Here is a 49,791-nt window from a genome sequence, read left to right on the forward strand (position 1 = left end):
CACCGGTGGTCGGGTCGGTGATGTTCGCGCCGACACCGTTCGCCGGTTCCGACGGCGACAACCACCTCGTCTATGAGATCTCGCTGACCAACTACGGGCGCACACCGGTGACGGTCGCCGGAGTCGAGGTGCTCGACGCCACCACCGACCGCGAACCGCTGCTCACACTCGACGACAACGGGGTCCGCGACCGGCTCAAGCCCACCGGCGCCCCGTCGGTGCCGCCCGGTCCGGGCGCACCCGAGGGGTACTCCGACGTGCTGGCGCCGGGACAGAACGGCGTCCTCTTCCTCCACGTGACCTTCTCCGGGAATGCGCCGAAGCAGCTGATCCACGAGATCTCCGTGCGTGCCGACGCGGCGCGACCGGGTATGCGGGATGTCGACGAACGCCTCGCGCCCGTCACGGTGGGCGATTCGACCGTCCCGGTCCTGGGACCACCCCTGCTCGGTGAGCACTACATCGCCGCCGACGCGTGCTGCGACGCCGTCCGGCACACACGCGCGCTTCTCCCACTGAACGGATCACCGGTCCTCGCCCAGCGGTACGCGGTGGACTGGGAGCAGGCCGGTGCTGATGGTCGGATCTTCGTCGGCGACGCGAAGAATCCGGCGAGCTACCGGATCTTCGGCGATGACGTGCTCGCCGTCGCCGACGGCACGGTGGTCGCCAGCCGCAACGACCTGCCGGAGCAGACACCGGGGACGTTCCCGCCGGATCTCGCCATCGGCGACGCCGACGGCAACAACCTCGTCCTCGACATCGGCGACGGCTTCTACGTGAACTATGCGCACATGCAACCCGGGTCGGTCCGCTTCGCCCCTGGCGACCGGGTGCGCCGGGGTGAGGTCATCGGCAAGGTCGGCAACACCGGGAACTCGGTGGCGCCGCACCTGCACGTCCACGTCATGAACGGGCCGGAGTTCCTCGGCTCGCAGGGTGTGCCCAGCGTGACCGAGGAGTTCACGATCACCGGCCGGGTGGTCGACACCGCGGCGTTCGACGCCTCGGAGGCCACCGGGGTGCCGTTGCGGCTCGCCCCCGGCGTGACGGAGAGCACACACGAGAAGCAGATGATCCTCGATCAGAACATCGTCACGTTCACCGCAGGCTGACAACGGTTTCCGGCGTCACCACCTCCCAACCGGCACCCAACACGGGGTCGGTCACGACTGGACAACGATCTCATCATCCGTACGGTCGGACCCATGTCGATTCAGGACTCTGCCTTCGAATGGACGGAAACGAACCGCGAATGGCTGATCGAGAATCCCGCTCGCATCGTCGCCTACGTGGCCGTGGCGTTGATCGTCCGCTTCGTGATCCACCGTGCCATCGACCGCGCCACCCGGCCACGGACCGCCGGCGGGGAGCCGGGCCGCGGCTCCGCTCTCATGCGCGGACTGCGGTCGAAGTCGGCCTCCACCGAGCGCAACGCCCAGATCGCCGCACGCCGTGCACAGCGGGCCGCGACGATCGGGTCGGTGCTCAAGTCGACGGTGTCGATCGTGCTGCTCGTCTGGGTGGTGCTGTCGGTCCTGAGCGTCCTCGGCGTCAACATCGCGCCGTTCATCGCCTCGGCCGGCATCGTCGGCCTCGCCATCGGTTTCGGTGCGCAGAACCTGGTGCGCGACTTCGTGACCGGCGTCTTCATGCTGCTCGAGGACCAGTACGGCGTGGGTGACATCGTCGATCTCGGCGAGGCCGTGGGCGAGGTCGAATCGGTGGGGCTGCGCGTCACCACCCTGCGCGACATCGACGGCACTCTCTGGTACGTCCGCAACGGCGAGATCGCCCGCGTGGGCAACATGAGCCAGGAGTTCGCGGTCGCGCGCGTCGACGTCCCGGTGGCGCCCGGCGCCGACATCGACAAGGCGCAGCAGGTGGCCGACGAGGCGGCCCGCACCGCGGTGGAGGAGGACTCGACCGACATCCTCGGCCAGATCGAGATGCTCGGCGTCCAGGAGGTGTCGTCGGATCAGGTCGTCCTGCGTCTGACGGTGAAGACCAAACCGAACGGCCAGTGGGCGGTGCAGCGGCGACTGCGTCGGGCGATCCTGCGGGCCTTCGTGGAGAACTCGATCGATCTGCCGTACTCGCGGGCGTGGGCGGCGCTCGCGGACTCGGTCGCACCCTGACGCGGAGATCGCCTGCGGCACAACGAGAAGAACCCCGGCGGTGAGCCGGGGTTCTTCTCGTTGTTCTGGTGTCCGAGGGGGGACTTGAACCCCCACGTCCGTTAATAGGACACTAGCACCTCAAGCTAGCGCGTCTGCCATTCCGCCACTCGGACCTGCGTGCCGCGGTGAGCGTCCGGCGATCTCCCGCCGGTGGTCTCTCGACCCCGTCTCGCTGCAGCGGGATAACCCTAACCGAGGTTGCCCGTGTATCCCAAATCCCGTAGGAGTGAGGGGTGTCTTCACAGTCTGCGACCGACGAAGTGGTCGATCTGGTCAGCCAATTGATCCGTTTCGACACCTCCAACACGGGCGAGCCCGAGACCACCAAGGGCGAGGAGGAGTGCGCCAAGTGGGTGGCCCAGCAGCTCGAGGAGGTGGGCTACACCACGCAGTACGTCGAGTCCGGCCGTCCCGGCCGCGGCAATGTGTTCGCGCGCCTCGCCGGTCCGCCCGACTCCGATCGCGGCGCGCTGCTGATCCACGCCCACCTCGACGTCGTGCCCGCCGAACCGGCCGACTGGAGCGTTCACCCGTTCTCCGGTGCCATCAAGGACGGCTACATCTGGGGCCGCGGCGCGGTCGACATGAAGGACATGGCCGGAATGGCCCTGGCGCTCGCGCGTCAGTTCAAACGAGACGGCACCGTGCCGCCCCGGGAGCTGGTGTTCGCGTTCCTCGCCGACGAAGAGGCCGGCGGGGCGTGGGGCGCCCACTGGCTCGTCGAGAACCGGCCCGACCTGTTCGAGGGCATCACCGAGGCCGTCGGCGAGGTCGGCGGCTTCTCGCTCACCGTCGACCGGCCCGACGGCACGCAGAAACGTCTCTATCTGGTCGAGACGGCCGAGAAGGGGCTCGCGTGGATGCGGCTCACCGCCGAGGCGCGGGCCGGGCACGGATCGTTCCTGCATGAGGAGAACGCCGTCACCGAGGTCGCCGAAGCGGTCGCCCGGATCGGTCGGCACACGTTCCCCCTGGTGATGACGGAATCGGTCAGCCAGTTCCTGGCCGAGGTCAGTGCGGAGACGGGCCTGGACCTGAGTCCCGAGGCCCCCGACCTGGAGACGTCGCTGTTCAAGCTGGGCAACCTCGCGCGGATCATCGGCGCGACCCTGCGTGACACCGCCAATCCCACGATGCTCAAGGCCGGCTACAAGGCCAACGTCATCCCGCAGAAGGCCGAGGCGGTCATCGACTGCCGCGTGCTCCCCGGGCGGCAGGCCGCGTTCGAGAAGGAGATCGACGAACTCATCGGCCCCAACGTGCGGCGGGAGTGGATCACCCATCTCGATTCCTACGAGACGACCTTCGACGGCGACCTGGTGGATGCGATGAACGCCGCCGTCCTCGAGCACGATCCGCAAGGAAAGACGGTGCCGTACATGCTCTCCGGCGGCACCGACGCCAAGGCGTTCGCGAAGCTGGGCATCCGGTGCTTCGGGTTCGCGCCGTTGCGGTTGCCGCCCGAACTCGACTTCGCGGCCCTGTTCCACGGCGTCGACGAGCGCGTGCCCGTCGATTCGGTTCTGTTCGGCACCAAGGTCTTCGAGCACTTTCTGCGGCACAGCTGAGCACATCACTACAGTGGGCGGCACGGCCTTCCCGCCGATCCGGGCGAACCGGTTCGGAGGGCGACCGGCACTCTTCCGACGCGCGAAACGTGAGAAAGGTGAACACATGTCGTCATTCGACCCGTACTCCCCGCTGCCGAGCCTTCCCGGTTTCACCCTGACCTCGGAGAGCTTCACCGACGGGGCCGCACTCGCCAACGGGCAGGTGAGCGGGATCATGGGTGCGGGTGGCGAGGACCTCTCCCCGCAGCTGAGCTGGTCCGGATTCCCCGCCGAGACCAAGAGTTTCGCCGTCACCGTTTACGACCCCGACGCTCCGACCGCCGCCGGGTTCTGGCACTGGGCCGTCGCCGACATCCCCGCCTCGGTCACGAGCCTGCCCGAGGGCGCCGGCGACGACGACGGGTCCGGGCTCCCCGACGGCGCGGTCACTCTCACCAACGACGCTTCGCTACGCCGCTACATCGGTGCCGCGCCGCCCCCCGGACACGGCCCGCACCGCTATTTCGTCGTCGTGCACGCCGTGGACACCGAATCGCTCGGGCTGCCGGAGAACGCGACACCGGCCTACCTGGGTTTCAACCTGTTCTCGCATGCGATCGCGCGGGCGACCCTCGTCGGCACCTACGAGCAACCAGCCGAGAACGTCTGAGTTCTCGCTCGGCCGATCGCCCGGTGCCCTGCGTACCGGGCGATCGGTGGCCGTCAGGGCTGGTTGCGGGCCGCGCAACCGACCGCGTCGGAGATCGAGGCGAAGCCACCGTCCCGGGCGCGCCGGGCGAGTCCGGCATGGAGTTCGGCGAGCCACACCGGGCCGCCGTAGATGAAGCCGGTGTAGACCTGCAACAGGTCGGCACCGGCGCAGATCCGCTCCCAGGCCTGGTCGACGGTCTCGATGCCGCCCACGCTGACGAGCGCGATACGTCCGCCGACGCGGTCGTAGAGGCGACGCAGCACCGTCAGCGACCGAGCGGCGACCGGCGGCCCGGACAGCCCACCGGCACCGATCTCGTCGACCTCGTGCGACGCGGTGCGCAGACCCTCGCGGCCGATCGTGGTGTTGGTGGCGACGATCCCGGCCAGGCCGAGCTCCACGGCCAGGTCCGCCACGGCGTCGACGTCGTCGTCGACGAGGTCGGGGGCGATCTTCACCAGCACCGGGACGTCCACGGCGGCGAGTACCGCGGCCAGGATGGGCCGCAGTGAGTCGACGGCCTGCAGATCACGCAGTCCCGGGGTGTTCGGCGAACTCACGTTGACCACGACGAAATCCGCGAGCGGTCCGAGCAGTTCCGCCGAACGCCGGTAGTCGTCGATGGCGTCCTCGACCGGGACGACCTTGGTCTTGCCGATGTTGGCTCCGATGGGGACCGACACCGGCCCCCGTCGTACCTCGGTCAGGTGCTGTGCGGCCACCTCGGCACCGGGATTGTTGAAGCCCATCCGATTGATCAGCGCACGGTCCGCGGGCAGCCGGAACAATCGCGGCGTCGGATTCCCGGGCTGCCCCTGGCCGGTGATCGTGCCGATCTCGGCGAACCCGAAGCCGAGCTGACCCCAGGTGTTCACCGCGCCGGCCGTCTTGTCGAACCCGGCCGCCAGACCGATCGGGGCGGGGAAGTCGACGCCGAACACCCGCGTCCGCAGGATCGGATCATGCCGGGCCAACAGCCTCGCGGTCAGGAACGCCAACGGCGAAAACCGCCCGACGACGCGCAGCACCGAGAACACGATGTGATGGATTCGCTCCGGATCGACGCGGAACATGATCGAGCGCACTAGGGGATAGCACCACCGGTTGAGCACGGGAAGTACTCGGGTGGTGCTGCGGGACATCAGCATGCGCGGGCGCTCCGTGGGTCGTTGTCGTCGAATCCGGTGGACCGGTCGCCGGTCGGGTCGGCGGTGTCGGGCCCGCGTGAACCTCGCGGCGGCCGGCGCCGTTTGAGCAGCACCTTGCGGGTTCCGTCGGAGTAGAGCCGCACCCGGGACAGCTCCCAACCGCCGAACTCCGCCTCGAGGGCCAACCGCATCGAGGCGGTCACCCGGGTGACGTCAGGGGGAAGACGCAGCAGGATGCACTCGACATCCTCCGAGGTGACCTCCCACCCGTCGGGATGGCGCGAACCGAGGCGCGCAGCAGTACGCGCACTACGAGCGTGCGGACGCCGGTCAGGATTCATTCGGCCCGCTCGCTTCGCTCCCGGCGCCGGGGTTCATTCGGCCCGCCCGTCGTCGGGAACCACCTGGAGTCCGCCGTTCCGCGCCGAGAGCACGTAGACGGTGCCCGATCCGTCGACCACGATGCGGTCGGGCTGTACGACCGAAGCGAACCGCCGGACCTCGGTGGGTTCACCGTCTGCCAGGTCAAATGCCACCACCTCGTTGTCGCCGGTCGTCGAGACCCAGAGCAGGTCTCGGGTGTCGTCGTAGTCTACGGCGTACGGTCCGCCGGCCACCGGGTAGCGAAAGCGCATCACCAGCGGTGATCCGAAGAAGCCGAGGATCTCGCCGTCACGGGTGTTGGCGACCAGCACGCGTCCGAACTCGTCGACGGTCGAGTTGGTGGCCCCGTTGCCCGCACGCAGCGCCGGCCCCAGTTCACCGGATTCGGGGTCGACGGGGGTCACCGACGACTGCGCCCGATCCAGGACGACGACCTGGCCGTCGAGGCCTTCCGCAGACTCGGGCGCGGCCGTCACCGAGTCCACCCGTACGAAGCGATCGACGTCGTGCTTCTTCGCGAAATCGTTGTCGTACACGAGGACTCGTCCATCGGCCGTGCCGACGACGAGCAGCCCGGCCGTGGTCCGGGCGATCGCCGTCGGCTGGTCGGACTCGAGGTCGCCCGTGCGGACCCGTCCGTCGGCATCGACGACGACGAGCGCACCCGGGCCCGCGCCGACGAACTCGCCGTCGTCGCCGGCGGCCAGGGCGGTGAGGCCCGGGACCGCGATCGTCTGCGGCGGGGTCGTCGGCGCCCCGGCGTCGTATCGGAGGATCTGGTTGCCGTCGGCCGAGAGGACGGCGACGCTGCCACCCGACGCGGCGAGCGCACGCGCCTCGGCCGGGGCGGGCGCGACGGTGCCCGCGGGAGCCGTCGTCGAATTCGCCGGCGCCTCCGGCGCGGTCGCGGGCACGACGGTCGGTACGTCGGGGGTGCCGTCGTCGGAGCCGCACGCGGTGATCATGCCCACACCGATGACCAGTGCCGCCGTGGCCGCGATCGGACCCCGTAGCCGCGACACGCCCGTGTGGGGCTGGTGACTTGGGCGTGAAGGTCGCGGGAAGAGCATGTCCCCATCTTGCGCGACCGCTTCCGCGCGCCGCTCAGGCGGGTCGGGGCCGTGTCGTCGTGTCGGGTCGGCTGCGGCGGTCCCAAGTAGCATCGGGCGCCGTGACCGACACCATGACGTGGACCCAGTCGATCGTCCTCGGGGCGTTGCAGGGCCTCACCGAGTTCCTGCCGATCTCGTCGTCCGGGCATCTCCGGATCGCCTCCGAACTGATGTTCGGCGAGGACGCCGGGGCCTCCTTCACCGCGGTCACGCAGCTCGGCACCGAGGCCGCGGTCCTCGTCTTCTTCGCCCGCGACATCGTCCGCATCATCACCGCGTGGTTCCGCGGGCTCCGTCATGCCGACGAGCGGAACGTCGACTACCGGATCGGCTGGTACGTGATCTTCGCGACCATCCCGATCGGCCTGATCGGTTTCCTGTTCAAGGACGAGATCCGCACCACCGGACGCAATCTGTGGCTCGTCGCCATCATGCTGATCGTGTTCGCCGGCGTGTTCTGGCTGGCCGAGCGCTACGGGCAGAAGCAGCGGAACCTCGAACAGCTCACCCTGCGGGACGGCCTCGTGATGGGTGGCGCCCAATGTCTGGCGCTGATCCCGGGCGTGTCGCGCTCCGGTGCGACCGCGAGTGCCGGCCTGTTCCTCGGACTCGAACGCGAAGCCGCCTTCCGCTTCTCGTTCCTGCTGGCCATCCCCGCGGTCACCGCATCCGGCCTGTTCAGCCTCCCGGACGCGTTCAACCCGAGCGGGGAGGGCATGGAGGCCAGCGGGCCCCAGCTGCTCGTCGCGACGCTGGTCGCGTTCGTCGTCGGTTATGCCGCGATCGCCTGGCTGCTCAAGTTCGTCAGCGCGCACTCCATGAACTGGTTCGGCGCCTATCGCATCGTGCTGGGCGTCACGCTGATCATCCTGTTGTCGACCGGCGTCGTCTCGGCGACCTGATGCCACGGCCGCGGCGCCGGGCGGTCGCGCCGTGCGGTCCCGCCGGGCCGGTGCCTATGGTTGTGGGATGACCGTGATCCTTCTCCGGCACGGCCGTTCGACGGCGAACACCTCAGGGGTGCTCGCCGGTCGCAGCGCCGGCGTCCACCTCGACGACCGCGGGCGCGCCCAGGCCGATGATCTGGTTCGTCGTCTCGGCGACCATCTCGGGTCCATTCGCGCGGTGGCGCGTTCGCCGCTCGATCGGTGCGCCGAGACCGTCCAGCCATTGCTGGCGGCGCTGGCCGGGGACGGGCAGGCGCCACCCGAGATCGTCGTCGACGATCTCGCCGAGGTCGACTACGGCGGGTGGACCGGGCGTCCGATCTCGGAATTGTTGACCGAACCGCTGTGGAAGGTCGTGCAGCGGCAGCCGTCGGCCGCGATCTTCCCCGACGGGGAGGGACTCGCCGATGTGCAGGCACGGGCCGTACGCGCCATCCGCGAACTGGACCGCGTCCACGGCGGCCCGGACGGTTCGGGGGTGTGGATCGCCTGCTCGCACGGTGACGTGATCAAGTCGATCATCGCCGACGCCATGGGCAGCCACCTCGACGCCTTCCAGCGCATCGTCGTCGAACCGGCGTCGATCAGCGTGATCCGCTACACGCCGTCGCGTCCGTATGTCCATACGGTGAATGCGACCGAGTTGCTGTCCATCCCGAAGCCCCCGCCGCCGGCGCAGGACGGGCAGCGACCGTCCGACGACGCGGTGGTGGGCGGCGACACGGGCGCGGATGTCGCGCCGTCCGCCAACGGTGCCGCGACGATCCCGGCGACATCGGGATAATGAACCAGACGACGAAGGAGGTGTGATGTCTCGAGCGATTCACGTGTTCCGGAGCCCGGACCGCTTCGTGGCGGGCACGATCGGGCAGCCCGGTGACCGCACGTTCTACCTCCAGGCGGTCCACGAGGCCCGCATCATCAGCGTGATGCTGGAGAAGCAGCAGGTCCAGATCCTCGCCGACCGGATCGGTGCCCTGCTCGACGAGATCCACCGACGCTTCGGCACGCCGATCCCGCCGGAGACCGACCGGGTCGGTGACCTGAGTCCGCTGGTGATGCCGGTCGACGCCGAGTTCCGGGTCGGCACCATGGGTCTCGGCTGGGACGCCGAATCCGAGGCGGTGGTGGTCGAGTTGCTCGCCATCACCGAGGGGGAGTTCGACGAGAGCGTGGTCCTCGACGACACCGACGAGGGCCCGGACGCGGTGCGGGTCTTCCTGACGACCGCGGCGGCCCGTGAGTTCGCCGCCCGTTCGTCGAGGGTGATATCAGCGGGACGACAGCCGTGCCCGCTGTGCAGCGAACCGCTCGATCCCGAAGGTCACCTGTGTATCCGGACCAACGGGTACAAACGGGCCGCGGAGTTGAGCAAATCCCTCGACTTCATCGACCCCGATGTCTTCAACAGCCTTGCCGCACAGAATGATCCGGGCCTGGCGGTTGATGACGACCCCTTCGGTCAGGCGGGGGACACCCCGCCGTCCGGTGACCCGGACGACCCCGACGAGCCCGGTGACGCCGGCTCTTCCGCACGTGACTGACGAGCCCGCGGTCGACCACGTCCTCCGCGACGGCGAACTCACCATCCTCGGCCGGATCCCCTCGGCCAGCAACGCGACGCTCGTGTGCGATGCGGTGCTCGACGACCGGACCTCGGTGCGCTGTGTGTACAAACCGGTGCGCGGTGAGGTGCCGCTGTGGGACTTCCCCGACGGCACGCTCGCCGGACGGGAAGTGGCGTCGTATCTGATCTCGGAGGCGCTGGGGTGGGACACGATCCCGACCACGGTGCACCGCGACGGGCCGCTCGGGCCCGGGATGGTGCAGCGCTGGGTCGAGACACCCGACAACACCGATCACCCGATCCCGGAGACCGAACCGCGGGTCGACCTGGTCGACCTGTGCCCGGTGGGCGCGGTACCCACCGGCTACCTCGCGGTCCTGCAGGCCTACGACCCGTACGGCGACCCCGTCGTGCTGGTGCACGCCGACGACCCGCGGTTACAGCGCATGTCGGTGCTCGACGTCATCCTCAACAACGCCGACCGCAAGGGCGGTCACGTCCTGGAAGGTCTGGACGGCACCGTCTACGGGATCGACCACGGCATCTGCCTGCACGAGGAGGACAAGCTGCGCACGGTGCTGTGGGGCTGGGCGGGCGAACCGGTACCCGGGCACCTCGTCGCCGATGTCGCCGAACTCGCCGAACGCCTGGCGACCGACGGCTCGGCGCTGCGCGCACAGCTCGCCGAACACATCACGCCCGACGAGATCGAGTCGCTCGCGATCCGCGCGATCGTGGTCGCCGAGAGCGCGACCATGCCGCACCCGCCCGGTCACCGGCCCATCCCGTGGCCGCCGTTCTGAGCGAGTGCGCTCCGTCCCGGACGAGGCCGTGAAGGGCCTGCGCGCGGTGGGCAATACAGTGGACGCATGCAGTCGTGGCCCGATCTCGAACTCCCCGCCGTACCGGGCAGTGGACCCGCCCTCCGTCTCTACGACACCGCCGACCGTGCGGTCCGTCCCGTCGCCCCCGGGGCCACCGCGACCATGTACGTGTGCGGCATCACCCCCTACGACGCGACCCACCTGGGGCACGCCGCCACCTATGTGACCTTCGACCAGGTCAACCGGATCCTGCGCGATCAGGGCCACGAGGTCCATTACGTGCAGAACGTCACCGACGTCGACGACCCGCTGTTCGAACGGGCGGACCGGGACGGCGTCGACTGGCGTGATCTCGGGGCGCGGGAGACGCAGCTGTTCCGCGACGACATGACCGCCCTGCGCGTCCTGCCCCCGCGCGATTACATCGGCGCGGTCGAGTCGGTCAACGAGGTCGTCGAGGTCGTCGGCAAGCTGCTGGCCTCCGGGGCCGCCTACACCGTCGACGACGCGCAGTTCCCGGACGTCTATTTCCGCACCGATGCCACCGAACAGTTCGGCTACGAGTCGGGGTACGACCGCGAGACCATGGAGCGGTTCTTCGCCGAGCGCGGCGGCGATCCCGATCGTCCCGGCAAACGCGATCCGCTCGACGCGCTCCTGTGGCGCGCCGAACGTCCGGGCGAGCCGTCGTGGGAGTCGCCGTTCGGGCCGGGCCGGCCGGGCTGGCACATCGAGTGTTCGGCGATCGCGCTGAACCGGCTCGGGATCGAGTTCGACATCCAGGGCGGCGGTAACGATCTCATCTATCCGCACCACGAGTACTCGGCGGCCCACGGGGAGGCCCTCACCGGTTCGCGGCGGTTCGCCCGGCACTACGTGCACACCGGGATGGTCGGGCTCGACGGCGAGAAGATGTCGAAGAGTCGTGGCAATCTCGTCTTCGTGTCGGTCCTGCGTCGCGAGGGCGTGGACCCCGCGGCCATCCGACTCGCACTGCTCGCCGACCACTACCGCGGTGACCGGATGTGGACGGACGCGGTCCTGGACACGGCCGTCGAACGCCTCGGTCGCTGGCGTGCGGCGCTCGGCGCGAGTACCGGACCCGACGCCGAACCGGTCATCGCACGGATCCGCCAGCATCTCGCCGACGACCTCGACACCCCTAAAGCGCTTGCCGCAGTGGACGGTTGGTGCGCGGATGTGCGCAACGGAATCGGTTCGTCGACGACGGCGCCCGCCGAACTCGCGGCCGCGGTCGACGCGCTGCTGGGAATCCCGCTCGTCCCCGACGTCCGATAGGCGTTGTCCCACGTCCGGATGTCCGCGCGCCGACGTCTGGGTAGAGTGCTGACGTGGCGCGCGTGCAAGAGATCCGACCCGAGACCGACGCCGGGGTGTACACCGTCGTCACCCGGACGTCGACCTACCTGCTGGATTTCACCGAGATGACGCTGCTCCGGGCCCCCGGGGTCGGCGGCACCGAGAACGAGGACTGGACGGTCAGCAGGCTCCGACGCGACTCCGAGGACATCCCGCTGCTCGGGGTGAAGTCCTGTCGCCTGGGGGAGTCCGCGCAATTCTGGGTGCGCGCCGCCGACGATCCCGACGTCCGCACGTGGCGGATCACCACCCCGGTGGTGTCCATCGAGAAGATCGGCTGACGACCCGGATTCCGGCCGGACGCCTGGTTCAGGGTCCGAACGGGCCCTGGCCGCGACGCTTGAGATACCGCTCGAACTCCGCGGCCAGCGCGTCGCCGTCGATCTTCGCCATGACCTCGTCGGTGTCGACCTCGGCGTCCCCGCGCTCCTCGAGCCCGCGCACGTAGTCGGCGATCTCCTCGTCGTCCTCGGTCATCTCGGTGACCGCGCGTTCCCATTCCTCCGCCTGCTCGGGGAGGGTGCCGAGCGGCACCTCGATGTCGAGGACCTCCTCGACCCGGGTCAGCAGCGCCACCGTGGCCTTCGGGTTCGGCGGCGTCGACACGTAGTGGGGGACGGCCGCCCAGAACGAGACGGCCGGCAGACCCGCCTGGACGAAGAGATCCTGGAGCACGCCGGTGATGCCGGTCGGTCCCTCGTAGCGACTCTCCGCGAGGTTGTACCGGGCCGCGGACTCGCTGCTGTAGGCCGCACCGGTAACCGGCACCGGGCGGGTGTGCGGTGTGTCGGCGAGCAACGCGCCCAGCATCACCGTGGTCTCGACACCGAGCTCCTGCGCGAGGTCGACGATCTCGGCGCAGAACGCCCGCCACCGCATGTTGGGTTCGATGCCGCGGACCAGCACGATGTCGCGGTCGGCGCCCCGCGGGCTGCAGTACGAGATCGACGTCGTCGGCCAGTCGATCCGGCGCGTGACCCCGTCGATCTGATTCACGGTGGGGCGATTGACCTGGAAGTCGTAGTATTCATCGGAGTCGATGTCGGCGAGGGGTCGGGCGTCCCATTCGAGTGCCAGGTGCTCGACAGCGCTGCTGGCGGCGTCCCCGGCGTCGTTCCACCCCTCGAAGGCCGCGAGCAGAATGGGTCTGCGCAGCTGGGGAAGGTTCGACGTCTGCTCAGCGTTCACCGATCCAGCCTACGACCGAACACGCAGAGAGGGCGAACTACGCTGTCAACCATGTCCCCTGACTTCTCCGGAACCGATCCACGCGATTTCGACACGACATTTCTGTCGGCGATGTCGCGTCGGGTACTGATCGGCGACGGGGCGATGGGCACCATGCTGCAGGCCGCGGATCTGACGCTCGACGATTTCCGTGGCCTCGAGGGTTGCAACGAGATCCTCAACGACACCCGGCCCGACGTCCTCGAGGGCATCCACCGTGCGTACTTCGAGGCCGGCGCCGACGCCGTGGAGACCAACACCTTCGGGTGCAACCTCTCGAATCTGGGCGATTACGACATCGCGGACCGGATCCGGGAGCTGTCGTACAAGGGAACGACGATCGCGCGCGGCGTCGCCGACGAGATGGGTCCCTCGGCCGACGGCACCGACCGTTTCGTCCTGGGTTCGATCGGGCCGGGCACCAAGCTGCCCAGCCTCGGCCACACCACGTATGCGGCCATCCGCGACGCCTACCTGGAATGCGTCATCGGCATGCTCGAGGGCGGTGCCGACGCGATCCTGATCGAGACCTCGCAGGATCTGCTGCAGGTCAAATCGGCGGTGGTGGCCGCCCGCCGTGCGATGGAGCGGGTGGGCCGCAGGATCCCGATCATCTCCCACGTCACGGTCGAGACGACCGGCACGATGCTCCTCGGCTCGGAGATCGGTGCCGCGCTGACGGCGCTGGAGCCGCTCGGTATCGATCTGATCGGCCTGAACTGCGCCACCGGTCCCGCCGAGATGAGCGAGCACCTGCGGTACCTCTCCAAGCACGCGCGCATCCCGGTGTCGGTGATGCCCAATGCCGGTCTGCCGGTCCTCGGTGCCAACGGCGCCGAGTACCCGCTGACGCCCGAGGAACTCGCGCAGGCCATGTCGCAGTTCGTGGGCGAGTTCGGCCTGCAGTTCGTCGGCGGCTGTTGCGGCACGACACCCGAACACATCCGGCAGGTCGCGGACGCGGTGTCCGAGGTGACCCCGGCGACCCGGACCCCGGAACACGAGTCGGAGACGTCGTCGCTGTACTCCGCGGTGCCCTTCGACCAGGACGCCAGCTTCCTGGTGATCGGTGAGCGCACGAACACCAACGGCTCCAAGGCCTTCCGCGAGGCGATGATCGCCGAGGACTACCAGAAGTGCCTCGACATCGCGAAGGACCAGACCCGCGACGGCGCGCACATGCTCGACCTCAACGTCGACTACGTCGGTCGCGACGGCGCCGCCGACATGACGGCTCTCGCCAGCCGGTTAGCCACCTCGTCGACGCTGCCGATCATGCTCGACTCCACCGAGCCGGAGGTCATCCGAGCCGGTCTGGAGTCGCTGGGCGGGCGCTGCGCGGTGAACTCGGTCAACTACGAGGACGGCGACGGACCGGATTCGCGGTTCACCAAGATCATGCAGCTCGTCGTCGAGCACGGGGCGGCGGTCGTCGCGCTCACCATCGACGAGGAGGGGCAGGCGCGTACCGCGGACTGGAAGGTCCGGGTGGCCGAGCGGCTGATCGCCGACATCACCGGCAACTGGGGACTCGCCGAAGAAGACATCATCCTCGACACGCTGACCTTCCCGATCTCGACGGGTCAGGAAGAAGTCCGACGCGACGGCATCGAGACCATCGAGGCCATCCGCCGGCTGCACGAGGCCCACCCCGACGTGCACTTCACGCTGGGCATCTCGAACATCTCCTTCGGGCTCAATCCCGCTGCGCGACAGGTGCTCAACTCGGTCTTCCTGCACGAGTGCGTACAGGCCGGCCTCGACACCGCGATCGTGCACGCGTCGAAGATCCTGCCGATGGCCCGGATCCCGGAGGAGCACCGCGAGGTCGCCCTCGACCTCGTCTACGACCGGCGGCGTGAGGGTTACGACCCGCTGCAGAAGCTCATGGAGCTGTTCGAGGGTGTCTCGGCCGCCTCGGCGCGTGAGTCGCGGGCCCAGGAACTGGCGAAGCTGCCGCTGTTCGAGCGCCTGGAGCGCCGGATCGTCGACGGTGAGCGCAACGGTCTGACCGACGACCTCGACGAGGCGATGACCCAGGTCCCGCCGCTGACGATCATCAACGACACGCTGCTGGCCGGGATGAAGACCGTCGGCGAGCTCTTCGGTTCGGGCCAGATGCAGCTGCCGTTCGTGCTGCAGTCCGCCGAGGTGATGAAGACCGCGGTGGCGCATCTCGAGCCGCACATGGAGGCCACCGGCGAGGACGGCAAGGGACGCATCGTCCTCGCCACCGTCAAGGGCGACGTGCACGACATCGGCAAGAACCTCGTCGACATCATCCTGTCCAACAACGGGTACGAGGTCGTCAACATCGGCATCAAACAGCCGATCGCGACCATCCTCGACGTCGCCGCGGACAAGCGCGCGGACGTCATCGGGATGTCCGGGCTGCTGGTCAAGTCGACCGTGGTGATGAAGGAGAACCTCGAGGAGATCAACTCCCGCGGGCTCGCCGACGAGTACCCGGTCCTCCTCGGCGGCGCCGCACTCACCCGCTCCTACGTCGAGAACGATCTCTCCGAGACCTACGAGGGCGACGTGCACTATGCGCGTGACGCTTTCGAGGGTCTGCGCCTGATGGACGACATCATGGCGACCAAGCGCGGCGGGGGACCCGACCCGGACAGCGACGAGGCGAAGGCCGCGGCGGAGAAGGCCGCCGAACGCAAGGCCCGCCATGAGCGATCGAAGCGCATCGCGGCCAAGCGCAAGGCCGCCGAGGAACCCGTCGAGGTGCCGGCCCGCTCGGATGTGGCCGCCGACAACGAGATCCCGACCCCGCCGTTCTGGGGGTCGCGGATCGTCAAGGGCGTCCCGATCGCGGACTACATGCAGCTCCTCGACGAGCGCGCGCTGTTCCTGGGTCAGTGGGGTCTTCGGGGCGCCCGCGGTGGTGACGGGCCGTCGTATGAGGACCTCGTCGAGACCGAGGGCCGTCCGCGACTGCGGTACTGGATCGATCGCCTGTCGACCGAGAACATCCTGCAGCACGCCGCGGTGGTCTACGGGTACTACCCGGCGGTCAGTGACGGCGACACCGTCCACGTGCTCACCGAGCCGGAACCCGATGCGCCGGTGCGGTTCAGCTTCACGTTCCCGCGTCAGCAGCGGTCGCGGTTCCTGTGCATCGCGGACTTCATCCGGTCCCGCGCCGACGCGAAGGCGGCCGGCAAGGTCGACGTGCTGCCGTTCCAGCTCGTCACCATGGGACAGCCGATCGCCGACTTCGCCAACAAGCTGTTCGCCGACAACGCCTACCGCGACTACCTCGAGGTGCACGGCATCGGCGTGCAGCTGACCGAGGCGCTCGCCGAATACTGGCACCAGCGGGTGCGCAGCGAACTCGCGTTCGGCGACCGCACGATGGCCAGCGAGGACCCGGAGAACGCCCAGGGCTTCTTCGACCTCGAATACCGCGGCGCGCGTTTCTCGTTCGGTTACGGCGCCTGCCCCGACCTCGAGGACCGGGCGAAGATGATGGAGTTGCTCGAGCCAGGGCGGATCGGCGTCGAACTGTCCGAGGAGTTGCAGTTGCATCCCGAGCAGTCGACCGACGCGTTCGTGTTGCACCATCCGGAGGCGAAGTACTTCAACACCTGACGTACTTCGCCACCGGATCGAGGGACGGGGGACAGGCGATGACGGTTCTGGAGCGGTCCGAGGGGCCGGTGCGGATCATCGGGATCGACCGGCCGGATCGGCGCAACGCCGTCGACCGGGCGACGGCCGATGCGCTGGCGGATGCCTTCCGGCGGTTCGACGCCGACGACTCGGTGTCGGTCGCGGTGCTCTACGGCGAAGGCGGGACCTTTTGCGCCGGAGCCGATCTCAAGGCCATCTCGGACGGTGACCCGAATCGGGTGGCACCCGACGGTGACGGTCCGATGGGCCCGACGCGGATGACGTTGTCCAAGCCGGTCATCGCGGCGATCTCCGGGCACGCCGTGGCCGGCGGACTGGAGCTGGCGCTGTGGGCGGACCTGCGTGTGGTCGACGACGACGCCGTCTTCGGGGTGTTCTGCCGGCGCTGGGGCGTCCCGCTGATCGACGGCGGCACCGTTCGACTTCCGCGCCTGATCGGCGAGAGCCGGGCCATGGATCTCGTGCTGACCGGCCGGGCGGTACCCGCCGATGAGGCCCTGTCGATCGGGCTCGCCAATCGCGTCGTGCCGTCGGGGACTGCGCTACCGGCCGCGATCGCGCTGGCCGCCGAGATCGCCGCGTTCCCGCAGACGTGCATGCGCGAGGACCGGATGTCGGTCCTCGAACAGGACGGCCTGGACACGGACGCGGCCATCGTCAACGAACTCCGACACGGCATGGTCTCGCTCACCACGGACACCCTGGCCGGCGCAAGCAGATTCGCCGGCGGCGCGGGCCGGCACGGGGAGGGCGTGGGCAGTTAGGCGAACCGACGAATGCGGAACGTCTCGACGCGCCAAGCTACTCACCAGCCCTGCTCCCGGATCCGAAAGAACGCCCTGCCCCTGCTCCCTGAGGAGCGCCCGGAGCTTGCGGAGGGCGACCAACCCCGCTCCCTGAGGAGCGCCCGGAGCTTGCGGAGGGTGCGTCACGAAGGGTCTTCGCAACCCAACTCACCTGGACCCTTCGTGACGGCCTCCGCAAGCTCCGGCCTCCTCAGGGAGCAGTGATTGGGCTCGCGCCGAGCACAACGGGTTCTTTCGGAGTCCACGACGGCCGGCAGGCCGCAGACACTGAGGTATGAGGAGCGATAGCCGCCGGGCCGAGCAAGCGACGAAGGAGCGCGTCGAGGTCGGCGAGCTACGACGGGTTGCGTTGCAGCGCAGTCAGTTGCGTGCGAGGTACTCGGCTAGGAATGCTTCGACGAGGGAGGGTCGGAGCTGTCGTTGGCCGGGTCGGGGTGGTCTCACGTCGATGACGTGGCTGGTTCTCGACCATGAGCGACGCGCGTCGTCGTGGTGCCGGTTGTTCGGGCGCGCGTGATCGCCGGACCGCGTTGGTGGCCCGTGGATCTGCTCGCGCACGGTGTTCAGGTGTTGTGTGAATCGCCGGGGTATGTCGGGTCGGCGGTTGATGTGTTCGGGGTTGGGTGGTGCGCCGGGTTCGGCGTTGAGTCGCCAGATGCAGCGGCCTTCGTCTGGTCCGGACCGGGCGATGCGGGTGGTGTATTGGCCGGGTTGGTCACCGACCATCCGGTTGTGGCGTGGGCAGGCCGGTGCGAGGTCGTCGATGTCGGTGAGACCGCCTTTGGCCCAATCCTTCTGGGCGTGATGAAGCTCGATGTGGGTGGCGGGCTGCTCGCAGCCTGGTGCTGAGCACACTTCCCCGTCGGGGCGGGCGAAGGAGACGAGGCGTTGTTCGCGGGTGGCGAGTCGTTTCCCGCGCCCGAAGTGCAGCGGGACAGCGGAGGCGTCTTTGAAGATCGCCAACCACGGTTGGACCTCACCGGCCATGGCGATGAGGTCCGGGATGGGCAGCAGGGTTCCGGTGGCGGTGGTCGCGAGTCCGGCTTCACGGATGAGGTCGTTGAGGTCGGCTTTGACGATCAGTTGCACGGGTAATCCGCGGTGCGACTTTCCGAGGGTCCCGTCGGCGAAACCGGCGGCGAGTGCGGCGTCGAGGGCGTCGTGGTTGATCTGCGCGGGAGTGCGGCTGTCGCGGTCGGCCGCGGTGGTCAGGGCGTCGGGGTCAGCGGCCCCGGCCGGCCCGCTGGGTGCCTCGGGGTCGTCGGGATTGTTGAGCCCGGGTTTGCCCCATACCGCGAACATCATCGTCAGCCGGGCGGCGAGTTCGGGGGTCAGCGTGCCGGAGATCTTCGCGGTGCCATCAGCGCGTTGGCGGCCGATCCACAGGTTGCGGCGTCGTTTCTGGTCGGTGTCATCAGCCAATGTGCCGTCGGGGTCGAGATGAGCCAGCAGCCGGGCACCGAGTTGAGTGATGTCGGCGGGTGTGTGGTCGGTGGCGATCTCGGCCATCTGCCGTTCGGCCGCGACTTTCACGTCGTGGTCGATTCCGTGGGGGATCTGGTCGAGGACATCGAGGGCGGCCTGCACGTGTGCGGAACCGACCGCTCCTGCGGCGAAAGCCTCGGCCAGGGTGGGGTGTTCGGGTTCCAGTTTGTCGCCGCCGAGGCTGGTGCGGGTGGCGGTGGCGTCCATCTGCTTACGGCGTCGCATCGGGTTGGAGACGCGTAGCCGGTGGGTCATGTACTGCATGAGTGTTCGGCACCCGGCTTTGCGGGGCAGGTCGCGGGCCTCGACCTGATCGATCTGCCGGTCACCGGCAACAGTCAACCGTGCGATCGCTTTCTCGGTATCGGCTGCCACTTCGGCCAACTCGGCATCGGTGCACGGCCCCAGGTCGACCGTCTGCAACTCGTCCACGATGCGGTGGAGGTCGGCAATCAACTCGACGGCACGCGGCTGCGGCGTCGCTGATCCGTCAGACATGGCCACCACCCAAGAACCGTAGCTGCGAATGTACGTTCGAGTGTACACCACAGCCGGCATCTCGCAACTCGAAAGTTTCTGTTGTGCAACGGCATTCGTCGACGACAACTTGTCGGTGCGTTGTGGTAAATGGGGGTGCCGGTTTGCGTTGTCCTCGAATTATGTTGTTACGAGTCCTCTCTCGACTGCGGATGTGCTCGGGGAGGCCAGAGACCGCTCAGACGTCCAGCACTTCGGTCAACTGCGGGACGATCTGCTTCTTGCGCGAGACGACGCCTTTGCCGAAGGCATGGCCGTCCGCCACGGTGACCCCGAGCGCCTGTTCGACCGCCGAGGCGGGTTCCCCGACCACCAGCAGATCCGAGTCGGCCTTGATCACATCGGTGATGAGCAGGAGGTAGAGGTCGTAGCCGGCTGCCTCCTTCTCCGCGGCCATCGCCGTGAGGAACTCCTCGCGGCGTGCAAGCACCTCGGCGGAGTCGACCGTGGTGATCTGCGAGACCCGCACCGTCTTCGGCCCCATTTCGAAGCTCTTGGAGTCCCGTCCGATGATCGCCGACACCGGCTCGTCGCCGAGCGCGGTCCCGGCCCGTAGAAGCGCGTCGCCGTACTCGTCGACGTCGACGCCCGCGATGTCGGCAAGCTCGGCGGCAGCGGCGCGATCGGCGTCGGTGCAGGTGGGGGAGTTGAACAAGAGGGTGTCGGAGATGATCGCCGACAGCATGATGCCCGCCTGCGGACGCGGGATCTCGACCCCGTTCTCCGCGTACATCCGGGTGAGAATCGTGCAGGTGCATCCGACCGGCTCGACGCGCATGTACAGCGGCGCCGCCGTCTCGAAATTGGCGATCCGATGGTGGTCGATGACCTTCAGAACGGTCACGTCGGTGATGTCGGCAACGCTCTGCTGGCGCTCGTTGTGGTCGACGAGCATCACCTCCGCCGGCGCGGCCGTCTCGATGACGCGCGGCGCGTCGAGTCCGAAATGCTCCAGTGCGAAGGCGGTTTCGAGACTCGGTCGGCCCAGGGCGACGGCCTCGACATCGCTGCCGAGCGCGGCTTCGAGGTGGGCGAGGCCGATCGCCGCCCCGATGGCATCGGTGTCGGGGTTGCGGTGTCCGAACACCAGGATCTTCGACATGGGACCTCGGCTTTCTCCTCGGCGGTGCGCGTGGGCCCAGACTACGACGATCCCGGCGCCTCGCGGTCTCGTTCCCGGTGAGCATGATCCTCAGCCGGTCGGCGCCCGCCCCGGGGTCGGGGTTCTACATTGGCTCCATGTCCACGACCGGGCGTCGACGCGTCATCCTGGTCGTCTGCTGTCTGAGCATGTTCCTCGTCGGCCTCGACATCTCCGCGGTCAACGTGGCGCTGCCGTCGATCGGCGCCGATCTCGACGCCACGCCGTCTCAGCTCCAGTGGGTGGTCGACTCGTACACGCTGGTCGTCGCGAGTCTGCTCATCCTCGGCGGCACCACCGGCGACCGGCTCGGTCGCAGACGCATCTTCGGGGTCGGCCTCGCGATTTTCGGAACCGGGTCGGTGCTCTGCGCGGTGTCGCCGACACCGGAGGTGCTCATCGCGGCCCGGGCCGTCCAGGCGGTCGGTGGCTCGATGCTGAACCCGGTGGCTCTGTCGATCGTGACCAACGTGTTCACCGAGCCGAAGGCGCGTGCGCGGGCGATCGGGTTGTGGGGAAGTGCCTTCGGGGCGAGTCTGGCCTTCGGACCGGTCGTCGGCGGTGCGCTGGTCTCCGGCCTGGGCTGGCAGGCGATCTTCGTGCTCAACGTCCCGGTGTGCGTTGTCGCCCTCGTTCTCAGCCGGCGGTACGTCCCCGAGTCGAGGGCGCCCCAGCCTCGACGGGCCGATGTGGTGGGTCAGCTGCTGATCCTCGTGCTGTTGGGAACCGTGACGTTCGGGATCATCGAAGGGCACGTGCTGGGCTGGACGTCCGGAGTCATCGTCGGCTGCTTCGCGGTCGCTGCGTGCTCGTCTGCGGTCCTCGCCTGGTACGAGCTCCGCCGCGACGAGCCGCTTCTGGATCCGCGGTTCTTCGGCAGTGTGCCCTTCACCGTCGCGGTCGTCTGCGCGGTCATCGCGTTCGCGGCGACCGGCGGGTTCCTCTTCCTCAATACCCTGTACCTGCAAGAAGTCCGCGGGCTGAGTCCGTTGGGGGCAGGTCTGATGCTGATCCCGATGGCGGTTGCCTCCGCGTGCAGTGCGCCGGTTTCCGGGCGCCTCGTGGCTGCGCGGGGGACGCGGATGCCGCTGATCACGGGCGGGGTCGGCATAGCGGCGGGTGGAGTGCTGCTCCTCGACGTCGGACCCGACACCCCGTTCACCTACCTCGGCACGGCCTACCTCGTGTTCGGCGTCGGCTTCGGACTGGTCAACGCGCCCATCACGAATGCAGCGGTGTCGGGCATGCCGCGGACCCAGGCGGGACTCGCCTCGGCGATGGCCTCCACCGGGCGCCAGGTCGGGACGGCGCTGGGCGTGGCGGTGTCCGGTGCCATCGCGTTCTCCGGACGGGTGGGAACGGTGGCCGACGACCTGAGCGCCACCGCGCGACCGTTCTGGATGGTGGTGACATCGTGCGGCGTGGCGATCGCCGTGCTGGCCTATCTCGCCACCGGCGCCTGGGCGGAACGAACCGCCGTGCGCACACGCGACCGCGTCGAGTCCCGATCGGGCTCCTGGACGGCGTGAGATTTCCACCATCGCGCGATCAGCTCGACGATCCCGTCAGGCGTCCGCGTCCATCCGAGGTGCGTCGCGACGCCCCCGGCCGGACCGTCGGAGGCCCGGTAACACAGTGTCGACAGCGCGGCCTTGTCGAACGCCGCGTCGTAGGCGTCCGCGGCGCGGCCGGACACGACCTCGTCGTCGTGCAGCCGTATCGACAACGCCGGCAACGCGATTCGGGAGTCGAGTGCGAACGGCGCCCACCCGGTCAGCACCATGCGCGCCCACTCCCGCATCAGCGTGCGCGGCGTCGGACCGCCGAAGCCGCGTCGTGGCCACCGGCCGAGCACCGCCGCGACCGGCGTCACCGACGCGGCCAGTGCGGCGAGCGGGATCCCGCGTGCGCCGTAGTGGCGGAAGTGGGGGACCGATGCACCGATCGCCACGACCCCGTCGGGAGCTTGGTCGGTCCGTGACGCCACCACCGCCGCCAGCTGTGCACCCAGGCTGTGACCGAGCACCAGAACCCTCACCTCCGGGGTTTCGTTCCGCGCGGCGGTCACGGCGTCGGCCAGGTCGTCCGCCTCGTCGGCATAGGACCAGTCGGAACGTCGAGACGGTGGCTCGCTTCCCTCCTCGATCCCTCGCCGAGGGACGATCACGACGTCGAAACCGGCTCTGGTCAGGGCCTCCGTCAAGCGCCGGTAGACACGCGCCGGCACTCCCATCGCCGGCGAGATCAGCACCGTCGTGTGCCGTGTGCGAACAGGGTCGTTCTCGATGCGGGTCATGTCCCCAACGTCTCGCACCCGCGAGGCCGGCACCACTACCTACCAGGTAGTCGTTTCAGTGCGCGGCCCTGTGGATACCAACCAGCGATGGCCGACGCGTACACGAAGGGAGCGACACATGTCGGATGTGAGTGAGTTCTCGGAAACCTGCAAACGCGTGGCGGACGCCGCGATGGAAGCGGGCGTCCGGATCGCGGTCGCCGAATCGCTGACCGGCGGGAACCTGGCAACCGAACTGAGCAAGGCGCCGAACGCGGGTACGTGGTTCCGCGGCGGGGTCGTGGCCTACCACAAGGACGTCAAGTATGACCTGCTCGATGTGCCCGAGGGGCCGGTCGTGAGCGAGACCGCGGCGCGCGCGATGGTGGCGTCGACCGCGAGGTTGTTCGACGCCGACCTCGTCGTCGCGGTGACCGGTGAGGCCGGTCCCGAGCCCGACGAGGCGGCACCGGGAACGGTGTGGTTCGGACTGGACCACCGCGGCCGCGTCAGCGCCTCCCGGGAAGTGTTCGACGGCGAACCCGAAGAGGTCCTCACCCAGACCATCGGACACTCGTTGGAGTTGATCGAGTCCTGCCTACGGTCCTGATCGCCGGACGACCGTTACCCGTGAGGTAGTCGCCGCGCTCCCGCCCGGGACCTACCATGACCCCCATGACCGTCGAGGTGGGAAGCATGCTGCGGCAGTGGCGCTCTCGCCGCTCGTTGAGCCAGCTGGATCTCGCCTACGAGGTCGGTGTCTCGCCGCGTCACCTCAGCTTCGTCGAGACCGGTCGGTCACGCCCGAGTCCGGCGCTGCTCGAGGCGCTCTCCGAGCGGCTCGACGTCCCATTGCGAGAACGAAATTCGCTGCTCCTCGCCGCCGGGCACGCACCCCGCTACAGCGAGGAACCGCTCGACTCGGACACGATGGCCCACGTCCGGTCGTCGGTCCAGCGATTGCTCGACGCCCACAACCCGAACATGGGCATGGCGCTCGACCGGACCTGGAACGTCGTGCTGGCCAACGACACCGCGCTCACCCTCCTCGAGTTGCTGCCGCCCGAACTGCAGACCGGACCGGTCAACCTGTTCCGGGTGTCGCTGCATCCGGACGGATTCGCGCGGGCCACGCACAACTTCGACGAGTGGGCGACCTACCTGCTCGAGTTGCTCCGGCGGATGGCGCGGATCACCGGCGATCCGCGCCTCGCCGACCTCGAACGGGAGGTCTCGGGATATCCGACCGTCGCCGCACTCGACGGACGTCTCGCCCGCGACCGTGCCGGAGTCGGGGGACAACCGCAGTTGCTGGTGCCGTTCCGGCTCGCCCTCGGCGACCAGGTGCTGTCGTTCTTCAGCACCCTCACGACGTTCGGCTCCCCACGCGATGTCACCCTCGAGGAGCTGACCATCGAGCTGTTCTACCCCGCCGACGAGCCCACCGAGCGGTGGATTGCGATGATGCAGGGGTGACCGACACCGCCCCCACCGTCTCCACCGCCGGCCCCACCTCACCCTCGGGTGCGCGACTCCCCGCTGCCGTGCTGTGGGACATGGACGGCACGCTGCTCGACTCCGAACCGATCTGGGACGTCGCGATGGCGGAACTGGCCGCACGGCACGGCATCGTCATGTCACCGGAACTCCGCGAATCCACTCTCGGGAACTCGCTGCCGGACGCATTGGCGAAGGTGCACGACGCGGCCGGTCTGTCCGCCGCGGAGCGCGATCCCGATGCCGACGGACGCTGGACCCTCGATCGGGTCGCCGAACTGTTCGCCGACGACCTGCCGTGGCGTCCCGGCGCACCCGAAGCACTCGACCTGGTGGCCGGGGCAGGGATCCCGATGGTGCTGGTGACGAACACGGTGCGGGAGTTGACCGAGGTGGCCCTGGAGACCATCGGGCGTGGACGCTTCACCACGACGGTCTGCGGCGACGAGGTGGCGGTGGGCAAACCCGCGCCCGACCCCTACCTGCGCGCGGCGGAACTGCTCGGTGTCCCGTCGGCCGACTGTCTGGCCGTCGAGGACTCGCCGACCGGTGCCCAGGCGGCATCGGCGGCCGGATGTCCGACGCTCGTCGTCGAGTCCGCGGCACCGGTCGAGCCGGGTCGGCTGCGCGTCTTCCGGACCAGTCTGGTCGGGCTGGACCTCGACGATGTCGCCGGTGCATGGACCGGCGGTCTCGCGCGCATCTCGACATGCAAAAATGAGGAATCGTGAAGACTTTCGAGGAGCTGTTCGCCGAACTCAGCGACAAGGCGCAGAGCCGTCCCGAGGGTTCGGGTACCGTCGCCGCCCTCGACTCCGGTGTCCACACCCTGGGCAAGAAGATCATCGAAGAGGCGGGTGAGGTCTGGCTCGCCGCCGAACACGAATCCGACGAGTCGCTCGGCGAGGAGATCTCGCAGCTCGTCTACTGGCTGCAGGTGATGATGATCAAGCGGGGACTGACGCTGCAGGACGTGTACCGACATCTGTGACCGGCTGACCCGGTCCGGACACAGTCCACACGACACAGTTCTGCTCCATCCCCGCGCGCCGCAGGCGCACTCCACGAAAAGGACAACGAGATGCTGAGAGTGGCCGTACCCAACAAGGGTGCGCTCTCCGAATCCGCGTCGGCCATCCTCTCCGAGGCCGGCTATCGCCGTCGGACCGACGCCAAGGACCTCACGGTCCTCGACAACAACAACGACGTCGAGTTCTTCTTCCTGCGTCCCAAGGACATCGCGATCTACGTCGCCTCCGGCCGGCTCGACCTGGGCATCACCGGACGTGACCTCGCCCGCGACTCCGGTGCCGAGGTCGGCGAACAGCTGGCCATGGGCTTCGGCTCGTCGACCTTCCGTTACGCGGCTCCGGCCGACCAGCAGTGGGCAGTGGCCGATCTCGCGGGCAAGCGCATCGCCACGTCGTACCCGAACCTCGTGCGCGAGGACCTGGCCGGTCATGGCATCACCGCCGACATCATCCGGCTCGACGGTGCGGTCGAGATCTCGATCCAGCTCGGTGTCGCCGACGCGATCGCCGACGTCGTCGGATCCGGTCGCACGCTGCGTCAGCACGGCCTGGTGGCGTTCGGTGAATCGCTGTGCGATTCCGAGGCGGTCCTCATCTCCCGACGCGACGCCGACCTCACCAAGGCCGAACGGCAGTTCGTCGCCCGAGTGCAGGGAGTGGTGTTCGGACAGCAGTACGTGATGATCGACTACGACTGCCCCCGTTCGCTTCTCGATCAGGCGTCGGCGCTCACGCCGGGCCTCGAGTCGCCGACCGTGGCGCCCATGGCCGACCCGGACTGGGTCGCGGTCCGCGCAATGGTGCCCCGCAAGGACCACCAGAACCTCATGGACGAGCTGTCCGAGCTCGGCGCCAAGGCCATCCTGGCGACGGACATCCGGTCCTGCCGGTTCTAGCGGAGGCAGATCCACCCAGTTTCGGCAAACCCACCAGCTGCGAGCTGGTGGGTTTGCCGATTAGTGGTGGGTTTGTGGCTACTGCACCGCGCTGAGCATCACCGTCTGGGCCGACCGGCCGATGTGGCCGGAGGCGTCGTAGAGGTCGGCGAAGGTGCTGCCGAACCCGTCCGGACCGGCGATCATGTGGGCGTCGATGCCGACCCACGGTCCGCTCGGGACGCGCGTCAGGTGCACGGTGGTGTCGGTGTTCATCCACGTCCACCGATTCGGGCGGAGTCGGGTGCCCAACCCGTTGGCGACGTCGATGACGGTGAACATCGACTCCAGGTCCTCGGTCTTCTCGTCGGCGACGAGCGGGATCGCCGGCCGCAGCCACACCGCGGGAGTCGAGCCGTTGCGTCCCTCGGCCCGGACCGACTCGATGGTGCCGATGAACCCGAGGGTGCCCCAGTCGACGGCCTCGCCGTTATCGTCGGAGAAGCCGATCACCGCCTTCGACTCGTCCGGTCCGGGCGTCAGGGGATCGGGACCGTTCGCGATCTCGGCGGTGAGGGCGACGCGGAGCCGCCACCCCACCGAGCGGGCGGCGGCGCGGAACGTTCCGTCGGCCTGCTGCGCCTGCAGTTCGGTCTCGACGAGGCTGATCTGGCGGCCCGGCCGCACGACCCGGGCGGCGACCCGGTTGACGCCCAGTCCGACCGGGCCGAGGATCTCGGTGGTCACACGCGTGAAGTGCTGCGCCGGGTCGGGCTCGCACCGCAGCAACGACCGCATCAGCAGGGCCGACGGGGGACCACCGTGCTGCATCGTCGGCGACCACACGCTCAGCGTCGCCTCAGTCGGGCGGAAGTACTCGAAGTCGCCCTCGTCACGGGCAGCATTCGACGGGGCATCGATGGGTTCGTAGTACGAGTTCTCCACCCGAGTCACTCTATGACTGCCGACATAATGGGTCGGGGCGGGGGCGTCCCGCGGACGTAGGGGCTGCTCAGGCCGCGAAACCCGCCGGGGGACCGGGGTACGGCGGGATGACGCCCCCGAACTCCGGACACCGGGCGCGGTGCTCACAGAACTTGCACGACCACGACTTCTTCGGCCGGAAGTCGCCCGAGGCCACGGCCGTGCGGATCGCCTGCCAGATCGCGCGCAGGGTGCGCTCGAAGCGGAGCAGCTCGTCACGGTCCGGGCGATAGATCAGCTGTTGCCCGTCGGAGAGGTACATCAGCTGCAACCGGGCGGGAACGACTCCGCGGGTGCGCAGGATCGCGAGCGCGTAGAACTTCATCTGGAACAACGCCTTGGCTTCGTACGCCTCACCCGGCGACCGCCCGGTCTTGTAGTCGACGACGCGTATCTCGCCGGTCGGCGCGACATCGATGCGGTCGATGAACCCCCGTATGAGCATGTCGTCGGCGTCGATCTCGACGTGTTCCTCCACCGCGTCGGCGTCGAAGGCGGTCGGGTTCTCCATCGTGTAGTAGGTGGCGATGAGCTTGTGCGCATCGGCGAGGAACGCGGCCTGGCCACCTTCGCCGATGACCTTTGCGAGCTCAGGGTCGCCCTCGCACATCGCGGCCCAGGCGCCTTCGACCAGCAACTCGGCCGACTCCTGCGTGCGGAGCTCGGCCGGGAGGTCGAACAGATTCTCCAGCGCGGCATGGACGACGGTGCCCCTGGTCTGCGCGGTGGTGGGGGTCTCCGGGAAGCGGTCGATCGCACGGTAGCGGTAGAGCAGCGGGCACTGCTTGAAGTCCGCGGCGCGGGACGGCGACAGCGCCAGCGGGCGCCCGACGATCCCTCGCGCATCCGAGCCGGGGCCGTCCGGGGTCCCTGTCGGGGTCGTGCTGGGGGAGGCGTCTCCGACTCCGGTCATCGTGCTCACCCTTCGCAGGGTAGGCGCCGGGCCCGACAGTCCGAGGTCCCGACACTCGGGTCCGCTCGCCGGCCACCCGGGCGGCGCCCTTCCCGCAGCGACACGAGGCAGGACCGGCCCACCTCGTCGGGTAACGTCCACACGGCCCACGAACCCCTGCGCCGAGTCGCGCGGGTTCGGATCGTTCACGAGAGGAAGCACCAGTGCCCACCACCGGACCGTTCGTCGTCGGCGACCGGGTTCAGCTGACCGATGCCAAGGGGCGCAAGTTCACGGTGCTGCTCGACGAGGGAAAGCAGTTCCACACCCACCGCGGTGCCATCTCCCATGACGACCTCATCGGTTCGCCCGAGGGCAGCATCGTCTCCGCGACCAGCGGTACCCAATATCTGGCGCTGCGCCCGCTGCTCGTCGACTACGTGCTCTCGATGCCGCGCGGGGCCCAGGTCATCTACCCCAAGGACGCCGCCCAGATCGTCCTCGAGGGCGACATCTTCCCGGGCGCCCGCGTCCTCGAAGCCGGTGCCGGCTCCGGCGCGCTGACGTGTTCGCTGCTGCGCGCGGTCGGTGCCGACGGTGAAGTCGTCTCCTTCGAGATCCGGGATGACCACGCCGAGCACGCGATCCGCAACGTCGAGACCTTCTTCGGGGGACGGCCGGACAACTGGCACCTCACCGTCGACGATCTGGCGAACGTGGATCGGGACGAACGGTTCGATCGCGTCATCCTGGACATGCTCGCGCCCTGGGAACCGCTCGACGTCGTGCGGACCGTGTTGAAACCAGGCGGGGTCTTGACGGTCTACGTGGCGACCGTCACCCAGTTGTCCCGGGTGATGGAGGCCCTGCGCGAGCAGGAGTGCTGGACCGAGCCCCGGGCCTGGGAGACGCTCCTCCGCGAGTGGAGCGCGGTGGGCCTCGCGGTGCGTCCCGAGCACAAAATGCAAGGCCACACGGCTTTTCTGATCACGGCCCGGCGCCTTGCCGACGGCACCACCACACTGCGTCCGCAGCGCCGTCCGAGCAAGGGCTGAGCCCGGTCGCGGAGCAACGGCTCGTCGCCGAGCTGTGCGGTGAAACATCGCGAATACGTTGCGAAGACGCACATTTAACACACCGTCAACACCGGCGATTGCGCGGTGGACGGCGATTCGCCGTCTCGGCCGGTAGCGTAGGGATACGGCGCGAGCATTCCGATCGAGGGATCGGGTAATTGCCGGCGAGAGGAGTCAGCAATGACCGAATCTGACCGCCACGACGCACTGGGGGACCGCGCGGTTCCCGAGGGCGCCAGTGCATCCGACGAGGGCTTCGTCCCCGCCTACACTCCGCCCCCGCCGCGGAGCGGCACCGAGTCGCCGCTGTCGCGGAGCGGCCCGGACTCGTCTGCGCGCGGCGCAGCCGGCCGGCCGGCCGGGGATCTCCAAGAGCGGGTGGACAGCCTCACCGCACGCAACGCGAAGCTGCTCGACACCCTCAAGGAAGCCCGACAGCAACTCGTCGCTCTCCGCGAGGAGGTCGACCGTCTGGGTCAGCCGCCGAGCGGGTACGGCGTCCTGCTGGACGTGCACCCCGACGCCACCGTCGATGTGTTCACCTCGGGCCGCAAGATGCGCCTCACCTGTTCGCCCAACATCGACACCGACCTGCTGACCAAGGGTCAGACCCTGCGTCTGAACGAGGCCCTGACCATCGTCGAGGCCTGCGAGTTCGACACCGTCGGCGAGATCAGCACGCTGCGCGAGGTGCTCGGTGACGGCAAACGCGCCCTGGTCGTCGGTCACGCCGACGAGGAGCGGGTGGTCTGGCTGGCCGAACCGCTGCTGGGCGAGGTCGACGGTGAGGACGGTCTGCGTCGCAAGCTGCGTCCCGGCGACTCGCTGCTCATCGACACCAAGGCCGGGTTCGCGTTCGAGCGGGTGCCCAAGGCCGAGGTCGAGGATCTCGTCCTGGAGGAGGTCCCGGACGTCGGTTACGAGGACATCGGTGGCCTGGGCCGCCAGATCGAGCAGATCCGCGACGCCGTCGAACTCCCGTTCCTGCACAAGGACCTGTTCCGCGACTACCAGCTGCGTCCCCCGAAGGGCGTGCTGCTCTACGGTCCGCCCGGCTGTGGCAAGACGCTCATCGCCAAGGCCGTGGCCAACTCCCTGGCGAAGAAGATCGCGCAGGTGCGCGGCGACGACGCCAAGGAGGCGAAGTCGTACTTCCTGAACATCAAGGGCCCCGAGCTGCTCAACAAGTTCGTCGGTGAGACCGAACGGCACATCCGGCTGATCTTCCAGCGGGCGCGCGAGAAAGCTTCGGAGGGCACGCCGGTCATCGTCTTCTTCGACGAGATGGACTCGATCTTCCGCACACGCGGATCGGGCGTCTCCTCGGACGTGGAGACCACCGTCGTCCCACAGCTGCTCAGTGAGATCGACGGCGTCGAGGGCCTCGAGAACGTCATCGTGATCGGTGCGTCGAATCGCGAGGACATGATCGACCCCGCGATCCTGCGCCCGGGGCGCCTCGACGTGAAGATCAAGATCGAGCGTCCCGACGCCGAGTCCGCGATCGACATCTTCTCCAAGTACCTCACCGAGGAGCTGCCCATCCACGCCGACGACATCGGCGAGTTCGGGGGCGATCGCACGGCCTGTGTCAACGCGATGATCGAGAAGGTCGTCGAGCGGATGTACGCCGAGAGCGAGGACAACCGGTTCCTCGAGGTCACCTACGCCAACGGCGACAAAGAGATCATGTACTTCAAGGACTTCAACTCCGGCGCGATGATCCAGAACGTCGTCGACCGGGCCAAGAAGTACGCGATCAAATCGCAACTCGACACGGGTGCGCCGGGTCTGCGCGTCCAGCATCTCTTCGACTCCATCCTCGACGAGTTCGCGGAGAACGAGGACCTGCCCAACACGACCAACCCCGACGACTGGGCCCGGATCTCGGGCAAGAAAGGCGAGCGGATCGTCTACATCCGCACGCTGGTCACGGGCAAGAGTGCGGGCGCGAGCCGGGCCATCGACACCGAGACGAACACGGGTCAGTACCTGTAGCGACAGTGGTCTCGACCGAGCAGACAGCCGACTCCCACGGGGTCGGCTGTCTGCTCGACAGAACCGCGTGAACAGCGCCGTCAAGCACTAGAGTTGTCGGCGATGAACAGCACATCGATGGCGCGTGGACGAGTGATCGTCGACGGTGGGGCGCCGCATCCACTGGGCGGCGCTCCGCGCATCACCCTGGGGCGTGAGCCCGACAACGACATCGTGATCAACCATCCGATGGTGTCGCGCCGGCATCTCGCCATCGAGTGGCGCGGTACGGCCTGGTGTCTCGTCGACATCGGCAGCACCAACGGCTTCTTCGTCAACGGCCTGCGGATGGCCGAGTTCATGGTGCCCGGTACGACCCAGGTACGCCTCGGCGACGTGAACACGGGTCCGGTCGTCGACCWCGWGGTCGACGTGCCCGCATCCGGCGGCCGACCGCCCTCGAGTGGTCCCGGACGCAGCGTGCCGTCCCGGCCGGGTCCGCCGGTCTCGCGTCCGATGCAGTCGGGCTACCCGCCGTCAGGTCCTCGCTCGGCGGGGTTCCCGGGCGCGGCCGTCCCGGCCTCCGGGCAGATGCCCGCCCACGCGCCGGGCGGGCGACAGTACCGAGTGGACCCGATGCCGCAGGAAGTCCTGAGCGCGCCGCATCTGCAGGCGCTGCAGCAGAACGTGTCGGCGGTCTACCGGCTGCCCGGCGCGCCGACACCGCCCGAGCGCGAGTCGATCTCGCTCCGCGGAGTCCAGCGGATCGGACGCACGCCCGACAACGACATCGTCGTCAGCGACGTCCTGGCGTCGCGGCACCACGCACAGGTGTCCAGCCGCGGGGCCGCCCTCGTGATCGAGGACCTCGGCAGCGTCAACGGAACGTTCGTCAACGGCCGGCGGGTGTCGAGCGCGCAATTGACCGACGGGGACGTCGTCACCATCGGCAACAGCGACTTCGTGGTGTCCGGCGGCACCCTGATGCGCGGGCAGGAGAGCGCGGCGGTCGCCGACGGACTCCACGTCCACGGTGTCAGTCTCGTCGTCGACGGCGGGAAGCGTCTGCTCGCCGACGTGGACTTCAGCGCCAGTCCGGGGACGCTGACCGCGGTGATCGGCCCTTCGGGCGCGGGTAAGTCGACGGTGTCGAAGATCGCGGCCGGACTCAACTCCCCGACGAGCGGCCTGGTCACCTTCGAGAGCCGCAACGTCCACGCCGAATACGACGCTCTGCGCACCCGCATCGGTATGGTGCCGCAGAAGGACGTCCTGCACCACAAGCTCACGCTCCGGCAGGCCTTGCGCTACGCCGCGGAACTGCGCCTGCCACCCGACCTCTCGAAGGCCGATCGGGACCGGGTCATCGACGGGGTGCTCAGCGAGCTGCAGCTGACCGAGCACGTCGACACCCGCGTGGAGAAGCTGTCCGGCGGCCAGCAGAAGCGCGCATCGGTCGCGAYGGAGTTGCTGACAGGTCCGTCACTGCTCATCCTCGACGAACCGACCTCCGGTCTCGACCCCGCACTCGACCGGCAGGTGATGGCCACCCTCCGCCGGCTCGCCGACGCCGGGCGTGTGGTCCTCGTGGTCACGCACTCGCTGACCTATCTGTCCATGTGCGACCAGGTGCTGCTGCTGGCGCCCGGCGGCAAGACGTCCTTCTGCGGCCCGCCCGGACAGGTCGAGGGGGAGATGGGCACCTCCGACTGGGCAGAGATCTTCGCGTACGTCGCCGATCAGCCGGACACCGCTCACATGCGGTACCTGGACCGGCACCGCCGAGCGCCGAATCCGCCGCCGCCCCAGCGTCCTCCCGGTCCGCCGATACCGGTGCCGCACACGAGCTTCACCCGCCAGTCGTCGACCATCGCCCGGCGCCAGGTGCGGCTCATCTTCGCCGACGTCGGCTATCTCGTCTTCCTCGTGCTGCTACCCGTCGTGCTCGGCCTGCTCACCTTGGTGATCCCGGGTTCGAGCGGGTTCGCCCGCCTCGAGGTGATCCCGAACGCGCCGCCACCGAAGGACGGCGCGGAGGCGATCCAGATCCTCGTCGTGCTCGTCGTCGGGGCCGCGTTCATGGGGGCCGCGCTGACCGTGCGCGATCTCGTCGGGGAGCGCGACATCTTCGAACGCGAGCGCGCCGTCGGGTTGCGGCCCGGCGCATACCTTTTCGCCAAGATCGTGGTGTTCTTCGTCGCCGCGGTGCTGCAGACGATCATCATGGTCGGCATCACCTTCGCCGGTCGGGGGCTGCCCGACTTCGGCGGTCCGATCCTCCCGCCGCCGCTGGCGTTGCTCGTCGCGGTGGCCGTCCTCGCCTGCGTGAGCACGCTCGTCGGTCTCGCCATCTCGTCGGCGGTCAAATCCAACGAGCAGGTCATGCCGCCGCTGGTCATCGTCGTGATGGTCCAGTTGGTGTTCTGCGGCGGCCTGTTCAAACTCGACGGCATCGGACTCGAACAGCTGTCGTGGATCTTCCCGTCGTTCTGGGGGTATGTCGCCGCGGCCGGCAGCGTGGACCTCTACAACATCAATGTGGCCGCGCCGCAGCGCATCACGCTGTGGGAGACATCGGTCGCGCACACCGCACTCGCCTACGGGGTGCTCGCGGTGATCAGCGCGCTGCTGCTCGCCTTCACCTATTCGCGGCTGCGATTGAAGAAGCGGTGACCCGCGGCGGCTGACCAGCACTGACGGGCGGTCCGCTCCGTCAGACGTCTCGCATGACGGCGCACAGCACCTTCCGGTCGTCGTCGAGGCTGTCGGGGAGGGGTGCGCCGCTCCGCGACGCCGGCAGCACGCGGACGTCCCCGATCTGCCTTCGACGACCGCGGTGTCGGATCGAGGCCCCCTGCGCCGCGAGCACGTTCGCCACCCAGTCCGACCCGGCGCCATAGTTCAGGACGACCCAGAAATCGCGACCCGACGCCAGCGCCATGACCGGCGTCCGATAGCGGCGGCCACTGCGTCGACCATCGTGTTCGATGACCGCCATACCCGGAACGCGCCCGGCCCACAGCAGCACGATCCGGTTGGTCACGTGCTTGTTGAGCACCGCCACCAGCCGCATGCGTCGCTCGCCCAGCATCGAAGCGATCTGCGACGCCGTCCTCGCGACCGTCGACGACACGGTCATCCGGTCCTCCAGTCACTGGCTCTGTTCGACCAGTGTGGCGTGGCGAGGGCGGCGACGGCATCCGGGAGGACCCTGAATCGCCCCCGGGGATAGACGGATCCGTCAATCGGTCGTCGCCGGAAAGCGGACGAACCCGAGTTCGGAGTCCGACGACAACTGCGGATGGCGGGGTAGCACCCGGACGGTATAGCCGAGATGACCGGAGGTCGACGGCGGCACCAGTGCGGTGAACACCATCCGGCCCGACGCATCGCGGTCGGGACCGGGGGTCATGTCGGTGAACGTCGGTGCCAGGATCTCGCCGTCGTCGCCGACCCGGCCGAGTACGACCTGCACCGCGACCGACTCGGGCGCGAGGTCTCCCAATGCCACATGGGCGGTGATCCAGAGTCCGTCGGCACGTCTCTCGTCCTCCACACCCGCCACCAGTACCGACGACCATCCGGTCTCCAACGTGCGCCGATAGACCGCGAGGTCGCGTGCGCCCGCGTAGGAGTCGGCGCATGCGGACTCGTAGGCGCGGGCGGCCGGGCAGTAGAGGTCGGTCGTGTAGTCGCGGACCATCCGCGAGGCGAGTACCTGCGGGCCGAGCCGAGTGAGAGTGTGGCGCATCATCTCCACCCACCGGCGGGGCACACCGTCGTCCGCCCGGCGATAGAAGAGGGGGATCACCGTCTCCTCGAGGAGCGTGTACAGCGCCTGCGCCTCCAGATCGTCGCGACGATGTTCGTCGGAGATTCCCTCCGCGGACGGGATCGCCCACCCGTTGTCGCCGTCGGCCATCTCGTCCCACCAGCCGTCCAGGATCGACAGATTGAGCCCGCCGTTGAGCGCCGATTTCATCCCCGAGGTCCCGCAGGCCTCCATGGGACGGACCGGATTGTTCAGCCACACATCGCAACCGGCGTAGATGAAACGCGCCATCGAGATGTCGTAGTCGGGGAGGAACACGATGCGATCGCGCAGTTCCGGACCCTCGGTGAACCGGACGACCTGCTGGATCAGGGACTTGCCTCCCTCGTCGGCCGGGTGGGCCTTGCCCGCGATGACCAGCTGCACCGGCCGATCGGGATCGGTGAGGATGGTGCGCATGCGTTCGGGATCGCGGAGCATCAGCGTCAGCCGCTTGTAGGTCGCCGCTCGCCGTGCGAATCCGATGGTCAGGACATGCGGGTCGAACAGGTCGGCGGTCCATGCCAGCTCGGCGTGGGTGAAGCCGCGGTCGAGGTCGCTGGCGAGTGCTCGCCGCCGCACCTCGTCGACGAGTTCCGCGCGCAGCTTCTCGTGTGTCCGCCAGATCGTCTCGTCGGACAGGCCCGCGTACACCCCGGGCGCGGAGTCCTCGTCCCCGTCGGCGAAGTCGCGCCACGCCGGGGCCACCCAGGTCGGTCCGTGCACGCCGTTCGTGACCGCGCCGATGKGCMCATCGGCGGCGTCGAAACCCGGCCACAGGTCGGCGAACATCTCCCGACTCACCGCACCGTGCAGCTGCGACACCCCGTTGCTGCGTTGCCCGAGCCGAAATCCCATGTGCGCCATGTTGAACACGCCGGGGTCCGCCTCGTCGCCGAGTTCGGCCACCGTCGCCGCGGCCAGCCCGGGCAGCAGGCGGGACCCGCCGTCGGAGTCGGCGTCGAGGTAACGGGCGACGAGGTCGGCGGGGAAACGGTCGATCCCGGCCGGCACCGGGGKGTGGGTGGTGAACACGTTCGAGGCGCGGACCACCGCTTCCGCGGTGTCGAAATCGAGCCCGTCGGCCACCAGCTCGCGGATGCGTTCCACGCCGAGGAAGCCCGCGTGTCCCTCGTTCATGTGGAACACCGTCGGCTCGGGCCGGCCGGTGATCCGGACGTACTCGCGGAGCGCGCGGACACCGCCGATGCCGAGCAGGATCTCCTGTGCGATCCGGTGTTCCTGATCCCCGCCGTAGAGCCGGTCGGTCACCGCGCGCAGGGCGGCGCCTTCGGGCTGATCGTCGTTGCGATCGATGTCGGAGTCGAGGAGCAGCAACGGGATTCGACCCACCGACGCCACCCACACCTGGGCCGACAGGGTCGCCCCGCCGGGCATCGCGACCTCGACGATCACCGGCTCCGCGCCGTCGCCCGTGGCGAGGAGCGTGAGGGGCAGGTCGGCGGGATCGTTCACGGGATACCGCTCGATCTGCCAGCCGTCGTGATCGAGGCCTTGGCGGAAGTAACCGGAGCGGTACAGCAATCCGACGCCGATCAGCGGCAGCCCGAGGTCGGAGGCCGCCTTGAGATGGTCACCGGCGAGGATGCCGAGGCCGCCGGAGTAGATCGGCAGGACCTCGGAGACGCCGAACTCCATCGAGAAGTACGCGATTCCCGGGGGCACCACCCGGTCATGCGCCGAACCGTCCTGTCCCGATGACTCGGCCGCATACCTCTGGAACCACTGCGGTGCATCGAGATACTGCTCGAGGTCGGCGTGTGCCTCGGCGACCCGTGCCACGAAGTCCTCATCGTCGGCCAGCTCGACCAGACGGGTGGGGTCGGTGTCGGCGAGAACCCGGACCGGATCGCCGGTCGACGACCACAGGCGCGGGTCGATGGTGGCGAACAGCTCCTGGGTGGGGGTGTGCCAGGCCCAGCGCAGGTTGTGCGACAACGGCGCGAGGTCGGCGATCCGGTCGGGCAGCGGCACTCGAACGGTGAACCGGCGGAATGCTTTCACGGCGTCGACCGTACTCAGCACGTGCGGTGGTTGCGACCGGTGGCAAGTGAACATCTACCCTCGAAGGATGCAGCGAATCATCGGGACCGAGGTCGAGTACGGAATCTCCGCGCCCGGCGACCCGACCGCGAACCCGATCATGACGTCCACCCAGGCGGTTCTCGCCTACGCCGCGGCCGCTGGTGTGCCGCGCGCGAAGCGGACACGCTGGGACTACGAGGTGGAGTCACCGCTTCGCGACGCCCGAGGTTTCGACCTCGGCCGCGGGGCCGGACCCGCACCGATCATCGACGCCGACGAGATCGGCGCGGCCAACATGATCCTCACCAACGGGGCGCGGCTCTACGTCGACCACGCCCACCCCGAGTACTCCGCGCCCGAGGTCACCGACCCGATGGACGCGGTCATCTGGGACAAGGCCGGGGAGCGCGTGATGGAGGCCGCGGCCCGTCACGTGGCGAGCGTTCCGGGCGCTCCGAAACTGCAGCTGTACAAGAACAACATCGACGGCAAGGGCGCCTCCTACGGCACCCACGAGAACTACCTGATGGCGCGGGAGACCCCGTTCACCGCCGTCATCGCCGGACTCACGACCTTCTTCGCGTCCCGGCAGGTGATCACCGGTTCGGGACGCGTGGGTATCGGCCAGTCCGGCGACGAGGCGGGTTATCAGCTGTCGCAGCGGTCGGACTACATCGAGGTCGAGGTCGGGCTGGAGACCACGCTCAAGCGGGGCATCATCAACACCCGCGACGAGCCGCACGCCGACCCCGAGCGATACCGGCGACTCCACGTCATCATCGGCGACGCCAACCTCGCCGAGACCTCGACCTACCTGAAGGTCGGGACCACCGCGCTCGTCCTCGACCTCGTCGAGGCCGGGGTCGACTTCTCCGACATCGAGCTCGCGCGGCCGGTGCAGGCCGTCCACACGATCAGTCACGACCCGTCGCTGACGGCCACGGTCGCACTCACCGACGGCCGCGAGCTCACCGGCCTCGCTCTGCAGCGGGAGTATCTGGAGCGTTGTCAGAAGTTCCACGACCAGGAGCACTCCGACGACCAGCGCGCCGCACACGTCCTGCAGACGTGGGCCGACGTGCTCGACCGCCTCGAGCGCGACCCGATGGAGTGCGCCGACATCCTCGACTGGCCCGCGAAGCTGCGCATCCTGGAGGGCTTCCGCCAGCGCGAGAACCTGTCGTGGTCGGCACCGCGTCTGCAGCTCATCGACCTGCAATACTCCGACGTTCGGCTCGACAAGGGGCTGTACAACCGGCTCGTCGCGCGCGGGTCGATGAAGCGTCTGACCGACGAGAACGACGTGCTCGCCGCGATCAGCGAGCCGCCGCGGAACACGCGCGCCTACTTCCGCGGCGAGTGCCTGCGCCGGTTCGGCGCCGACGTCGCGGCGGCGAGCTGGGACTCGGTCATCTTCGATCTGGGCGGGGACTCGCTGGTCCGTATCCCCACCCTCGAACCGCTACGCGGCACCGCGGCGCACGTCGGCAAGCTCCTCGACTCGGTGGACTCGGCCGCCGAACTGGTGGATCAGCTCACCACCTGACAGGCCGCGGCGCCTCGCCGTCTCCGACGGCATGTGCTTCGTTCCGCCACAGTTGTCGTCCCCACAGGTAGTGTGGGAGCACACGATTCCGCAGGGTCGAGACACCGGATCACCGCCGCGACAGCGACACCCGATCCCGACTCCCTCGACCGCGGTAGCCCGCCAAGGGGCGATCGGTTTCAAGGAGGCAGCAGATGGCGCAGGAACAGACCAAGCGTGGTGGCGGCGGCGACGACGAGGGCGTGGGCCCCGATTCCGGCGCCGGACAGGAACGTCGCGAGAAGCTGGCCGAGGACACCGACGACCTGCTCGACGAGATCGACGACGTGCTGGAGGAGAACGCCGAGGACTTCGTGCGCGCCTACGTCCAGAAGGGCGGCCAGTGAGCGACAGGTTCGGTTCACTGCCCCCGCTGTCCCAGTTCCGCCCCGGCGCGTTCGCCGGCGCCGACATCTCGTCGTTCACCGAATTCCTCCGGACGCATGCGCCGGAACAACTCCCGCAGGCCCAGGTCGACCGGGTGGGGTCGTTCGCCGGCGGCGCCGACGGCGCCGGTGACATCCCGCACGGCACGACGATCGTGGCCGTGTCGTACCCGGGTGGGGTCGTCCTCGCCGGGGACCGCCGGGCCACCATGGGCAACCTCATCGCCACGCGCGACGTCAAGAAGGTCTACATCACCGACGAGTACTCGGCGGCCGGGATCGCCGGCACCGCCGGGATCGCGATCGAGATGGTCCGGCTGTTCACCGTCGAACTCGAGCACTACGAGAAGATCGAAGGCGTCCCGCTGACCCTCGACGGCAAGGTCAGCCGGCTGGCCTCGATGGTGCGGGGCAATCTCGGCGCGGCCCTGCAGGGCCTGGCGGCCATTCCGCTGCTCGTCGGCTACGACATCGACCACGACGATCCGAACGAACGCGGACGCATCTTCAGCTTCGACGTCGCGGGTGACCGGCACGAGGAGTTCGGTGGCTACACCGCCATCGGCTCGGGGTCGGTGTTCGCCAAGTCCTCGCTCAAGAAGCTCTACCGACCCGATCTGACCGCCGACGAGGCGCTCGCGATCGCCGTCGAATCGCTGTACGACGCCGCCGACGACGACTCGGCGACCGGCGGGCCCGATCTGGTCCGCAAGATCTTCCCGATGGCCGCCATCGTCGGCGCCGACGGGGCCCGGGAGGTGGACCCGACCGACATCGAGGCGGCGGCACGTGCCGTCGTCGAACGCCGCAGCGCCGAGCACGAGGGGGGTGCCCGATGAGCTTCCCGTACTACGCCAGTGCCGAGCAGATCATGCGCGATCGCTCGGAGCTCGCCCGCAAGGGCATCGCCCGGGGTCGCAGCGTCGTGATCCTCACGTTCGCCGACGGTGTGCTGTTCGTCGCGGAGAACCCGTCCAACACGCTCCGCAAGACCAGCGAGATCTACGACCGGATCGGTTTCGCGGCGGTGGGCAAGTACAACGAGTTCGAGAGCCTGCGCAAAGCCGGCATCCAGATCGCGGACATGCGCGGCTACAGCTACGACCGTGCCGACGTGTCCGGGCTGTCGCTGGCCAACACCTACGCCAACGCACTGGGCAGCGTCTTCACCGAGCAGGCGAAGCCGTTCGAGGTCGAGCTCTGCGTCGCCGAGGTCGCCCGTCCGGGCAAGCCGAAACGGTCGCAGCTGTACCGGATCTCCTACGACGGGTCGATCACCGACGAGACCCGCTTCCTGGTGATGGGCGGGGCGACCGAACCGATCGCGGCGGCCCTCAAGGACAGCTACGAGCCCGACATGGAGCTCGGCCGGGCGATCGGCGTCGCGGTCACCGCCCTGACGGCGCCGGCCGACAACGGTGGCGGGACCCCGACCGAACGTCGGGTGCTCGCCGCGGGCGATCTCGAGGTCGCCGTCCTCGACCACAACCGTCCGCGGCGCGCGTTCCGGCGCCTCACGACGTCCACGGTCGAAGGGCTCCTCCCACAGGCTGCGGCGGCCCAGTCCTCGGATACACCGTCCGAGGTGGACGAAGCCCCTGGTGAGACGCCATCCTCCGAACAGTGACGAGAACGCCGCGGCGCGCGGCGGCCGGTGCGTGTCGACCGGTCCGCCGCGGTCCGCGCGAGTAGGGTTGGTCAAGTGCAGCGACGAATCATGGGCATCGAGACCGAGTTCGGTGTCACGTGCACCTTCCATGGCCACCGCCGCCTGAGTCCGGACGAGGTCGCGCGGTACCTCTTCCGCCGGGTCGTGTCGTGGGGCCGGTCCTCGAACGTCTTCCTGCAGAACGGCGCTCGCCTCTATCTCGACGTCGGATCGCATCCCGAATACGCCACCGCGGAGTGCGACAGCCTCATCCAGCTGATCAACCACGACCGCGCGGGCGAACTGGTTCTCGAGGACCTGCTCGTCGATGCCGAACAACGCCTGGCCGACGAGGGCATCGGCGGCGACATCTATCTGTTCAAGAACAACACCGACTCGGCCGGCAACTCCTATGGATGCCACGAGAATTATCTCGTCGTGCGGGCGGGGGAGTTCTCCCGCATCTCCGACGTCCTGTTGCCGTTCCTCGTGACGCGCCAGCTGATCTGTGGTGCGGGCAAGGTTCTGCAGACCCCCAAGGCCGCGACCTTCTGCCTGTCCCAGCGCGCCGAGCACATCTGGGAGGGCGTCTCCTCGGCGACCACCCGGTCGCGCCCGATCATCAACACGCGCGACGAGCCCCACGCCGACGCCGAGAAGTACCGCAGGCTGCACGTCATCGTCGGCGACTCGAACATGTCGGAGATGACCACACTTCTCAAGGTCGGTTCGGCGGCTCTCGTCCTGGAGATGATCGAGGCCGGTGTCGCGTTCCGGGACTTCGCGCTCGACAATCCGATCCGCGCCATCCGCGAGGTCAGCCATGACCCGACGGGGCGACGCCCGGTGCGCCTCGCCGGCGGTCGGCAGGCCAGCGCCCTCGACATCCAGCGCGAGTATCACGCACGCGCCGTCGAGCACCTCACCAACCGCCGGCCCGACCCCGAGATGGACATGGTCGTGGACCTGTGGGGACGGATGCTCGACGCCGTGGAGAGCGACGACTTCGCCAAGGTCGACACCGAGGTCGACTGGGTCATCAAGCGCAAGCTGTTCCAGCGCTACCAGGACCGGTATTCGATGGAGCTCTCGGATCCGAAGATCGCGCAGCTCGACCTGGCGTTCCACGACATCAAACGCGGCCGCGGCGTGTTCGACGTCCTGATGCGCAAGGGGTTGGTTGCCCGGGCGACCACCGACGAGGCCATCAAGACCGCGGTCAACGAGCCGCCGCAGACCACCCGCGCCAAGCTCCGGGGCGACTTCATCTCGGCCGCGCAGAAAGCCGGGCGTGACTTCACCGTCGACTGGGTTCACCTCAAGCTCAACGACCAGGCCCAGCGGACGGTGCTGTGCAAGGACCCGTTCCGCAGTGTCGACGAGCGCGTCGATCGCCTCATCGCCTCGATGTGAGCGCCGGGTCACCGGCGAACCCAGCGTGCCTCCGCACGCGGTGAACGGCCACGTTCTAACCTGACTCGGTGGCAACCCCCAAAGTCGAGCGTCTGCTCAACCTCGTGATCTGCCTGCTGTGGACGCGGCAGTACGTCACCGCCGACTACATCCGCCGCAACGTCGCGGGTTATTCGGACGACGGGCAGTCCGACGAGGCGTTCAACCGGATGTTCGAGCGGGACAAGAACGAGCTGCGAGATCTCGGGATCCCCCTCGTGACGGGCCGGTCGCCGATGGCGGCCGGCGCCGAGGGATACCGCATCGACCGCGACTCCTACGAGTTGCCGGAGATCTCGCTGGAGTCCGACGAGGCCGCGGCGATTGCCATGGCCGCCGCGCTGTGGGACACCCCCGAGGTCTCGACGCTGTCGCAGACGGCGATCCTCAAGCTCCGGGCCGCCGGGCTCGATGTCCGCTCCGAGGACGATCTGGGGATCACCTCGGGCGGGTCATCACGATCGCTCGGTTCCGAAGAGGTCATCGCCGGCCTGCTCGCCGCGGTCCAGGACCGCCGTGCCGTCGAGTTCCAGCATCGATCGTCTGCCGCGGCCGCCCCGACCACCCGACGCGTCGAACCGTGGGGGGTCGTGTCGCATCGGGGCCGCTGGTACGTCGTCGGCCACGATCGCGACCGCGACGCCACCCGGACCTTCCGGCTGTCGCGGATCACGGCGGTCGCCGCGGTCGGTGCCGCCGACGCGGTCGTGGTCCCGGCCGGCACCGATCTCCAGCAGATCGTCTCCGCGGCGGTCGATTCCGCTGCCGGTTCGGACGGACGGACCGCGCGGATCTGGGTCGCGGCCGACCGCGCATTCGGCCTCCGCCGGGCCGCGACGACGACCGAACCCGCCGACTTCGACGGCGAACCCGGCGACATCGTGACGCTCGACGTCCACTCGCTGACGGCGGTGGCACGGATGGTGCTGGGTGTGGGCCCAGATGCGGTCGTCCTCGACCCACCCGAGCTGCGCGAGCTCGTCATCGCGAGCCTCGACCGTCTGATGGGGGTGAACGTCTGATGGCCGCGGCAGCGCCGTCGAGACTCAACCGGCTGCTGGCGATGGTCCCGTACTTCCAGGCGCGGCGGGGCATTTCGGTTGCTCAGGCCGCCGACGAACTCGGGGTCACGCAAGCGCAGCTCACGAAGGACCTCGAGCTGCTCTTCGTCTGCGGGCTTCCGGGCTATTACCCCGACGACCTGATCGAGCTCGAGTTCAGCGAGGGTTACGTCACGGTCGGGTTCACCGCGGGCATGGACCGGCCACTGCGGCTGACGACCGTGGAGGCGAGTACGCTCCTCGTCGCACTGCGGGCGCTGGTCGAGACCCCGGGCGTCGTCGACGTCGCGGCGGCCAGGCGGGCGATCGCCAAGATCGAGCAGGCGGTGGGTGCGACGGTGCCGGGGCTCGCAGGCGCGTCCGACACACCCGCCGGCCCGTCGGGGGAGAACCCCACGTACACGACGATCCGGGAGGCCACCAAGAAAGCGCGGGCATTGCGGCTGCGCTACTACTCGGCCGGACGCGACAGCGTCACCGACCGCGTGGTCGACCCCATCCGCCTGCAGGTCATGGACCAGCACACCTATCTCGAGGCCTGGTGCCGGATGGCCGAAGGCGTGCGGTTGTTCCGGTTCGACCGCGTCGACACCGCGACCGCCCTCGACGAGCCGAGTCGTCCGCCGGCCGAGGCGGCGGCGTCGAATCAGTCGGTGCTCGTCGCCGAGGACCCCGACCTCCCGGCCGTCGAGATCGAGATCGACGCCGATCACCTGTGGATTCTCGATTACTACCCGCTCGAACCCCTCGAGACCGTCGAGGACCGGCCCGATCCAGGTCTCCCCGTCCGCGCCCGGTTGGTCTACGGCTCGCCGGAATGGCTCACCCGATTCCTGCTCGGATTCGCCGGCGCCGTGCGGGTCGTCGATGACCCGGCGGTCGCCGCCGCGGTCGCCGACACCGCGGCGGCCGCCCGCGGACGTTATCGCTGAGACCGGCCACGGCTGGGCCCCTCCGGCTCGGCGTGTGTCGGGTAGCATTGGACACTGTCTGCTCCGAACTGAAGGGTGATCTCATGGGCTTCACGTCATGGTGGCACTGGGCGATCGTCGCCATCGTGCTGCTGATCCTGTTCGGCTCGAAGAAGCTGCCGGACGCCGCCCGTGGTCTGGGACAGTCGCTGCGCATCTTCAAGAGCGAGGTCAAGGAGATGCAGAAGGACGACGACAAGGACGCGCCGGCCACCACCGACGCGGCAGCGAACGATCCGGCACGACGTGAGCTGCCCGTGGGTGACTCGACCCAGCCGGCCACGCAGCGCGACGCCGACGCCAAGAAATCGGCTTAGGGGCGCGTCGGAGCATCGCCAGTGCGCACTCTCCCGATTCCCCGACGCCTCGACCCGCGGCAACGCAAGCGAAAACTCAATCCCGACGGCACCATGTCGTTGGTCGAGCACCTGTACGAGTTGCGCACTCGTATGGTCATCTCGCTGCTGGCCATCATCGCCACCACCATCTTCGGGTTCGTCTGGTACAGCCACGGCTTCCTGGGCATCCCGTCGCTCGGCGACGTGCTGCGCGGGCCGTACTGCGATCTGCCTGCGTCGTCGCGCGCGACGCTGACCCCGGATGATTCGTGTCGCCTTCTGGCGACCGGTCCGTTCGACCAGTTCATGCTCCGGTTGAAGGTCGCGCTGACCGCGGGTGTGGTTCTCGCCTGTCCGGTGTGGATCTACCAGATCTGGCAGTTCATCACGCCGGGGCTGCACGCCCACGAACGTCGCTACGGCATCATGTTCGTCGCTATGGCGACGACCCTGTTCGTCAGCGGCGCGGTGCTTGCCTATCTGGTGGTGGCCAAGGCCTTCGACTTCCTGCTCACGGTCGGCAACGAGGTCCAGGTCACGGCACTCGCGGGTGACCAGTACTTCGGCTTCATGCTCAACGTCCTGGTGATCTTCGGCGTCAGCTTCGAACTCCCGCTCCTGATCATCGCGCTGAACGTCGTCGGCGTGCTGACCTACGCCCGGTTGAAGAGCTGGCGCCGCGGGCTCATCTTCGCGGTCTTCGTCTTCGCCGCCATCGCGACACCGGGCCAGGATCCGTTCACGATGCTCGCACTGGCCCTCGCGCTCACCGTGCTGCTCGAGTTCGCGATCCAGTTCGCGCGGATCTTCGACCGACGCAAGGCGAAAAAGGCGCCCGCATGGGCGGGCCTCTCCGATGACGAGGCCAGCCCACTGCCGCCGACGAAACCGATCGCCCCGGCATCGCCGATCCCGGCGCCGGCGAACGCGGTCGCCAACGCCACCCGTACGTCGACGCGGGCACGCGAGACCTTCGACGACGTCCTGTGACCCAACTCGACTCGTTCACGTCGAGACTCGCTTTCCGCCTCGACGACTTCCAGCGCCGCGCGTGTGAGGCGCTCGAGGGCGGCCACGGTGTGCTGGTGTGCGCACCGACCGGCGCGGGTAAGACCATCGTCGGCGAGTTCGGCGTCCATCTGGCCCTGGCCGGTGGCTCGAAGTGCTTCTACACCACGCCGATCAAGGCGCTCAGCAACCAGAAGTACAACGATCTCGTGGCCGTCCATGGGCACGAGTCGGTCGGGCTGCTGACCGGCGACAGTTCGATCAATCCCGATGCCCCGGTCGTCGTCATGACGACCGAGGTCGTCCGCAACATGATCTACGCCGAATCACGGGCCCTGGACGGTCTGTCCCACGTCGTCATGGACGAGGTCCACTTCCTGGCGGACCGGTTCCGCGGGGCGGTGTGGGAAGAGGTGATCCTGCACCTCGAACCGTCGGTGCGGGTCGTCAGTCTGTCGGCGACGGTGAGCAACGCCGAGGAGTTCGGCGACTGGATCCAGACGGTTCGCGGTGACACCTCGGTGATCGTCGACGAACACCGTCCGGTGCCGCTGTCCCAGCACATGCTCGTCGGGCAGCGACTGTTCGACCTGTTCGATCCGGCCGACACCGGTCCGGCCCGCAAGGCCGGCACGCGACCGCGCGTCAATCCGGAGCTCAAACGCCAGATCCGGCACCGGATCCTGATGGCCGACGACGAGCGGGAGTCGTCGCGCGGCCGTGGCCGAGGACGTGGCGGCGCGCCCCGTCGACGCGACGGACGGGGACCCGCGCTCTCCCGGCCGAACCTCGTCACGCGACTCGACCGCGAGGGGCTGCTCCCCGCGATCGGTTTCATCTTCTCCCGTGTCGGGTGCGACGCCGCCCTGGCGCAGTGTCTGCGATCCGGGATCTCGCTTCTGACTCCCGCAGAGATCGGCGAGGTCGACGCGATCGTCGACCGCCACCTCACCGAACTGGCGCCGGCCGACCTCGACGTGCTCGGGGTGCATGAGTGGCGTGAGGGGCTGCGACGCGGACTGGCCTCGCACCATGCGGGGATGCTCCCGACCTTCCGGCACACGGTCGAGGAACTTTTCGTGCGCGGCCTGGTCCGGATGGTGTTCGCCACCGAGACGCTCGCGCTCGGCATCAACATGCCCGCTCGCTCGGTGGTTCTCGAGCGTCTCGTGAAGTACAACGGCGAATCGCACGTCGACCTGACGCCCGGCGAGTTCACGCAGCTGACCGGTCGCGCCGGCCGTCGCGGGATCGACGTCGAGGGTCACGCCGTCGTGGTGTGGACACCCGAGGTGGTGCCGGAGGAGGTCGCCGGCCTCGCCGGCGCGCGGACGTTCCCGCTGCGGAGTTCGTTCTCCCCGGAATACAACATGGCGGTCAACCTGCTCGGCCGATTGGGCCTGGACGGCGCGCGTGAGCTGCTCCATCGGTCGTTCGCCCAATTCCAGGCCGATCGATCGGTCGTCGGTCAGGCGCGAAAGCTGGACGAGGCGCAACGGGCGCTGCGCAAGCTCGACGGTGAGCTGGCCCGCGCCGCGCAGGCGCGGGGGCTGGAACCCGGTGGCGCCGAATCGGATTCGGACGACGGTCCGTACGCGGGCTTCCTCGGTTACATCACTTTGCGCGAGGACATCCGCCGCCGTGAACGAGACCTCAAGTACCGCAAGCGGGTCAATACACACGACGCCATCACCGCCGACCTGGCCGCGCTCAAACGCGGTCATGTCATCGGCGTACCCGTCGGCCGGCACCGCGGTCTGGCGGTCATCATCGAACCGGCCACGCAAGCACAAGATCCGAAGCCGCTCGTACTGACCGAGGACGCCTGGTGCGGACGCGTCGGTACCCGCGACTTCGTCAACCCGCCCGAGGTGCTGGGCAACATGCGGATGCCGAAGAACGCCGACCGACGCACCGGGCGCGGCCGCCGCGACCTGGCGTCGGCGTTGCGATCGACCGGCATCGAGATGCCGCGCGGACGTCAGAAGAAGCGCGCCGACGCCGCCGACGACACCGAACTCGCGAACCTTCGGCGAACCCTGCGCGCGCACCCGGCACATCAGCTGTCCAACGGTGACGAGCTGTTCCGGCTCGCCGAACGCCGTAACCGGCTGGTGCGCGACATCGTCAACGCCGAGCGCAGCATCGGGGAGCGGACGTCCACCCTCGGGGTCACCTTCGATCACATCGTCGGCGTCCTCAGCGAGCTGGGATATCTCGAGCGCGTCGCCGAGTCGACCGAGTCCACCGGGCACACGATGATGGTGACCGATTCGGGCAAGCTGCTCGGCCGTATCTACAGCGAGAGCGACCTGGTCGTGACCGAGTGCATCCGAGCCGGGGTCTGGGACGAGTTGTCACCCCCCGACCTCGCCGCGGTCGTCGCCGCACTCGTCTACGAGAGCCGGCGCGACAGTTACAGCGGGGTCGACGCCCTGCCCGGCAGCAGCTCGATGCGTGCGGCGATGGCCGCGACCGTCGAGATCTGGTCGCGGGTCACCGCGGTCGAGCAGCGTCATCGGGTCAGTCCGACACGCGAACCCGACACCGGTTTCTCGGTCGCCGTGGCCACGTGGGCGTCGGGTCGTTCGCTCGGCGAGGCCCTGTTGCTGGCGGGCGAACGCGGACAGCTGCTCTCTCCGGGCGACTTCGTGCGGTGGAACCGGCAGGTCGTGGACCTGCTCGAACAGATCCGACTCGGGGTGGGCTCCGACACGCGCCTCGGTGGGACGGCGCGGGCAGCGGTCAAGGCCATCCGCCGCGGCGTGGTCGCCGCCGAGCTCGGCTGAACCGCGCCGTCGACCTCCGCCGACGAGTGTGGGCCGGTGTCGGTTCACCGGACGACGCGACGCCGGGCCACGCGCGATGTTCGCTGATAGTGCCAGGCCGCTGAGGTAACGTTCATCCCGCATTCGGTGTCGGCGTGTCCTGCCCCGATACTGCCGCGACGTCACAGTTCGCCGGCACCCGTCCGGGTGAACGGCCGAGTGGGAGGGACTCATGACCGACCCGTACAACCCCAACCCGTCCCAGCCGAATCCCTCCGGTGATCAGTCCGGTCCCGACGGCAAGACCGAGATCGTGAACCTCCCCGGCGCCACTCCGGCGGGCGCCCCGCAGGCCGACCCGACCACCATGGCCCCCAACCCGGGCTCCGCCAACCCCGGGTCACAGAACCCGGGTTATGGTCAGCCGCAACAGAATCCGTACCAACAGAATCCCTACCAGCAAAACCCGTACCAGCAGCCGGGTGGGCCGACGGGCCAGCCGCCCCAGTCGGCCCCGTCTCAGTCCCAGCCGACTCAGGTCGGTCATCCCGGCGGACAACCGGGGCAGTACGGACAACCGGCCGGTCAGCCCTACGGGCAGCCCGGCGGTCAGTATGGCGCCGAGCAACACGGAGCCGGTCAGTACGGGGGACCGGGTCAGTACGGGGCGGGTCAGTACGGGGCGGGTCAGTACGGGGCACCCGGACAGTACGGCCAGCAGCCCGCCGGCCAGGACCCGTACGCCCAGAACCAATACGGGCAGAACCAATACGGGCAGTACGGGGGCGGCGACCAGTTCAGCGGAATGGCGACCGGGAAGTCGAACAAGACCGCCCGGACGCTGATGTTCGTCGTCGGCGGCGCGCTGCTCCTCATCGCCGCGATCGTGCTGATCACCGCATTCCTCTTCCCCGGATGGGCACCGAAGAACCTCGATCAGCAGGCGGCGCAGGACGGCGTGCAGAAGATCCTCACCGAGGACTACCAGGCCAGCGACGTCTCCGACGTCCAGTGCCCGTCGGGGCAGCGGGTGGAGACCGGAGCATCGTTCACGTGCTCGGTCACCGTCGGCGGGCAGCAGCAGCAGGTCACCGTCACGTTCATCGACGACGACGGCCGCTACGAGGTCTCGCGCCCCAGCTGACTCGACCGGCTGTGACGTCCGGCCTCAGCCGGCTGCTACATGCGGCCTCAGCCGGCTGCTACATGCGGCCTCAGCCGGCCTGGGGCCAGCCGAGAGCCTTGGCCAGCCTCCCCACCGACGCTCCGATACCCAGCTCCTCGACGAGCTCCGCGAGGGCCGCGGGGTCGGCGGGCTCGGCCGGGAGGATGTCCGAACCGCTGTCGATCGTTTCGGCGTCGGTGCGCACGGAGACGACGGTCCGCGCCGCCTGCAGGTACTCGACCGAGGCGAGCAGTGCCTTGCGGCTCCGTGTCGGAACCGATGACGACGGGTCGGCGGCAG

Annotated in this window: 43 protein-coding genes, 1 tRNA gene and 1 pseudogene (1 of these 45 running past the window's edge); 32 read left to right on the forward strand and 13 right to left on the reverse strand. The window is 68.7% G+C overall.

What is annotated here, in order from left to right; translation table 11 throughout:
* Both A9310_RS20680 and A9310_RS20685 read left to right on the forward strand, forming a co-directional pair.
* Positions 1-1,115, forward strand: partial view of a M23 family metallopeptidase gene (locus A9310_RS20680; protein ID WP_065632190.1) — the 3' portion only. Its footprint begins 148 nt before the window's first position; 1,115 of the gene's 1,263 nt are visible here — the last part of the coding sequence; its start codon lies beyond the left edge, outside the window; the stop codon is at positions 1,113-1,115.
* 93 nt (positions 1,116-1,208) lie between these two features.
* Positions 1,209-2,138: a mechanosensitive ion channel family protein gene (locus A9310_RS20685; RefSeq protein ID WP_065632191.1), complete on the forward strand. Its 930-nt coding sequence runs from the start codon at positions 1,209-1,211 to the stop codon at positions 2,136-2,138.
* Positions 2,139-2,204: 66 nt separating this feature from the next.
* Here A9310_RS20685 and A9310_RS20690 read toward each other — a convergent pair.
* Positions 2,205-2,293, reverse strand: a tRNA-Leu gene (locus A9310_RS20690).
* A gap of 120 nt (positions 2,294-2,413) precedes the next feature.
* Here A9310_RS20690 and A9310_RS20695 point away from each other — a divergent pair.
* Positions 2,414-3,748 (forward strand): M20/M25/M40 family metallo-hydrolase, encoded by a 1,335-nt coding sequence (locus A9310_RS20695; protein ID WP_065632192.1) that lies wholly within the window; start codon positions 2,414-2,416, stop codon positions 3,746-3,748.
* 106 nt (positions 3,749-3,854) lie between these two features.
* Complete coding sequence (locus A9310_RS20700; protein WP_065632231.1) at positions 3,855-4,400, forward strand: YbhB/YbcL family Raf kinase inhibitor-like protein; 546 nt, start codon at positions 3,855-3,857, stop codon at positions 4,398-4,400.
* Between the two features lie 53 nt (positions 4,401-4,453).
* Here the strand turns inward: A9310_RS20700 and A9310_RS20705 are convergent, their stop codons facing one another.
* Genes A9310_RS20705 through A9310_RS20715 form a run of 3 tightly spaced genes read right to left on the reverse strand, consistent with a single transcriptional unit; the run spans position 4,454 to position 7,044 of the window.
* A complete protein-coding gene (locus A9310_RS20705; RefSeq protein WP_065632193.1) occupies positions 4,454-5,590 on the reverse strand; it encodes a quinone-dependent dihydroorotate dehydrogenase in 1,137 nt (378 codons plus the stop codon).
* Complete coding sequence (locus A9310_RS20710; protein ID WP_065632194.1) at positions 5,584-5,931, reverse strand: DUF5703 family protein; 348 nt, start codon at positions 5,929-5,931, stop codon at positions 5,584-5,586. Before A9310_RS20710 ends, A9310_RS20705 begins: the two co-directional genes overlap by 7 nt.
* Positions 5,932-5,964: 33 nt before the next feature.
* A complete protein-coding gene (locus A9310_RS20715) occupies positions 5,965-7,044 on the reverse strand; it encodes a hypothetical protein (protein ID WP_065632195.1) in 1,080 nt (359 codons plus the stop codon).
* 101 nt (positions 7,045-7,145) lie between these two features.
* Between A9310_RS20715 and A9310_RS20720 the strand changes: the two genes are divergently transcribed.
* The 6 genes from A9310_RS20720 (at position 7,146) to A9310_RS20745 (ending at position 12,085) form a co-directional block, all read left to right on the forward strand.
* Positions 7,146-7,988 (forward strand): undecaprenyl-diphosphate phosphatase, encoded by an 843-nt coding sequence (locus A9310_RS20720; protein WP_058250412.1) that lies wholly within the window; start codon positions 7,146-7,148, stop codon positions 7,986-7,988.
* Between the two features lie 67 nt (positions 7,989-8,055).
* Positions 8,056-8,817: an MSMEG_4193 family putative phosphomutase gene (locus A9310_RS20725; protein ID WP_065632196.1), complete on the forward strand. Its 762-nt coding sequence runs from the start codon at positions 8,056-8,058 to the stop codon at positions 8,815-8,817.
* A gap of 25 nt (positions 8,818-8,842) precedes the next feature.
* Complete coding sequence (locus A9310_RS20730) at positions 8,843-9,577, forward strand: DUF3090 domain-containing protein (protein ID WP_065632197.1); 735 nt, start codon at positions 8,843-8,845, stop codon at positions 9,575-9,577.
* Positions 9,549-10,403 carry an SCO1664 family protein gene (locus A9310_RS20735; RefSeq protein ID WP_065632198.1) on the forward strand — a complete coding sequence of 285 codons (855 nt, stop codon included), beginning with the start codon at positions 9,549-9,551 and terminating at the stop codon, positions 10,401-10,403. The genes A9310_RS20730 and A9310_RS20735 overlap by 29 nt, the downstream gene beginning before the upstream one ends.
* A gap of 66 nt (positions 10,404-10,469) precedes the next feature.
* Positions 10,470-11,723, forward strand: coding sequence for a cysteine--1-D-myo-inosityl 2-amino-2-deoxy-alpha-D-glucopyranoside ligase (gene mshC, locus A9310_RS20740; protein WP_065632199.1), 1,254 nt, complete (start codon positions 10,470-10,472; stop codon positions 11,721-11,723).
* A 53-nt stretch (positions 11,724-11,776) separates the two neighbouring features.
* A complete protein-coding gene (locus A9310_RS20745) occupies positions 11,777-12,085 on the forward strand; it encodes a hypothetical protein (protein WP_058250417.1) in 309 nt (102 codons plus the stop codon).
* A gap of 28 nt (positions 12,086-12,113) precedes the next feature.
* On the opposite strand, the gene A9310_RS20750 is transcribed toward A9310_RS20745, so the two are convergent.
* Positions 12,114-12,992, reverse strand: coding sequence for a PAC2 family protein (locus A9310_RS20750; RefSeq protein WP_058250418.1), 879 nt, complete (start codon positions 12,990-12,992; stop codon positions 12,114-12,116).
* 51 nt (positions 12,993-13,043) lie between these two features.
* Between A9310_RS20750 and metH the strand changes: the two genes are divergently transcribed.
* Both metH and A9310_RS20760 read left to right on the forward strand, forming a co-directional pair.
* A complete protein-coding gene (gene metH / locus A9310_RS20755; protein WP_065632200.1) occupies positions 13,044-16,634 on the forward strand; it encodes a methionine synthase in 3,591 nt (1,196 codons plus the stop codon).
* A 38-nt stretch (positions 16,635-16,672) separates the two neighbouring features.
* Positions 16,673-17,440 (forward strand): crotonase/enoyl-CoA hydratase family protein, encoded by a 768-nt coding sequence (locus A9310_RS20760; RefSeq protein WP_065632201.1) that lies wholly within the window; start codon positions 16,673-16,675, stop codon positions 17,438-17,440.
* 402 nt (positions 17,441-17,842) lie between these two features.
* Here the strand turns inward: A9310_RS20760 and A9310_RS20765 are convergent, their stop codons facing one another.
* Together A9310_RS20765 and A9310_RS20770 are read right to left on the reverse strand one after the other, a co-directional pair.
* Positions 17,843-19,465, reverse strand: a complete 1,623-nt coding sequence (locus A9310_RS20765) for an HNH endonuclease signature motif containing protein (RefSeq protein ID WP_065632232.1) — start codon at positions 19,463-19,465, stop codon at positions 17,843-17,845.
* 217 nt (positions 19,466-19,682) lie between these two features.
* Positions 19,683-20,606 (reverse strand): manganese-dependent inorganic pyrophosphatase, encoded by a 924-nt coding sequence (locus A9310_RS20770; RefSeq protein ID WP_065632202.1) that lies wholly within the window; start codon positions 20,604-20,606, stop codon positions 19,683-19,685.
* 137 nt (positions 20,607-20,743) lie between these two features.
* On the opposite strand from A9310_RS20770, the gene A9310_RS20775 reads away from it, so the two are divergent.
* Entirely contained in the window at positions 20,744-22,174 is a 1,431-nt protein-coding gene (locus A9310_RS20775) for an MFS transporter (protein ID WP_065632233.1), read from the forward strand.
* Here the strand turns inward: A9310_RS20775 and A9310_RS20780 are convergent.
* Positions 22,087-22,941 carry an alpha/beta fold hydrolase gene (locus A9310_RS20780; protein ID WP_065632234.1) on the reverse strand — a complete coding sequence of 285 codons (855 nt, stop codon included), beginning with the start codon at positions 22,939-22,941 and terminating at the stop codon, positions 22,087-22,089. The two genes, A9310_RS20775 and A9310_RS20780, sit on opposite strands and share 88 nt — an antisense overlap.
* Before the next feature lie 118 nt (positions 22,942-23,059).
* Here A9310_RS20780 and A9310_RS20785 point away from each other — a divergent pair, with 118 nt between their 5' ends.
* The 5 genes from A9310_RS20785 to hisG all read left to right on the forward strand — a co-directional run bounded on the left by A9310_RS20785 (position 23,060) and on the right by hisG (position 26,344).
* Positions 23,060-23,530: a CinA family protein gene (locus A9310_RS20785; RefSeq protein WP_065632203.1), complete on the forward strand. Its 471-nt coding sequence runs from the start codon at positions 23,060-23,062 to the stop codon at positions 23,528-23,530.
* Positions 23,531-23,595: 65 nt separating this feature from the next.
* Positions 23,596-24,396: a helix-turn-helix transcriptional regulator gene (locus A9310_RS20790; RefSeq protein WP_065632204.1), complete on the forward strand. Its 801-nt coding sequence runs from the start codon at positions 23,596-23,598 to the stop codon at positions 24,394-24,396.
* An 80-nt stretch (positions 24,397-24,476) separates the two neighbouring features.
* Complete coding sequence (locus A9310_RS20795; protein ID WP_065632235.1) at positions 24,477-25,148, forward strand: HAD family phosphatase; 672 nt, start codon at positions 24,477-24,479, stop codon at positions 25,146-25,148.
* Positions 25,145-25,408: a phosphoribosyl-ATP diphosphatase gene (locus A9310_RS20800; protein WP_014926729.1), complete on the forward strand. Its 264-nt coding sequence runs from the start codon at positions 25,145-25,147 to the stop codon at positions 25,406-25,408. The genes A9310_RS20795 and A9310_RS20800 overlap by 4 nt, the downstream gene beginning before the upstream one ends.
* Before the next feature lie 90 nt (positions 25,409-25,498).
* Entirely contained in the window at positions 25,499-26,344 is an 846-nt protein-coding gene (gene hisG, locus A9310_RS20805) for an ATP phosphoribosyltransferase (RefSeq protein ID WP_065632205.1), read from the forward strand.
* Between the two features lie 78 nt (positions 26,345-26,422).
* On the opposite strand, the gene A9310_RS20810 is transcribed toward hisG, so the two are convergent.
* Both A9310_RS20810 and A9310_RS20815 read right to left on the reverse strand, forming a co-directional pair.
* On the reverse strand, positions 26,423-27,268 hold the full coding sequence (locus tag A9310_RS20810) for a thioesterase family protein (protein WP_065632206.1): 846 nt from the start codon (positions 27,266-27,268) through the stop codon (positions 26,423-26,425).
* Positions 27,269-27,335: 67 nt separating this feature from the next.
* Positions 27,336-28,220: a RecB family exonuclease gene (locus A9310_RS20815; RefSeq protein WP_065632236.1), complete on the reverse strand. Its 885-nt coding sequence runs from the start codon at positions 28,218-28,220 to the stop codon at positions 27,336-27,338.
* Positions 28,221-28,423: 203 nt separating this feature from the next.
* On the opposite strand from A9310_RS20815, the gene A9310_RS20820 reads away from it, so the two are divergent.
* The 3 genes from A9310_RS20820 (at position 28,424) to A9310_RS20830 (ending at position 33,925) form a co-directional block, all read left to right on the forward strand.
* On the forward strand, positions 28,424-29,254 hold the full coding sequence (locus A9310_RS20820) for a tRNA (adenine-N1)-methyltransferase (RefSeq protein WP_065632207.1): 831 nt from the start codon (positions 28,424-28,426) through the stop codon (positions 29,252-29,254).
* A gap of 201 nt (positions 29,255-29,455) precedes the next feature.
* A complete protein-coding gene (gene arc, locus A9310_RS20825) occupies positions 29,456-31,273 on the forward strand; it encodes a proteasome ATPase (protein ID WP_058250428.1) in 1,818 nt (605 codons plus the stop codon).
* Between the two features lie 117 nt (positions 31,274-31,390).
* The gene (locus A9310_RS20830) at positions 31,391-33,925 is read left to right on the forward strand and encodes an FHA domain-containing protein (protein WP_065632237.1); all 2,535 of its coding nucleotides are present in this window, start codon (positions 31,391-31,393) and stop codon (positions 33,923-33,925) included.
* Positions 33,926-33,965: 40 nt separating this feature from the next.
* Here the strand turns inward: A9310_RS20830 and A9310_RS20835 are convergent, their stop codons facing one another.
* Both A9310_RS20835 and glgP read right to left on the reverse strand, forming a co-directional pair.
* Positions 33,966-34,391 (reverse strand): nitroreductase family deazaflavin-dependent oxidoreductase, encoded by a 426-nt coding sequence (locus A9310_RS20835; protein ID WP_065632208.1) that lies wholly within the window; start codon positions 34,389-34,391, stop codon positions 33,966-33,968.
* Between the two features lie 102 nt (positions 34,392-34,493).
* On the reverse strand, positions 34,494-37,088 hold the full coding sequence (gene glgP, locus A9310_RS20840; RefSeq protein WP_065632238.1) for an alpha-glucan family phosphorylase: 2,595 nt from the start codon (positions 37,086-37,088) through the stop codon (positions 34,494-34,496).
* Positions 37,089-37,155: 67 nt separating this feature from the next.
* Between glgP and dop the strand changes: the two genes are divergently transcribed.
* From dop to A9310_RS20895, 11 genes are all read left to right on the forward strand, one after another.
* On the forward strand, positions 37,156-38,655 hold the full coding sequence (gene dop / locus A9310_RS20845; RefSeq protein ID WP_065632209.1) for a depupylase/deamidase Dop: 1,500 nt from the start codon (positions 37,156-37,158) through the stop codon (positions 38,653-38,655).
* Positions 38,656-38,849: 194 nt separating this feature from the next.
* Positions 38,850-39,041 carry a ubiquitin-like protein Pup gene (locus tag A9310_RS20850; RefSeq protein WP_004019064.1) on the forward strand — a complete coding sequence of 64 codons (192 nt, stop codon included), beginning with the start codon at positions 38,850-38,852 and terminating at the stop codon, positions 39,039-39,041.
* On the forward strand, positions 39,038-39,919 hold the full coding sequence (prcB, locus tag A9310_RS20855; protein WP_065632210.1) for a proteasome subunit beta: 882 nt from the start codon (positions 39,038-39,040) through the stop codon (positions 39,917-39,919). Before A9310_RS20850 ends, prcB begins: the two co-directional genes overlap by 4 nt.
* Positions 39,916-40,707, forward strand: a complete 792-nt coding sequence (gene prcA / locus A9310_RS20860; protein WP_065632211.1) for a proteasome subunit alpha — start codon at positions 39,916-39,918, stop codon at positions 40,705-40,707. Before prcB ends, prcA begins: the two co-directional genes overlap by 4 nt.
* A gap of 75 nt (positions 40,708-40,782) precedes the next feature.
* Positions 40,783-42,141 carry a Pup--protein ligase gene (gene pafA, locus A9310_RS20865; RefSeq protein ID WP_004019052.1) on the forward strand — a complete coding sequence of 453 codons (1,359 nt, stop codon included), beginning with the start codon at positions 40,783-40,785 and terminating at the stop codon, positions 42,139-42,141.
* 68 nt (positions 42,142-42,209) lie between these two features.
* Positions 42,210-43,202: a YafY family protein gene (locus tag A9310_RS20870; protein WP_065632212.1), complete on the forward strand. Its 993-nt coding sequence runs from the start codon at positions 42,210-42,212 to the stop codon at positions 43,200-43,202.
* Positions 43,202-44,173 carry a YafY family protein gene (locus tag A9310_RS20875; protein ID WP_065632213.1) on the forward strand — a complete coding sequence of 324 codons (972 nt, stop codon included), beginning with the start codon at positions 43,202-43,204 and terminating at the stop codon, positions 44,171-44,173. The genes A9310_RS20870 and A9310_RS20875 overlap by 1 nt, the downstream gene beginning before the upstream one ends.
* An 83-nt stretch (positions 44,174-44,256) precedes the next feature.
* Positions 44,257-44,529 (forward strand): Sec-independent protein translocase subunit TatA, encoded by a 273-nt coding sequence (tatA, locus tag A9310_RS20880; protein ID WP_065632214.1) that lies wholly within the window; start codon positions 44,257-44,259, stop codon positions 44,527-44,529.
* Between the two features lie 93 nt (positions 44,530-44,622).
* Positions 44,623-45,540, forward strand: coding sequence for a twin-arginine translocase subunit TatC (gene tatC, locus A9310_RS20885; RefSeq protein WP_091344258.1), 918 nt, complete (start codon positions 44,623-44,625; stop codon positions 45,538-45,540).
* Positions 45,537-48,347, forward strand: coding sequence for an RNA helicase (locus tag A9310_RS20890; RefSeq protein WP_065632215.1), 2,811 nt, complete (start codon positions 45,537-45,539; stop codon positions 48,345-48,347). Before tatC ends, A9310_RS20890 begins: the two co-directional genes overlap by 4 nt.
* Positions 48,348-48,558: 211 nt before the next feature.
* Positions 48,559-49,470: a DUF4333 domain-containing protein gene (locus tag A9310_RS20895; RefSeq protein ID WP_065632216.1), complete on the forward strand. Its 912-nt coding sequence runs from the start codon at positions 48,559-48,561 to the stop codon at positions 49,468-49,470.
* 70 nt (positions 49,471-49,540) lie between these two features.
* Here the strand turns inward: A9310_RS20895 and A9310_RS20900 are convergent.
* Positions 49,541-49,791: pseudogene (locus A9310_RS20900) on the reverse strand (flap endonuclease); the annotation flags it as partial.

The organism is Gordonia sp. UCD-TK1, from assembly GCF_001691435.1.
Classification (GTDB): domain Bacteria; phylum Actinomycetota; class Actinomycetes; order Mycobacteriales; family Mycobacteriaceae; genus Gordonia; species Gordonia hongkongensis.

What these genes read in the sequence shown, in the direction of transcription:
- A9310_RS20815 (WP_065632236.1), bottom strand. Translation starts at nt 28,220, where the DNA reads ATGACCGGAGTCGGAGACGCCTCCCCCAGCACGACCCCGACAGGGACC.
- A9310_RS20795 (WP_065632235.1), top strand. Translation starts at nt 24,477, where the DNA reads ATGGACGGCACGCTGCTCGACTCCGAACCGATCTGGGACGTCGCGATG.
- hisG (WP_065632205.1), top strand. Translation starts at nt 25,499, where the DNA reads ATGCTGAGAGTGGCCGTACCCAACAAGGGTGCGCTCTCCGAATCCGCG.
- tatC (WP_091344258.1), top strand. Translation starts at nt 44,623, where the DNA reads ATGTCGTTGGTCGAGCACCTGTACGAGTTGCGCACTCGTATGGTCATC.
- A9310_RS20895 (WP_065632216.1), top strand. Translation starts at nt 48,559, where the DNA reads ATGACCGACCCGTACAACCCCAACCCGTCCCAGCCGAATCCCTCCGGT.
- A9310_RS20725 (WP_065632196.1), top strand. Translation starts at nt 8,056, where the DNA reads ATGACCGTGATCCTTCTCCGGCACGGCCGTTCGACGGCGAACACCTCA.
- metH (WP_065632200.1), top strand. Translation starts at nt 13,044, where the DNA reads ATGTCCCCTGACTTCTCCGGAACCGATCCACGCGATTTCGACACGACA.
- tatA (WP_065632214.1), top strand. Translation starts at nt 44,257, where the DNA reads ATGGGCTTCACGTCATGGTGGCACTGGGCGATCGTCGCCATCGTGCTG.
- A9310_RS20775 (WP_065632233.1), top strand. Translation starts at nt 20,744, where the DNA reads ATGTCCACGACCGGGCGTCGACGCGTCATCCTGGTCGTCTGCTGTCTG.
- A9310_RS20875 (WP_065632213.1), top strand. Translation starts at nt 43,202, where the DNA reads ATGGCCGCGGCAGCGCCGTCGAGACTCAACCGGCTGCTGGCGATGGTC.
- A9310_RS20700 (WP_065632231.1), top strand. Translation starts at nt 3,855, where the DNA reads ATGTCGTCATTCGACCCGTACTCCCCGCTGCCGAGCCTTCCCGGTTTC.
- A9310_RS20730 (WP_065632197.1), top strand. Translation starts at nt 8,843, where the DNA reads ATGTCTCGAGCGATTCACGTGTTCCGGAGCCCGGACCGCTTCGTGGCG.
- A9310_RS20705 (WP_065632193.1), bottom strand. Translation starts at nt 5,590, where the DNA reads ATGCTGATGTCCCGCAGCACCACCCGAGTACTTCCCGTGCTCAACCGG.
- A9310_RS20685 (WP_065632191.1), top strand. Translation starts at nt 1,209, where the DNA reads ATGTCGATTCAGGACTCTGCCTTCGAATGGACGGAAACGAACCGCGAA.
- A9310_RS20835 (WP_065632208.1), bottom strand. Translation starts at nt 34,391, where the DNA reads ATGACCGTGTCGTCGACGGTCGCGAGGACGGCGTCGCAGATCGCTTCG.
- A9310_RS20765 (WP_065632232.1), bottom strand. Translation starts at nt 19,465, where the DNA reads ATGTCTGACGGATCAGCGACGCCGCAGCCGCGTGCCGTCGAGTTGATT.
- A9310_RS20785 (WP_065632203.1), top strand. Translation starts at nt 23,060, where the DNA reads ATGTCGGATGTGAGTGAGTTCTCGGAAACCTGCAAACGCGTGGCGGAC.
- prcA (WP_065632211.1), top strand. Translation starts at nt 39,916, where the DNA reads ATGAGCTTCCCGTACTACGCCAGTGCCGAGCAGATCATGCGCGATCGC.
- A9310_RS20710 (WP_065632194.1), bottom strand. Translation starts at nt 5,931, where the DNA reads ATGAATCCTGACCGGCGTCCGCACGCTCGTAGTGCGCGTACTGCTGCG.
- mshC (WP_065632199.1), top strand. Translation starts at nt 10,470, where the DNA reads ATGCAGTCGTGGCCCGATCTCGAACTCCCCGCCGTACCGGGCAGTGGA.
- A9310_RS20790 (WP_065632204.1), top strand. Translation starts at nt 23,596, where the DNA reads ATGACCGTCGAGGTGGGAAGCATGCTGCGGCAGTGGCGCTCTCGCCGC.
- dop (WP_065632209.1), top strand. Translation starts at nt 37,156, where the DNA reads ATGCAGCGAATCATCGGGACCGAGGTCGAGTACGGAATCTCCGCGCCC.
- A9310_RS20780 (WP_065632234.1), bottom strand. Translation starts at nt 22,941, where the DNA reads ATGACCCGCATCGAGAACGACCCTGTTCGCACACGGCACACGACGGTG.
- A9310_RS20850 (WP_004019064.1), top strand. Translation starts at nt 38,850, where the DNA reads ATGGCGCAGGAACAGACCAAGCGTGGTGGCGGCGGCGACGACGAGGGC.
- A9310_RS20715 (WP_065632195.1), bottom strand. Translation starts at nt 7,044, where the DNA reads ATGCTCTTCCCGCGACCTTCACGCCCAAGTCACCAGCCCCACACGGGC.
- A9310_RS20770 (WP_065632202.1), bottom strand. Translation starts at nt 20,606, where the DNA reads ATGTCGAAGATCCTGGTGTTCGGACACCGCAACCCCGACACCGATGCC.
- A9310_RS20760 (WP_065632201.1), top strand. Translation starts at nt 16,673, where the DNA reads ATGACGGTTCTGGAGCGGTCCGAGGGGCCGGTGCGGATCATCGGGATC.
- arc (WP_058250428.1), top strand. Translation starts at nt 29,456, where the DNA reads ATGACCGAATCTGACCGCCACGACGCACTGGGGGACCGCGCGGTTCCC.